Origin of the sequence: Amycolatopsis sp. (genome assembly GCF_025464955.1) — a bacterium.
Lineage (GTDB): Bacteria > Actinomycetota > Actinomycetes > Mycobacteriales > Pseudonocardiaceae > Amycolatopsis.
Genome location: NZ_JAODNM010000073.1, coordinates 1 through 46,031 on the forward strand (window position 1 = coordinate 1; position 46,031 = coordinate 46,031).

At 70.0% G+C, this 46,031-nt stretch carries 43 protein-coding genes and 1 pseudogene; 20 read left to right on the plus strand and 24 right to left on the minus strand.

Annotated features, from left to right (window positions below; genetic code table 11):
- The 4 genes and pseudogenes from JWQ81_RS16560 to JWQ81_RS16575 all read right to left on the minus strand — a co-directional run.
- Positions 1-391: pseudogene (locus tag JWQ81_RS16560) on the minus strand (hypothetical protein); the annotation flags it as partial.
- Positions 392-694: 303 nt separating this feature from the next.
- Positions 695-1,630 carry a bifunctional riboflavin kinase/FAD synthetase gene (locus tag JWQ81_RS16565; protein WP_297542407.1) on the minus strand — a complete coding sequence of 312 codons (936 nt, stop codon included), beginning with the start codon at positions 1,628-1,630 and terminating at the stop codon, positions 695-697.
- 36 nt (positions 1,631-1,666) lie between these two features.
- Positions 1,667-2,575, minus strand: coding sequence for a tRNA pseudouridine(55) synthase TruB (gene truB, locus JWQ81_RS16570; RefSeq protein ID WP_297542409.1), 909 nt, complete (start codon positions 2,573-2,575; stop codon positions 1,667-1,669).
- An 11-nt stretch (positions 2,576-2,586) separates the two neighbouring features.
- Positions 2,587-3,246, minus strand: coding sequence for a response regulator transcription factor (locus tag JWQ81_RS16575; protein ID WP_297542479.1), 660 nt, complete (start codon positions 3,244-3,246; stop codon positions 2,587-2,589).
- A 118-nt stretch (positions 3,247-3,364) separates the two neighbouring features.
- On the opposite strand from JWQ81_RS16575, the gene JWQ81_RS16580 reads away from it, so the two are divergent.
- Together JWQ81_RS16580 and JWQ81_RS16585 are read left to right on the plus strand one after the other, a co-directional pair.
- A complete protein-coding gene (locus JWQ81_RS16580; RefSeq protein WP_297542411.1) occupies positions 3,365-4,801 on the plus strand; it encodes a cation:dicarboxylase symporter family transporter in 1,437 nt (478 codons plus the stop codon).
- Between the two features lie 16 nt (positions 4,802-4,817).
- The gene (locus tag JWQ81_RS16585; RefSeq protein WP_297542413.1) at positions 4,818-6,527 is read left to right on the plus strand and encodes an ATP-binding protein; all 1,710 of its coding nucleotides are present in this window, start codon (positions 4,818-4,820) and stop codon (positions 6,525-6,527) included.
- On the opposite strand, the gene JWQ81_RS16590 is transcribed toward JWQ81_RS16585, so the two are convergent.
- The 9 genes from JWQ81_RS16590 to rimP form a co-directional block, all read right to left on the minus strand.
- Complete coding sequence (locus JWQ81_RS16590; RefSeq protein ID WP_297542415.1) at positions 6,457-7,839, minus strand: MATE family efflux transporter; 1,383 nt, start codon at positions 7,837-7,839, stop codon at positions 6,457-6,459. The genes JWQ81_RS16585 and JWQ81_RS16590 overlap by 71 nt on opposite strands.
- Positions 7,840-7,846: 7 nt before the next feature.
- Entirely contained in the window at positions 7,847-8,518 is a 672-nt protein-coding gene (locus JWQ81_RS16595) for a methyltransferase domain-containing protein (RefSeq protein WP_366942299.1), read from the minus strand.
- 79 nt (positions 8,519-8,597) lie between these two features.
- Positions 8,598-9,644, minus strand: a complete 1,047-nt coding sequence (locus JWQ81_RS16600) for a DHHA1 domain-containing protein (protein ID WP_297542417.1) — start codon at positions 9,642-9,644, stop codon at positions 8,598-8,600.
- Complete coding sequence (gene rbfA, locus JWQ81_RS16605; RefSeq protein WP_297542419.1) at positions 9,641-10,102, minus strand: 30S ribosome-binding factor RbfA; 462 nt, start codon at positions 10,100-10,102, stop codon at positions 9,641-9,643. The genes JWQ81_RS16600 and rbfA overlap by 4 nt, the downstream gene beginning before the upstream one ends.
- A 25-nt stretch (positions 10,103-10,127) precedes the next feature.
- On the minus strand, positions 10,128-10,424 hold the full coding sequence (locus tag JWQ81_RS16610) for a DUF503 domain-containing protein (protein ID WP_297542481.1): 297 nt from the start codon (positions 10,422-10,424) through the stop codon (positions 10,128-10,130).
- A 70-nt stretch (positions 10,425-10,494) separates the two neighbouring features.
- Positions 10,495-13,545, minus strand: a complete 3,051-nt coding sequence (gene infB / locus JWQ81_RS16615) for a translation initiation factor IF-2 (RefSeq protein WP_297542421.1) — start codon at positions 13,543-13,545, stop codon at positions 10,495-10,497.
- A gap of 130 nt (positions 13,546-13,675) precedes the next feature.
- Positions 13,676-13,987 (minus strand): YlxR family protein, encoded by a 312-nt coding sequence (locus tag JWQ81_RS16620; protein WP_297542422.1) that lies wholly within the window; start codon positions 13,985-13,987, stop codon positions 13,676-13,678.
- 23 nt (positions 13,988-14,010) lie between these two features.
- On the minus strand, positions 14,011-15,060 hold the full coding sequence (nusA, locus tag JWQ81_RS16625) for a transcription termination factor NusA (protein WP_297542424.1): 1,050 nt from the start codon (positions 15,058-15,060) through the stop codon (positions 14,011-14,013).
- Entirely contained in the window at positions 15,057-15,602 is a 546-nt protein-coding gene (gene rimP / locus JWQ81_RS16630) for a ribosome maturation factor RimP (protein ID WP_297542426.1), read from the minus strand. The genes nusA and rimP overlap by 4 nt, the downstream gene beginning before the upstream one ends.
- A gap of 111 nt (positions 15,603-15,713) precedes the next feature.
- Between rimP and JWQ81_RS16635 the strand changes: the two genes are divergently transcribed.
- Positions 15,714-16,613, plus strand: coding sequence for a DUF4439 domain-containing protein (locus JWQ81_RS16635; protein WP_297542428.1), 900 nt, complete (start codon positions 15,714-15,716; stop codon positions 16,611-16,613).
- A 69-nt stretch (positions 16,614-16,682) separates the two neighbouring features.
- Here the strand turns inward: JWQ81_RS16635 and JWQ81_RS16640 are convergent, their stop codons facing one another.
- From JWQ81_RS16640 to JWQ81_RS16655, 4 genes are read right to left on the minus strand one after another with little or no spacing between them, the layout of a single operon-like run.
- Positions 16,683-17,366 (minus strand): anti-sigma factor, encoded by a 684-nt coding sequence (locus JWQ81_RS16640; RefSeq protein ID WP_297542430.1) that lies wholly within the window; start codon positions 17,364-17,366, stop codon positions 16,683-16,685.
- A gap of 31 nt (positions 17,367-17,397) precedes the next feature.
- Positions 17,398-18,426, minus strand: a complete 1,029-nt coding sequence (locus tag JWQ81_RS16645; protein ID WP_297542432.1) for an aminotransferase class V-fold PLP-dependent enzyme — start codon at positions 18,424-18,426, stop codon at positions 17,398-17,400.
- Between the two features lie 41 nt (positions 18,427-18,467).
- A complete protein-coding gene (locus JWQ81_RS16650) occupies positions 18,468-19,121 on the minus strand; it encodes a GPP34 family phosphoprotein (RefSeq protein WP_297542434.1) in 654 nt (217 codons plus the stop codon).
- 10 nt (positions 19,122-19,131) lie between these two features.
- Positions 19,132-20,625 carry a glycosyltransferase family 39 protein gene (locus tag JWQ81_RS16655; RefSeq protein ID WP_297542436.1) on the minus strand — a complete coding sequence of 498 codons (1,494 nt, stop codon included), beginning with the start codon at positions 20,623-20,625 and terminating at the stop codon, positions 19,132-19,134.
- Between the two features lie 164 nt (positions 20,626-20,789).
- Here JWQ81_RS16655 and JWQ81_RS16660 point away from each other — a divergent pair, with 164 nt between their 5' ends.
- Both JWQ81_RS16660 and JWQ81_RS16665 read left to right on the plus strand, forming a co-directional pair.
- Positions 20,790-22,043 (plus strand): histidine kinase, encoded by a 1,254-nt coding sequence (locus JWQ81_RS16660; RefSeq protein ID WP_297542438.1) that lies wholly within the window; start codon positions 20,790-20,792, stop codon positions 22,041-22,043.
- Positions 22,018-22,668: a response regulator transcription factor gene (locus JWQ81_RS16665; protein ID WP_297542440.1), complete on the plus strand. Its 651-nt coding sequence runs from the start codon at positions 22,018-22,020 to the stop codon at positions 22,666-22,668. Before JWQ81_RS16660 ends, JWQ81_RS16665 begins: the two co-directional genes overlap by 26 nt.
- Before the next feature lie 4 nt (positions 22,669-22,672).
- Here JWQ81_RS16665 and JWQ81_RS16670 read toward each other — a convergent pair whose 3' ends face one another.
- Entirely contained in the window at positions 22,673-23,044 is a 372-nt protein-coding gene (locus JWQ81_RS16670) for a helix-turn-helix domain-containing protein (RefSeq protein ID WP_297542442.1), read from the minus strand.
- Between the two features lie 46 nt (positions 23,045-23,090).
- Entirely contained in the window at positions 23,091-23,675 is a 585-nt protein-coding gene (locus JWQ81_RS16675) for a TetR/AcrR family transcriptional regulator (protein WP_366942300.1), read from the minus strand.
- Positions 23,676-23,958: 283 nt separating this feature from the next.
- On the opposite strand from JWQ81_RS16675, the gene JWQ81_RS16680 reads away from it, so the two are divergent.
- The 4 genes from JWQ81_RS16680 (at position 23,959) to JWQ81_RS16695 (ending at position 26,846) form a co-directional block, all read left to right on the plus strand.
- A complete protein-coding gene (locus tag JWQ81_RS16680; RefSeq protein WP_297542482.1) occupies positions 23,959-24,402 on the plus strand; it encodes a hypothetical protein in 444 nt (147 codons plus the stop codon).
- The gene (locus JWQ81_RS16685) at positions 24,399-24,599 is read left to right on the plus strand and encodes a hypothetical protein (protein WP_297542445.1); all 201 of its coding nucleotides are present in this window, start codon (positions 24,399-24,401) and stop codon (positions 24,597-24,599) included. The genes JWQ81_RS16680 and JWQ81_RS16685 overlap by 4 nt, the downstream gene beginning before the upstream one ends.
- A gap of 193 nt (positions 24,600-24,792) precedes the next feature.
- The gene (locus tag JWQ81_RS16690; protein WP_297542447.1) at positions 24,793-25,482 is read left to right on the plus strand and encodes a response regulator transcription factor; all 690 of its coding nucleotides are present in this window, start codon (positions 24,793-24,795) and stop codon (positions 25,480-25,482) included.
- Positions 25,479-26,846: a HAMP domain-containing sensor histidine kinase gene (locus JWQ81_RS16695; protein WP_297542449.1), complete on the plus strand. Its 1,368-nt coding sequence runs from the start codon at positions 25,479-25,481 to the stop codon at positions 26,844-26,846. The genes JWQ81_RS16690 and JWQ81_RS16695 overlap by 4 nt, the downstream gene beginning before the upstream one ends.
- Before the next feature lie 49 nt (positions 26,847-26,895).
- On the opposite strand, the gene JWQ81_RS16700 is transcribed toward JWQ81_RS16695, so the two are convergent.
- Positions 26,896-27,534, minus strand: a complete 639-nt coding sequence (locus JWQ81_RS16700) for a LysE family translocator (RefSeq protein ID WP_297542451.1) — start codon at positions 27,532-27,534, stop codon at positions 26,896-26,898.
- Positions 27,535-27,903: 369 nt separating this feature from the next.
- On the opposite strand from JWQ81_RS16700, the gene JWQ81_RS16705 reads away from it, so the two are divergent.
- The 6 genes from JWQ81_RS16705 (at position 27,904) to JWQ81_RS16730 (ending at position 33,831) form a co-directional block, all read left to right on the plus strand.
- On the plus strand, positions 27,904-28,815 hold the full coding sequence (locus JWQ81_RS16705; protein ID WP_297542453.1) for a LysR family transcriptional regulator: 912 nt from the start codon (positions 27,904-27,906) through the stop codon (positions 28,813-28,815).
- Positions 28,816-28,961: 146 nt separating this feature from the next.
- Complete coding sequence (locus JWQ81_RS16710; RefSeq protein ID WP_297542455.1) at positions 28,962-30,119, plus strand: CoA transferase; 1,158 nt, start codon at positions 28,962-28,964, stop codon at positions 30,117-30,119.
- Between the two features lie 20 nt (positions 30,120-30,139).
- Positions 30,140-30,907, plus strand: a complete 768-nt coding sequence (locus JWQ81_RS16715; RefSeq protein ID WP_297542457.1) for a crotonase/enoyl-CoA hydratase family protein — start codon at positions 30,140-30,142, stop codon at positions 30,905-30,907.
- Positions 30,908-30,916: 9 nt separating this feature from the next.
- Positions 30,917-31,654, plus strand: coding sequence for an acetoacetate decarboxylase (locus JWQ81_RS16720; RefSeq protein WP_297542458.1), 738 nt, complete (start codon positions 30,917-30,919; stop codon positions 31,652-31,654).
- 25 nt (positions 31,655-31,679) lie between these two features.
- Positions 31,680-32,633, plus strand: a complete 954-nt coding sequence (locus JWQ81_RS16725) for a 3-hydroxyacyl-CoA dehydrogenase NAD-binding domain-containing protein (RefSeq protein WP_297542460.1) — start codon at positions 31,680-31,682, stop codon at positions 32,631-32,633.
- A 1-nt stretch (position 32,634) separates the two neighbouring features.
- Positions 32,635-33,831, plus strand: a complete 1,197-nt coding sequence (locus tag JWQ81_RS16730) for an acyl-CoA dehydrogenase family protein (protein ID WP_297542462.1) — start codon at positions 32,635-32,637, stop codon at positions 33,829-33,831.
- A gap of 80 nt (positions 33,832-33,911) precedes the next feature.
- Here the strand turns inward: JWQ81_RS16730 and JWQ81_RS16735 are convergent, their stop codons facing one another.
- On the minus strand, positions 33,912-35,135 hold the full coding sequence (locus JWQ81_RS16735) for an LCP family protein (RefSeq protein ID WP_297542464.1): 1,224 nt from the start codon (positions 35,133-35,135) through the stop codon (positions 33,912-33,914).
- 162 nt (positions 35,136-35,297) lie between these two features.
- Positions 35,298-36,041, minus strand: coding sequence for an SDR family NAD(P)-dependent oxidoreductase (locus tag JWQ81_RS16740; protein WP_297542466.1), 744 nt, complete (start codon positions 36,039-36,041; stop codon positions 35,298-35,300).
- Positions 36,042-36,195: 154 nt separating this feature from the next.
- Between JWQ81_RS16740 and JWQ81_RS16745 the strand changes: the two genes are divergently transcribed.
- From JWQ81_RS16745 to JWQ81_RS16755, 3 genes are all read left to right on the plus strand, one after another.
- Positions 36,196-37,584: an aspartate aminotransferase family protein gene (locus JWQ81_RS16745; protein ID WP_297542468.1), complete on the plus strand. Its 1,389-nt coding sequence runs from the start codon at positions 36,196-36,198 to the stop codon at positions 37,582-37,584.
- A 230-nt stretch (positions 37,585-37,814) separates the two neighbouring features.
- The gene (locus tag JWQ81_RS16750) at positions 37,815-38,450 is read left to right on the plus strand and encodes a TetR family transcriptional regulator (RefSeq protein WP_297542470.1); all 636 of its coding nucleotides are present in this window, start codon (positions 37,815-37,817) and stop codon (positions 38,448-38,450) included.
- A gap of 137 nt (positions 38,451-38,587) precedes the next feature.
- A complete protein-coding gene (locus tag JWQ81_RS16755; RefSeq protein ID WP_297542484.1) occupies positions 38,588-40,096 on the plus strand; it encodes an MDR family MFS transporter in 1,509 nt (502 codons plus the stop codon).
- Between the two features lie 69 nt (positions 40,097-40,165).
- Here the strand turns inward: JWQ81_RS16755 and JWQ81_RS16760 are convergent, their stop codons facing one another.
- Positions 40,166-41,881, minus strand: a complete 1,716-nt coding sequence (locus JWQ81_RS16760) for an IlvD/Edd family dehydratase (protein ID WP_297542472.1) — start codon at positions 41,879-41,881, stop codon at positions 40,166-40,168.
- A 71-nt stretch (positions 41,882-41,952) separates the two neighbouring features.
- Between JWQ81_RS16760 and JWQ81_RS16765 the strand changes: the two genes are divergently transcribed.
- Positions 41,953-42,972 carry an alcohol dehydrogenase catalytic domain-containing protein gene (locus JWQ81_RS16765; RefSeq protein WP_297542474.1) on the plus strand — a complete coding sequence of 340 codons (1,020 nt, stop codon included), beginning with the start codon at positions 41,953-41,955 and terminating at the stop codon, positions 42,970-42,972.
- On the opposite strand, the gene JWQ81_RS16770 is transcribed toward JWQ81_RS16765, so the two are convergent.
- Positions 42,960-44,171, minus strand: coding sequence for an alpha/beta fold hydrolase (locus tag JWQ81_RS16770; protein WP_297542475.1), 1,212 nt, complete (start codon positions 44,169-44,171; stop codon positions 42,960-42,962). The genes JWQ81_RS16765 and JWQ81_RS16770 overlap by 13 nt on opposite strands.
- A gap of 493 nt (positions 44,172-44,664) precedes the next feature.
- Between JWQ81_RS16770 and JWQ81_RS16775 the strand changes: the two genes are divergently transcribed.
- Positions 44,665-45,912: an HNH endonuclease signature motif containing protein gene (locus tag JWQ81_RS16775; RefSeq protein WP_297542477.1), complete on the plus strand. Its 1,248-nt coding sequence runs from the start codon at positions 44,665-44,667 to the stop codon at positions 45,910-45,912.
- Positions 45,913-46,031: the final 119 nt, after the last annotated feature.

The following is a 46,031-nucleotide window of genomic DNA, read 5'->3' on the forward strand; positions in this document are numbered from 1 at the left end:
CGGCCCGCGCAGGGCCGGGAGCAGGTGCGCCGGCACCGTGCGCGAGGTCGGAGTTCGGGGCCCACCGGGGCTCCCGCCACTGCAGGCCGGCGGCGTTCACCTCGGCCAGCAGCCCGTCGACCCCCTCCGGGCCGACGTCCACCCGGCCGCCGGCGCACCTCTCGTCGAGCAACATCATCCGGCTCAGCACCGCCGGGTCGCCGATCTTCACCCGGCGCGCACTGATCAGCTGGCTGAGCATGGCGGGGCTGATCCCGAGGGTGGCGGCGAGGCGGGCCTGGCTGATCCCGAGCGCCCGGGTCAGGTGGTGGACGCGCTCGGCCAGGGGCACACCGTAGAGCGCTCGCTGCCGCTCCCGGTTGACGACGAGCTCGGGCCGGTCGGTGGTCACGACCCGGATCGTCGCAGCCGGACCCCGCGTCCCGTGGCCGAACGGGGAAACTGACGTGCCCTCCCCGGAGACCTCTGCTCTGCGCACACCCACGCACCGCCCCCGGCGCATGACGACCGGATCTCCATGATCGGCACGCCGCCTGCGGGCACCGGGCCGGGGACGGGCTCTGCCCCAGAACAACGGAGCCCACCGCGAGATGCCGGGCGAATGATCACCTCGTCCCTCGGGCGTCGCGAGCCCGGAGGGGTGCGTAGGTGTGCGCGCAGCAGTGGGCGCGCGGCAGCACCCACGGCCGGGGGGCTACGGGTACAGGAGGGTGCGGGTGTTCTTCACGTCGTCCGTCATCTGCGCGATCAGCGGCTCGATCCCGTCGAACCGCTCCTGGCCGCGCAGGCGGTGGGCGAACTCGACGGAGACCTCGTGGCCGTAGAAGTCCTCGTCCACGTCGAGCACGTAGGCCTCGACGGTGCGGACGCGGCCGGAGAACGTCGGGTTCGTGCCCACCGAGATCGCCGAGGGCAGGCGGCGGTCGCCGATCAGGAACCAGCCCGCGTAGACGCCGTCCGCGGGCAGCGCGGCGTAGGGCGTGGTCGCGATGTTGGCGGTCGGGAAGCCCAGCTCGCGACCCCGCCTGTCCCCGTGCACGACCACCCCGTCGATCCGGTGCGGCCGGCCGAGCGCGGCGGCCGCGGCGTCGACGTCGCCCGCGTCGATGCAGGACCGGACGTAGGTGGAGGAGAAGGTGATGCCGCCGTGGTCCGAGTCGATGATCAGGTCCAGGCCGTCGACCTCGAAGCCGAAGCGCTCTCCCAGCTTGCGCAGGGTGTCCAGGTCCCCGGCGGCGCGGTGGCCGAAGGTGAAGTTGCTGCCCACCACGACGACCGCGGCGTGCAGCCGGTCCACCAGCACCTCGTGGGCGAACTCGGCGGGCTGCATGCGGGAGAGCTCGGGGGTGAACGGGATGACGCAGAACGCGTCCGCGCCCGCCTCGGCCACCAGCTCGGCCCGGCGGCTGAGCGAGGTCAGGGCCGCCGGATGGGACCCGGGGCGGACCAGCTCGGCGGGATGCGGGTCGAACGTCACGACGACGCTCGGCAGGTCCCGCTCCCGCGCCCGGCTGACCGCCCGCGAGATCAGCTGTTGATGACCGCGGTGCACACCGTCGAACACCCCGACGGTGACGACGCTGCGGCCCCACCCGGACGGGACGGCCTCGAGTCCACGCCAGCGCTGCACACCCGTGAGCCTACGCAGACCGCGTGCGGGGCGACCTCAAGACCCGGCCGGAGCGAGCACGACCAGCGGGCGCGCGGCGCCCTCCCGGTCCGCCATCAGCGCCAACGCGCGCCCGTCCGGGTCGAAGACGCCGTAGGTCCCGTCCAACCCGGCCGGCGGCAGGGACTTCCCGTACGAGACGTCCGTGGCCCCCGACGTGTCGACGTCCCGGCGCGGGAACGCGGTCGCCACCGCCTCGTCGAGGCCCAGGGACAGCGCCGGGTCCGCCTCGAGCTGCTCCAGCGTGCGGGCGTGGGTGAGGTCGAACGGCCCGACGCGTGTGCGGCGCAGCGCGGTCAGGTGCCCGCCGACGCCCAGGCCCGCCCCGAGGTCCCGGGCCAGCGCGCGGACGTAGGTGCCGGACGAGCAGCCCACCAGGACGTCGAGGTCCAGGAAGCCCTCGACGTGGCGCACCGCGAGCAGCGTGAACGCGGACACGACGACCGGGCGGGCCGGGAGTACGACGTCCTCGCCTGCCCGGACCCGCTTGTACGCCCGCTCGCCGTCGATCTTGATCGCGCTGACGGAGCTGGGCACCTGCTCGATCGCCCCGGTCAACGGCGCCATCCCGGCCCGGACGGCCTCCTCGGTGACGGCCGTCGCGTCGGCGGTCGAGAGGACCTCGCCCTCGGCGTCGTCGGTCGTGGTGGCGGCGCCGAGCCGGATCGTCGCCGTGTACTCCTTGGTGTCCAGCGCGAGATGCCCGAGCAGCTTGGTGCCGCGCTCGACCCCGCAGACCAGCACACCGGTGGCCATCGGGTCCAGCGTCCCGGCGTGGCCGACCTTGCGGGTGCGCAGGATCCGGCGCAGCCGGGCGACGACGTCGTGCGAGGTGAGACCGCCGGGCTTGTCGACGACGACGAGGCCGGGCGGGACGGCGGGGCCGGAGGGCCGAGATGCGGGCACGACGCGCGAACCTACCGGTCCAGCCGGTAGCCGACGCCGCGCACCGTCACGATCGCCCCCGGCCGGCCGAGCTTCGACCGCACCAGCCCGACGTGCGCCTCCAGGGTCCGCCGCGCGCTGGCGTCCACGCTCCCCCACACCTCGTCGAGCAGCTCGTCGCGCGCCACCACCGCGCCCTCCCGCCGGGCCAGCGCCGCGAGCAGGTCGAACTCCTTGCGCGCCAGCGTGACCGGCACCCCCGCGACGGTCACCGAACGCCGCGACAGGTCCACCTCCACGTCCCCGGCGACGACCGTGGGCGCCACACCGAGCCCGCGGGTGCGGCGCAGCACGGCGTCGATCCTCGCCAGCAGCTCCTCGACCAGGAACGGCTTGACGATGTAGTCGTCCGCGCCGCTGCGCAGCCCGCGGATCCGCGCCTCCACCGCGCCCCGCCCGGTGACGGCCAGGATCGGCACCCGGGAGATCTCGCGGATCCCGCGGCAGACGGCCAGCCCGTCGCGGTCCGGCAGGCCCATGTCCAGCAGCACGACGTCCGGCTCGTCCGCCGCGACGGCGGTGAGCGCGGCGCCGCCGGTCGTCACGTGGCGCACGCGGAAGCCGCCCTCGGACAGGGCCCGGCGCAGTGCCTTGCCGAGCACCTCGTCGTCCTCGACGAGCAGAGCGCGCACCGCCACGGACCTCCGTAGTGCAGAACCTCAACAACCGCCCAATTATGAGGGTCCAAGGACTGACATGACCCCGGTCACGTCCCTACCGTTCCGTCAACCGACGTCGAGGAGGACGATCATGGCTCAGGTCGCCAGCGAAACGACCACCACCACCGCTCCGAGACGACGGAAGCGGTTCTTCACCCAGCTCTGGTTCTGGGTCATCGTGGGCATCGTCGGGGGGATCCTTCTCGGCCTGCTCGCCCCGGGCGTGGCCAAGGAGACGAAGTGGCTCGCCGACGCCTTCGTCCAGATGATCAAGGTGATCGTCGGGCCGGTGATCTTCTGCACCGTCGTCGTCGGCATCGCCTCGATCGGCAGCCTGGCCCGCGCCGGCGGGCTCGCCACCCGCGCGCTCGGCTACTTCCTCGTCGCGACGGCTGTCGCGCTGACCCTCGGGCTCACCGCGGCCAACGTGTTCGCGCCGGGTGCCGGCTTCCAGGGCACGCCGTCACAGGCCCAGCTCGACGCGGCGCAGAAGCAGATCGGCGCCGGCCAGACGGACTCGGGCATCGTCGCGTTCATCACGAACGACCTGCTGCCGAAGAGCTTCCTCGGCCCGTTCGTGGACAACAAGGTCCTGCAGGTCCTGGTGCTGGCGATCCTCACCGCCTGCGCGGTCAGCGTGCTCGCCGCGCCGATGCGCACGCGGATCGTCGGCGCGATCGACAGCATCGCGAAGGTGATCTTCGGCATCATCAAGCTGATCATGTGGGCCGCCCCGCTCGGCGCGTTCGGCGGCATGGCCTACACGGTCTCCGCGTTCGGCGCGTCGTCGCTGGGCAACCTCGGCGCCCTGATGCTCGTCTTCTGGGGCACCTGCATCGTGTTCGTGGTCGTGGTGCTCGGCGCCGTCTCCGCGTGGGCCGGGTTCAACGTCCTCAAGGTCATCCGGCTGATCAAGGACGAGCTGCTGATCATCCTCGGCACCTCCTCGTCGGAGTCCGTGCTGCCCCGGCTGCTCACCAAGCTGGAGTCCGCGGGCGCCTCGAAGCAGACCGTCGGCCTGGTCATCCCGACCGGCTACTCGTTCAACCTCGACGGCACCTGCATCTACCTGACTCTCGGTGCGCTCTTCATCATCCAGGCCGGCGGGGAGACCCTGCCGATCGGTGCGCAGATCGGCCTGGCCCTGCTGATGGTGCTGACCTCCAAGGGGGCTGCGGGCATCACCGGCGCCGGACTGATCACGCTGTCGGCGTCGCTGTCGGCGTTCGGCGGGCAGTTCTTCACCCCGGAGGCGATCGCCGTCGGCATCGCGGTGATCATCGGCATCGACCGGGTGATGAGCGAGGGCCGGGCCCTGACCAACTGCATCGGCAACGTCGTCGCCACCCTGGTGATCGCCCGCTGGAACGGCGAGCTCGACCGCGAGCGGCTCGCCGCGGTGCTCGACGACCCGACGCTGGTGGCGGCGGACATGGACGCCGAGCACGGCAAGGCCGCCGACGAGGACCAGGTCGCCACCACCGACGAGCCCGCGGACCGCGAGCTCGCCACCTCCACGGGCCGCTGACCGGTATACACGCCGTGTGAACGGGATCCGTCGGAACAGCCGGCGGCGGGGCTCGCGCCTCGCCCGCCGGCTGTTGTCGTTGCAACTGGTGACGGTGCTGATCACCGTGGGCGGGATGGCCACGCTCGGGGTGTGGGGCGCGCGCGAGGTCGAGACGGACGCCGCCGAGCGGCTCACCCGGGCGACCGCGACGTCCGTGGCGACGGACCCGCAGGTCATCGCGGCCGTGGCGGCGGGTGGGGACCCGTTCGTCGTCTCCCGCACGATGCAGCCGCTGGCCGAACGCGTCCGGATCGCCACCGGCACCGCGTTCGTCGTGGTGATGAACCCGCAGGGCATCCGCTACAGCCACGCCGAGCCGGACCGGATTGGCGGTGTCTACGTGGGCTCGACGGCCGAGGCGCTGGCCGGGCAACCCCACAGCGAGCACTTCCTCGGCACCCTCGGGCCGTCGATCCGGACCGTCGTGCCCGTGGTCGACGGCGGCCGGGTCGTCGGCCTGGTGTCCGTCGGGGTGCTGGAGAACCGGATCAGCGCCCTGGTGTGGCGGGAGCTGCCCTGGATCCTGCTGGTCGCCGCGGCCGCGGTGGTGCTCGGCGGCGTGCTCGCCTGGCTGCTCGCCCGCCGGGTTCGGCGACAGACGCTGGGCCTCGAGCCGGAGGAGATCGCCGCCGCCTACGCCCACCACGACGCGGTGCTGCACGCGGTCCGGGAGGGCCTCGTCGTCCTGGACCCGGACGGCCGGGTGGTGGTCGCGAACGCGGAGGCGAGAAGGCTCCTCGGCTGGGAGGGCGCCGGCGTCGAGGGCCGGCGGCTGGCCGAGCTGGGCGTCGACCCCGCGTTGCGGGCGGTCGTCCGGCCCCCGGAGTCCGACGGGTCCGTCGACGTCCGGGACTCCCTCGCCCTCGCCGGGGAACGCGTCCTGCTCGTGAGCCGCACCGCCGCCGGAGAACGGGCGGGCGCCGGGACCCGCGTCGTCACGCTCCGGGACCGCACCGAGGTCGCGGACGCGCTCCGCCAGCGCGACGCGGCGCGGGACCGCGCCCGCGCGCTGGCCGGACAGGCCCACGAGTTCGCCAACCGGATGCAGACCGTGCTCACGCTGGTCCAGCTCGGGGACACGGCGGACGCGCTGCGGGCCGGCACCACCGCGCTGGACCGCACCCGCGGGCCCGCGGAGGCGGTCCTCGCCCAGGTGCAGGACCCGGTCCTCGCCGCGGTGCTGGTGGACAAGGCGTGGGTCGCCGCGGAGCGCGACGTCGCGTTCACCGTCACCGACACCACGGAGGACGGGACGACGACGGCCGCGTCCCCCGACGATCTCGTCACGCTCCTGGGCAACCTCGTCGACAACGCCCTGGACGCCGTCACGACCGGACGGGAGTCGGACCCCACCGCCCCCGCCGAGGTCCGCGTCCAGCTGGCCACCGAGGACGACCGGCTGGTCCTCGAGGTCGCCGACACCGGCCCCGGCGTCCCGCCCGACGCCGGGGAGGACATCTTCGAGCACGGCTTCTCCACCAAGCCCGCAGCGCCCGACCGGCCGCGCGGGATCGGCCTGGCCCTGGTGTCCCGGGTCGCGCGGCGGCTCGGCGGCACCGTGGACCTGAGGCCCGGCTCTCCCGGCACGGTGTTCACCGTCCGGATCCCGGCGGTCAGGCCCGGACCGCTCCCGTCACCGCCCAGCGTCCCGACCGCGTCCGCAGGCCCACCGCCACCAGCCTGATCAGCATGAACAGGCTCAGCCCGGTCCAGATCCCGGCGAGGCCCCAGCCGAACACGAGCGAGATCCAGATCAGCGGGAGGAAGCCGGCGGCCGCGGCGAGCAGCGTCGTCGTGCGGAGGAACGCCGCGTCCCCGGCGCCGAGCAGCACGCCGTCGATCGCGAAGACCACTCCCGCGATCGGCTGCAGCGCGGTGAAGAACCACCAGGCGACCGGGACGGCGGCGAGCGTCGCCAGGTCGGCGGTGAACACCCGCGGCAGCACCGGGTAGAGCGCGGCGAACACCACCGCGAACCCTATCCCCAGGATCAGCCCGTAGCGGGTGACCTGCTTCGCCACCGCCTTCGCCCGCTGCGCCCCGCCCGCCCCCAGAGCCGCCCCGACCAGGGACTGCGCGGCGATCGCCACGGCGTCGAGCACGAGCGCCTGGAAGTTCCACAGCTGCAGGACGATCTGGTGCGCGGCCACCGAGGGCGCACCGAACCGGGCTGCGACGGCCGTCGCGGAGAGGAAGCAGGCCTGGAACGCGGCGGTGCGCAAGATGAGGTCCCGGCCGAGCCCGAGCTGGGCCCTGATCAGCGACGGGACCGGCCGCAGCGGCACCGGATCGGCGTGGGGGGCGGCCCTCCGCTCCTTCGCGAGGGCGGCCAGGAACAGACCTGCGACGACGGCCTGGGCCATCACGTTCGCCACCGCCGAGCCCTCCAGGCCCCAGCCGGGCCAGGACCCTGTGCCGTGCACCAGGAACGGGCACATCAGGGCGGAGAGGCCGTTACCGGCCAGCACGTACCGCATCGGCCGCACGGTGTCCTGGACGCCGCGCATCCAGCCGTTGCCGGCGAGCGTGACCAGTACCAGCGGTGCGCCGAACAGCGCGATCCGCAGCCAGGAGACGGCCGACGACGCGATCTCGCCGCCGTCGCCGAGGGCCTGCGCGACCGGCCCGGCGACGAGCTGCCCGACCGCGAGCACGACGAGCCCGACGGCCAGCGCGAGCCACGTCGCCTGCACGCCCTCCCCGACGGCGGCCGACCGCCGGCCGGCGCCGTGCAGGCGGGCCGCGCGGGCGGTCGTGCCGTAGGAGAGGAAGTTCAGCTGGCTCGTGACCTGGGTGAACAGCACCCCCGCGACGGCCAGCCCGGCCAGCGGGACGGCCCCCAGCCGGCCGACGACGGCCGTGTCCACCAGCACGTAGAGCGGCTCCGCCGCCAGCACGGGGAGCGCGGGCAGGGCGAGCCGCAGGACGCTGCGGGCCGGGAGCGGACCGTCGGCCTCCGGGTCGTGCGGGTCGGTTCGGTGGTGCGGGTCGGTCACCCCGGGATCATCCCCCGGCGATCGCCCGGGGCGCGGACACTCCCCCGGCCACCCGGGGGCGGCGGCAGATGTAGGCGAAGGCGGGCGGCAGGTTGCGCCAGACCGTGCGGGTGACCACGACCTCGTCGAACACCTCGTACAGCAGGCGGCGGAAGCGCCGCGCCGGCGGCAGGACCATCGTGTAGGTGTAGGCGAAGGTGACGAACGCCCCGTTCGGCGCGAGGACGCCGGCGGCCTCGTCGAGGATGTCGCGCTGCGTGGCCCGGTCGAACAGCGACCACGGCAGCCCGCTGATCACCGCGTCGGCGGCCGGGACGGTCCGCTCCGCGAGCAGGGTGGACAGCGTGAGGGCGTTGCCCTGCACCACCTCCAGCCCGGGGCGGGTGCGGCGCAGATAATCCGCCATCCCCCGGTCCAGCTCGACCGCGAGGTGCCGTGCGCGCGGCGGCTGCCGTTCCTCGATCGCGGCGCTGATGGCGCCGGTCCCGGGCCCCAGCTCGACGACGACGGGGGCGCCCTCGGTGGGCACGACCGACGCGAGCAGCGCCGCGAGCTGCGGGGAGCTCGGGGCGACCGCCCCGATCTGACCGGGGCGGCGGAGGGCCGCGAGCAGAAACGCGTGGTGGGGGGAACGGAGTCGGGGCAGCGTGGGGCAGGTCAGGGCGGGCTCCGGGGTCACAGGGTCCTCCTAGGCTCTGCACACGGTAGCGACGCCAGGTGAGATCCACCTGAGAGAGGCGCGGCGGGCAAGGCGGGGGTCAGCCGGTCACGGCGGTGAGCGCCGCCCGCAGCGCCGCCCGGACCTCCGTGAGGTCGCCGTCCCGCACGGCGCCGGCGGCGTCGTGGTGCCCGCCCCCGCCCAGCGCGACGGCCACGGCGGACAGGTCCACGGTGCCCTTCCCGCGCAGCGACAGCGCCCAGCGACGCGGGCCGACCTGCTTGAACACCGCGGCGACGTCCGCCTCCGCGGCGGTCCGCAGGTGGCCGACCACGCTCTCGACCTCCTCCTGGCCGAACGCCGAGACGACGGCGGCCGGGACGGAGGTGTGCACGAGGCCCCGCCCGCCTGCCGCGTCCGGCTCCAGCCGGGCGTCCGCGAGGAGGCCGGCCAGGGCCTGCAGCCAGGTGAACGGATGGGTGTCGACGATCCGCCGGATCAGCGGCTCGACCTCCACCCCGGCCTCCACCAGCTCGGCGGCGAGGCGGTGCGCACCGGGGCCCGCGGTGCGGAACCCGACGGTGTCCGTGGCCAGCCCCGCGTAGAGGCAGCGGCCGACGACGGCGTCCAGGGGCTCGCCGAGCGCGGCGAGCACCCGGCGCACGAGCATCACGGTGGCCTCGGCGGTCGGGTCCAGCACGCGCACCGTCCCGAACCCCGGATTCGACGCGTGGTGGTCCACCAGGATCGACGTGCCCGCGGTGTCCAGGAGGCCGGCCAGCGAGCCGAGCCGCCCGATGTCCGCGGTGTCGCAGGCGACGAGGACCTCGGGGGCCGCGGGGACCTCGGCGGCGGGCACGAGCAGGCCGTACTCGTCCAGCGAGCGCAGCGACTCCGGGACCCGCTCGTCACCTCCGGACGTGGCGCCGAAGGAGACGGTCACCCGCACGCCGCGCCGGTGCAGCGCGATCCCGAGGGCCAGCGCGCTGCCGAGCGCGTCCGCGTCCGGCTGCACGTGGGCGAGCAGGACGACCTCGCGGGCGTCCCGCAGCACGTTCGCGGCGCCGGCGACCGAAGCCTCGAGGGCCGCGGCGCGGATCCCCTGCCCCACCGGGGACACCACCCGGGTGGTGGTCGTGGCCGTCACTCGACCTCGTCGCCGTCGTCCCCGCGCTCACGCGGGGCGCGGTAGGGATCGGCCTCCCCGGCCGGGCGGGCGCCCGCGGCGAGCCGGGCCACCTCGGCGTCGGACTCGCGGGTGCGGGCGAGGAGCTCCTCCATCCGCCGGGCCTCGTCGGGCACCTGGTCGGCGACGAACGCGAGGCTCGGCGTATGCCGGATGCCGGTCTGCTGCCCCACCGTGGAGCGCAGGACACCGGTCGCGCTGGCGAGCGCCGCGGCGGCGCCCGCGAGGTCCGGCGCCTCGTCCACGGAAGGACCGAGGACCGTGTAGTAGACGGTCGCTTCCCGCAGGTCACCGGTCACCCGGCTGTCGGTGATCGTCACCATCGTCAGGCGCGGGTCCTTGATCTCGTGCTCGATCGCGTGCGCGACGATCTGCGAGATCCGCTTGGCCAGCCGGCGCGCGCGGCTCTGGTCCACCATGGCGCGTACTCCCTGTCGTCCTTCGTCAGTCGTCCTCGGGGCCCAGCATCCGGTGCCGCGCCGAGAGGAGTTCGAGTTCCGGGCGGGCGGCGACGAGCCGCTCGCACGAGTTGAGCACCGCGGTGACGTGGCCGGGGTCCGCAGCGACGCAGGACACCCCGATCAGGGCGCGGCGATGGAGATCGAGGTGCCCGGCCTCGGCGGCCGACACCTCGTACTTGCGCCGCAGCTCGGCCACGACGGGCCGGACCACGGAGCGCTTCTGTTTCAACGAGCGCACATCCCCGAGGAGAAGGTCGAGCTCGAGGGCCCCCACGTACATGAAGCCACCGTAGGCGACACGGGTGCGCAGCCCCATCGGGATGGGGCTGCGCACCCGACATCACGTGCGATCAGGCGCGGGGCTTCTCGCGCATCTCGAAGGTCTCGATCACGTCACCGACCTTGATGTCGCTGTACGTGCCGAGGGTGAGACCGCACTCGTAGCCCTCGCGGACCTCGACCACGTCGTCCTTGAACCGCCGCAGCGAGCTGATCGGCAGGTTCTCGGAGATCACGACGCTGTCCCGCAGCAGGCGGCCGCGCGCGTTGCGGCGGATCTCCCCGCCCATCACGAGGCAACCGGCGATGGTGCCGAACTTGGAGGACTTGAAGACGTCGCGGACCTCGGCGCGGCCGAGCTCCACCTCCTCGTACTCCGGCTTCAGCATGCCCTTCAGGGCCGCCTCGATCTCGTCGATCGCCTGGTAGATCACCGAGTAGTAGCGGATCTCCACGCCCTCGCGGTTGGCCAGCTCCGTGGCCTTGCCCTCGGCACGGACGTTGAAGCCCATGACGATGACGTTGTCCGCGATGGCGAGGTTGATGTCGCCCTCGGTGATGCCACCGACGCCGCGGTGGATGACGCGCAGTTCGACGTCCTCGCCCACGTCCAGCTTCATCAGGGCGTCCTCGAGGGCCTCGACGGTACCCGAGTTGTCACCCTTGATGATCAGGTTGAGCTGGTTCGTCTCCTTGAGCGCCGCATCGAGGTCCTCGAGGCTGACGCGCTTGCGACGGCTCGCCAGCTCGGCGTTGCGCTCACGAGCGCGCCGCCGGTCGGCGATCTGCCGCGCGACCCGGTCCTCGTCGACGACGAGGAACGTGTCACCCGCACCGGGCACCGACGTGAAGCCGATGACCTGCACCGGACGCGACGGGGTGGCCTCGATGATGTCCTCGCCGTGCTCGTCGAACATCCGCCGGACACGCCCGGAGGCGTCTCCCGCGACGATCGAGTCGCCGACGTGCAGCGTTCCGCGCTGCACCAGGACCGTGGCCACCGGGCCGCGGCCGCGGTCGAGGTGCGCCTCGATCGCGACACCCTGGGCCTCCATGTCCGGGTTGGCCCGGAGGTCCAGAGCGGCGTCCGCCGTGAGCAGGATCGACTCGAGGAGCTGCTCGATGTTCGTGCCCTGCTTCGCGGAGATGTCCACGAACATCGTGTCGCCGCCGTACTCCTCGGCGACCAGCCCGTACTCGGTGAGCTGCTGGCGGATCTTGGCGGGGTTGGCCCCCTCCTTGTCGATCTTGTTGACCGCGACCACGACCGGCACGTTCGCCGCCTGGGCGTGGTTGATCGCCTCGACCGTCTGCGGCATGACGCCGTCGTCGGCCGCGACCACGATGACCACGATGTCCGTGGCGTTCGCACCACGAGCACGCATGGCGGTGAACGCCTCGTGACCCGGGGTGTCGATGAACGTCACGAGACGCGGGTTGCCCTCGAGCTCGGTCTCGATCTGGTAGGCGCCGATGTGCTGGGTGATGCCACCGGCTTCGCCCTCGCGCACCTTCGTCTTGCGGATCGTGTCGAGCAGGCGGGTCTTACCGTGGTCGACGTGACCCATGATCGTCACGACCGGCGGCCTGACCTGCAGCTCCTCTTCGCCACCGGCGTCGTCGCCGTAGGTGATGTCGAAGGTCTCCAGCAGCTCGCGGTCTTCTTCCTCCGGGCTGACGACCTGGACGACGTAGTTCATCTCGCCGCCGAGCAGCTCGAGGATGTCGTCGGACACGGACTGCGTCGCGGTGACCATCTCGCCGAGGTGGAAGAGCACCTGCACCAGCGAAGCCGGGTTGGCGTCGATCTTCTCGGCGAAGTCGGTCAGCGAAGCGCCACGCGGCAGGCGGATCGTCTCGCCGCTGCCCTTGGGCAGGCGAACGCCGCCGACGCTGGGCGCCTGCATGTTGTCCATGTACTCCATGCGCTTCTGGCGCTTGGACTTGCGGCCCTTGCGAGCGGGACCGCCCGGACGACCGAAGGCACCAGCGGTACCGCCGCGGCCACCGGGGCCACCACGACCGCCGCCGCCACCACGGAAGCCACCGCCACCGGCAGGGGCGCCACCGCCACCACCAGGACCGCCGCCACCGGGACGGAAACCGCCACCGGCACCGCCACCGGGACCGCCGGCACCGGGACGGAAACCGCCACCGCCGCCACCGGGGCCGCCACGACCGGCGGGACCGCCACCAGGGCCGCCACGACCAGCGGGACCGCCACCGGGCGCGCCGCGACCGGCACCACCAGGGCCGCCACGACCGGCGGGACCGCCACCGGGACGGGGCGCGGGCCGACCGGGCATCATGCCCGGGTTCGGCCGCGGGGGCATGTTGCCCGGCGTGGGCCGGTTGCCACCGGCGGCACCGCCACCGGGACGCGTCCCGGCGGGACGCTCGTTCGCGCCGCCACCGGGACGCGGCGGCCGGTCACCGGCGCCGCCACCCTGCTGCTGACCGCCACCGCCGCCACCGGGGCGGGTGCTGCCGGGACGCGGCGCGGGCGAACCCGAACCGACGCCGAAGGGGTTGTTGCCGACACGCGGGGTACGCGGGCCGGGTTTCGGGCCAAGCGGCTTGGGGCCCTGGGGCCTCGGCGGCACGACGGAACCACTCGAGGGGGTGGCCGGTGCCTGTGCGGCAGCGGCCGGCTTCTCCTGCGCCGGCGGCTGGGCCGGCGCTTCCTGCTGGACCGGCGCGGGCGGGGCGACAGGCTCCGCCTTGGCGACCGGGGCAGGCTGCTCGACCGGAGCCGCAGCCGGCGCCGGGGCAGGCGCGGCCGGAGCCTTCGGACCGGGGCGCGGGCCGGGGCGCATGCCACCGGGACGCGGACCCTGCGAAGCGGGTGCCGGGGCTGATCCGGCTGCAGCCGGCGCGGCGGCCGAAGCCGCGGAACCGTTGCTTGCCGGAGCGGCCGGGCGGGCCGACGGGCCGGGGGTCGGGGTGGGCTTCGCGCCGCCCTTACCCGGGTAGGCGTCCCTCAGCCGGCGGGCCACGGGGGCCTCGACGGTCGACGACGCCGATTTCACAAATTCGCCCTGCTCTTTGAGCTTGGCGAGAACATCCTTGCTGGTGACTCCGAGCTCTTTCGCGAGCTCATGTACTCGGGCCTTGCCTGGCACAGCTCTCCTCATCTGGGGAGGCCGGCGGCAGACCCGCAGACCTCGTCCTATTGTCGCGCGTTCATGTTCTCAGCTTCACGGCTGACTCATGACGGGTCGACCTGCTTCCTGATTCCTGATGGACTCGGGGCTATCCCTCGTCCGCACTATCCCGCTGCTCGAAAAACCGGCGCGCACCTTGCGCGTCGAGTGAACCTGTGACCCGAAGGGCCCGGGGGAACGCCCGGCGACGCTCGGCCTTGGCCAGACATCCGGGTTCGGGGTGCAACCACGCGCCCCTGCCCGGCAGCCGCCGACCTTCGTCGACGACCAGCTGTCCGTCCACCGCGACCATGCGCAGCAATTCCGCGGCCCGGACCCGCTGGCGACATCCCACACATGTGCGAACCGGAAATTCCCGGTGTGCTGGGGGTGTGGAACTCCGCAACGGGCTCTGGGCCACTGACGAGTCTAGCCCGTCGCCCCTCACTCAGCCGAACCGGTTGTCGCCGCGCGCCTCGAATCGCCCGCGTGGTCTTCGTCACCCGCCGCCGCGGCGGCCACCGCCGCGTCGCTGCGGATGTCGATCCGCCAGCCGGTCAGCCGCGCGGCGAGCCGCGCGTTCTGGCCTTCTTTGCCGATGGCCAGCGAAAGCTGGAAGTCCGGGACCACCACGAGGGCGGCCTTCGCCCGCTCGTCGACCACCGTGACGGAGATAACCTTCGCGGGCGACAGGGCATTCCCGACGAAGCGGGCCGGGTCCTCGGAGTAGTCGATGATGTCGATCTTCTCGCCGGCCAGCTCGCTCATCACGTTGCGGACGCGGGCGCCGACCGGGCCGATGCAGGCACCCTTGGCGTTGACCCCGGCGACCTTCGAGTGCACCGCGATCTTCGAGCGGTGGCCCGCCTCGCGCGCGACCGCGGCGATTTCGACCGTGCCGTCGGCGATCTCGGGTACCTCCAACGCGAACAGCTTGCGCACGAGGTTCGGGTGCGTGCGCGACAACGTGATCTGCGGACCGCGGTTGCCGCGGGCCACGCCGACCACGTACGCCTTGATGCGCTCGCCGTGCTCGTAGCTCTCGCCCGGTACCTGCTCCGCTTGCGGCAGCACGCCTTCGACGTCGCCGACCTCGATGATGACCATGCCGCGGGCGTTGGCGCGGGCATCGCGCTGGACGACACCGGCGATGATCTCGCCCTCCTTCGCGGAGAACTCGCCGAAGGTGCGCTCGTGTTCGGCGTCACGCAGCCGCTGCAGGATCACCTGGCGAGCGGTGGTGGCCGCGATCCGGCCGAAGCCCTCAGGGGTGTCGTCCCACTCCTCCGCGGTTTCGCCGTTCTCGTCGAGGGTGCGGGCGAGCACGCGGACCAGGCCGCTCTTGCGGTCGATGTCGATCTTCGCGAGCGGCTGGTGGCCCTCGGTGTGCTTGTACGCGGTGATCAGCGCGGTTTCGATGGCTTCGATCACGGTCTCGAAGGGGATGTCCTTGTCCCGCTCGATCGCGCGCAACGCGGCGATGTCGACGTTCACTTCGACTCCTCCTTCGGTTCCGTCTTTTCGTTGGCTTCTTCGTTGGCTGCTTCATCGGCTTCGAGCAGTTCCAGATCGCCCGCGGGGGCAGGCTTGAATTCTATTTCGATCAGCGCCTTGGCGACCTGCGCGTAGTCGAGGTCGCGGAGCTCGCCGTCGACGAGGATCCGCGCGCCTTCGTCACCGCTGCGACCGACCCGGCCGACGAACTCGGCGCCGGCGACCGGGGTGACCCGCACCAACCGGAGCTTCGCGCGGCGCCAGTGCCGGGGCTTGGCGAGCGGGCGGTCCAACCCAGGGGAAGTGACTTCGAGGGTGTACGCGTCGGCTAGGACGTCTTCGTGCTCGTCGAGCACCGCCGACACCGCGCGGCTGATCTCGGCCACCTCGTCCAGCCCCACGCCGTCGTCACCGTCGACGACGACTTTGACCAGCTGACGCCGGCCGGCCTGCTGCACCTCGAGCGAGTCGAGGTCGAAACCCGCGGCCGTGACGGCTTCGGCCACGAGGGGCTCGAGCCGGGTGGCGAGTTCGTTGGGCACGTTGGAGCTCTCCTGTTCGGGCTGTGGTCATGAGTGGTCAAGCCTATCTGGTGGTCCGTCAAGAACGCGCGAGCGTCGGCGCTCACACCCCGCCTGGCAGGATGGACCGACGTGACCGGAAGATCGAACGAGCTCAGCAGGCGCCGCATACTGCGCGCGGGAGCACTGGCGGCGCTGGCCGCTCCCCTGGTGTCCGCGTGCTCCGCGGGTGTCGACGAAAACCCCGACCCGCTGGCCGCCCTGCTCGCGCAGGCCCAGGCGACAGCCGGGGCGGCCGCGGGCCAGGCGGCCGCCGCCACCGCGCTCACCGGCCAGGTCGCGGCGCTGAAGGCCGAGGTCGACCGCTTGAACCGGCCCAAGGCCGCGACGCCGTCCACCCCGACGGCCGGCGGGATCAAGGGATCACTGGCCGCGTTGCGCAAGCAGGCCACGACGCTGCTCCCGAGCCAGAGCGCGTACCGCGCCGGTCTGGTCGCTTCGGTCGCCGCCGGCTGTGCCGGACTGCAGCGCGTCACGGCCGCACTCGGCCCCGGAGACGACGCCGGGTCCCTCGACGCGCTGGCCACCACCAAACTCACCGGTGCGTCCGTCGACGCCGTCCAGCAGGCACTCGCCGCCGAATACGCGGCGATCTGGATTTACGGCCTGGCGACGGCGTACCTGCCGGGCGACTACGGCAACGCACTGACCGCGGGCTCGGCCGAACACCAGCAGCGGCGCGACCTCTGCGAACGGGCGCTGACCGCGTCGGGGGCCACCCCGGCCGCCCCCGAAGCCGCGTACGTCCCGCCGAAACCGGTCACCGACGGCCCGTCGGCGATGGCCGTGATCGCGACCGCTGAGGGGGACGCGGCATCGGCCTGGCTCGGCGTGGCCGGCCGCGCGGGCGACTCCACGCTCCGCGCGCTGGCAGGCGAGGCGCTCATCGCCTGCGTCCGGCGCGCCACCCCCTGGCGGATGGAAGGCGGCCAGAAGCCCCCCGTCGAAGCCCTCCCCGGCATGCCCGCTTAGCGACTCGGGGACCCCTGGTACGAATGATTCGTACCAGGGGTCCCCCGAGTCGGATCGCGAAGCGCAGGGTCAGGGGCGCAGCGCGGAGGACAGGTGCAGGGCGGCGGCGGTGACCTTCGCGAGGGCGACCTTGTCGGGGTGCTGGTCGAGGAACTTCGCCAGCACGATGGTGATGCTGTCACCGCTGACGCTCGACTGGTACTGCCCGGCTTCGTCGCTCAGTTTCAGGCCGCCCTTGGTCTTGTACGTGCCGTCCTTGACCAGGTCGGTGACGTTGCCGGTGCCGTCCGTGTCGGTCAACGTCTTGAGCTGGTCGGCCTTCGCCGCGTCCGGCATCGTCACCAGCACGACGGACACCAGCACCGGCCGGCCGTCGGACTTCCCGGTGTAGATCGCGCGGGAAAGCCGCTTGCAGTTGGTGTCGTCGAAGAACTGTTTCGTCTTGCCGTAGGACTTCGCCACGCAGTCGGTCGCCACGACCGGGCCTTCGGCCAGCACGAAGTCATACCCCGCGGTCGGCGACGGCTGCTGGTCGGCCACCGGCGGCGGGTCGGTGTGCACGATGAGATACCACAGCAGCCCGGAGACGACGGCGATCGCGACCAGGCCCGCCCCCTTGACCGCACGCCCCGGACCGCCGGCCGCCGAGGCAGGCGGAGGGCCTGCCTGGGGGCTCGCCGGGAGACCGTCAGGACCTACCCGCCGTAACGGGGCTGTGTCTCCCGAGCTCCGGGAAAATCGCGCACCAACCACGGGCGCATACGGTAGTTCACCCGGTTCGGGTTCACTCGAACGCGTCCAGGACGAGCTCGACATCGGCCGGTGAGTTGTACAGGTGGAAGCCGAGCCGGATCTTCCCCGCGCGCCTTCCGGCGATCACGCCGGACGCCCTGAGCCGCTCAAACACGGCGTCATCGCCCTCCAGTGCGACGATCGCGCTGTCGCGGGGCGGCAGGCCGAGGCCGGCGAGCACCTTGCCCGCGAGGTCGACGCAGTGCGCGCGCACCGCGGCCAGGTCCAGCGACGCCAGGTAGGGCAGCGCCGCGGCCGCACCGGCCTGGGCGAACCAGACCGGGGACAGGTCCAGCCCCCGCGCGCCACCGGCCAGCCGGAGCGGCAGGCCGTACACCGTCGACCACGGGTCGTCTCCGCCGTACCAGTTCGCGCCGGCCGGGAGGGTGCGCTCGAGCGCGTCCGGCCGCACAGCCAGCCAGGCGGCTCCTCTCGGCGACAGCAGCCATTTGTATCCCGCCCCGACCACCCAGTCCGCCCACGCAAGCCGCAACGGCTGCCAGCCAGCGGCCTGCGTGGCGTCGAGCAGCACCCGCGCCCCCGAAGCCGCGGCGGCCTCTCTCAGTGCCTCGATGTCGACCGCCGACCCGTCCGCGGACTGGACGACGCTCACCGCGACGACGTCGTAGCCGTCGACGTGGGCGGGCAGATCGTCGAGCGGCACCTCGGTGACCGTCACGCCGCGGTGGGCGTGCCCGGCGAACGGAAACGTCACGCTGGTGAACTCGCCCGCCGCCGCGAGCACCCGCGTGCCGTCCGGCGTTCCCATCGCGACGTTCCCGATGAGCTGCGACACCGAAGCGCCGATCGCGACGGTGTCCCCGGGGACACCCACGAGCCGTCCGAAAGCTTCCCGAGCGACGGCGACGGACTCGTCGAAGACCGGCGGGGAATCGCCACCCCGGCGCCAGCGGGACACCGCCTCCTCGACGACGTCGGCCACGTGCGCCGGGGGTATCCCGATGCTCGGGGTGTTGAGATAGCCCGCGGGGACGGCGAAGTCTGCTTCGAAGCTGCGCATACCGCCGAAAGTACGCGGCGGGTCAGCAGTCCGCGACGTCCTCAACCGCCGTTCGCTCCTGCCACCGACGCCGCGCGTGCGGCACGCAGTGCCCGGAACACCCTCCGCAGGGCGGGAATCGCCACTCCCCCGCGATCCTCCAGCTCCTCGAGACGCGCAATGTAGTTCCTGCGGTCACGACCCGAAACGACGCCCCGCAGCTCCACCGCGGCCACGAGCGCGGTGACCGCCGCATCGGCCGGGTCGATCTGCGAGACCGGGCGATCCCCGCGAAGCGTGTGGTCGACCATCGCGTTCAGCCGGGCGACCTCCCCGATTTCCAGGACCGTCGGACGCCGCGAGGAGAACAACCCGAGGACCCTTGTCTCCCATAGGCTGATCACCCTCGCGGCGTCCAGCTGCCGCTCCACTTCGCTCAGGGTGGACCCCGAATCCTCCCGCACCCACGCCTTCCACTTGCGCGGCCGCCCCTCACGGACGCGGAGCAGCAGGTCGTCGAGCGCGGTGTCGTTCAGGGCCTGCCCCGACGAGCCTCGGACGACTCCCCCGTCGTCGGTGAGGCGGCCGCGAAGCAGCAGTTCGGTCAGGGCAGCGGCCTGCACGAGGTAGCCGGCGCGCTTGCGGTCACGCAACCGGCTCCGCTCGACGTCGCAGGCCAGCAAATACACCTTGGCCGGCAGTGAAAGCTCTCTCATTTCGTTCCCCTCACTGGCTTTTCAGCGCGGGACAGCAGGCCGCCCAGGGCTGGTTCCGCCCGTCGTAGCGCCACACGAGCCCTTCCATCACGGGTGTCATCGTGGCGAAGTACGGCTTGAGCACCGCCGGGTCGACGCCGACGAACAGGACACTGTCCGCCGACTCGGGCGGTGGCCCGAAGTACCAGTAGCCGCGGTGTCCACTGTAGACACGGTCGATCCCGTCCGCCCGGCCATAGAACTCGGCCGCGGCGGCGAACGGATAGATGTCGGAGAACACCGCCGTGTGAGCCTTCTCTTCAGGCGAGAGCGCCGCATAGGCCGACCCGGCGACCGTCCCCATCTCCTGCGCCGGCAGCTCACCCTGTGCGAAGGCAGCACCTGAAGTGATGACGCCCCACCGCGTCGGCACCTTGTCCACGACCGACGCCGGATAGATCGGCAGCGCGACCGCGGTGATCAGTGCCGACACCACGAACGCCGGCCACACCACCGCTTTCCACCAGGGCACCAGGTTCCGCCGCCGCAGTTCGACCGCCGCCGCGGCGAACGGCAGCGAGTACACGCTCAGCGCGTAGTACGAACGCCCGTGGGCGAGCAGGAACGTGACGACCAGCGCGACGACAGCCACGCCGAGAAACCGGAACGCCCGCAGCTCCGGCGACCGCAGCAACCTCCAGACGCCGTAAAGAAGAGCGAGGCAGCCCACCCCTGTCCCCGCGCTGAGCACCGCGCCTTCCAGGAACGACCAAGTGCCGGGGAACTCCGCGGAGACGACCTCGCTCATCCGCGCGTACGGCCATCCGTTGGCCGCCTGCCAGACGAGCGTGGGAACCGTCGCCGCCACGGCTATCGCCGCCCCGATCCACAGCTTCGGCCGCCGGAGCAACTCCCTCGGTCCCAGTACCGCCGCGCTGAGGGCCATCAGCGCCCAGAACGCAGGGACGAGGAACTTGGTCTCCAGTGACAACGCCGTGACCAGCCCGGCCCACAACAACGGCCGGTCGTCGCGGACACCGTCGCGGTGCAGCCGCACCCACCGCACCACCAGCCAGAACAGCAGCGTCCACCAGAACGGGTCGAGGACGTACGTCCCCATCCAGTGGCTCAACGTCATCACGCCCGACGTCGCATAGGCACCGGCGGCCATGACCTGCGCGCCGCGCCCACCCCCCAGCTCGCGAGCCGTCACCGCGGTGACCACGACCCCGCCCGCCGCCGCCAGCGTCATCGGCAGCCGCAGTGCCACCAGCGACCCCGGGAACAGCCGGTCCATCCCGCCCGCCAGCAGCGGAATGAGCGGCGGCTGGTCGAAATACCCCCAGTTCAAGTGATCTCGACCAGCCATGACGAAGTACAGCTCGTCGAACCCGTGTGCATAACGGCCGCTGGTGACCAGCAGCAGCACACCGGCAAGCCCGGCGACCACCAGTACGGGCAGCACGGCGAACGCGGGAACGCCGCTCGTCCGTGGTTCCGCGGTTTCGGCCGCCGTCGTTGTCATGTGCTGATTCGATCGTGAACGGCCTATTCGGCGTAAGCGGAGAAGGAGGGCTGCCGGTAGACGAAAGTCGACGATCACCGCGCGGGCCGCAACTTTCGTCGACACGCCGCGACCCGAAGTTGCGCGACCGGGCCGGCCGGCCGCGCACTGGCTACCGTTGCGGGGTGCGCAGCATCGGGCCGGACCGGGCCACCGGCTATTGGCTGGTGGTGGCCGCCTTGCTGTTCGGGTCACTCGACATCAACCTCTACATCTTCACCGAGCACACCGCGGGCTGGGAGGGGTCGAACGCCACCCTCGTCCTCCAGCTGGTACTGGACGCGTCGATCCTGCTGGCGTTCCGCCGTCCCGCGCTCGTGGCCGGCCTGGTGATCGCGGGTTCACTGCTGATGCTGGCGTCCGACCTGTTCACCCCGGGGCTGCTGGTCCCGGTGAAAACGCTGACGCTGACCACCGTGCCGTCGATCACCCCGGTCGTCCTGGTCAACCTCCCCCGGCTGCTGACCCGGCGGCAGGTCGTCGTCATCACGGCCGTGCTGTCCGTCCTCGCGGCCCGTCCCTGGCACGCGGCGTGGAGCACTACGCCGTACGGGTTACTCGCCACCCTCGTACCGGCTCTTTTGGGGCTGTACGCGCAGGCGCGCCGCGAGCTGCTCCAGTCATTGCGCGACCGCGCGGCGAGGGCCGAGCGAGAGCAGCACCTTCTCGCCGAGCGGGCGCGCGCCGAAGAACGGCGGCGGCTGGCCGGCGAGATGCACGACGTGGTCACCCACCGCCTGAGCCTGATGGTGCTGCACGCCGGCGCCCTCGGCGTCAGTAGCTCGGACCCGGCGGTGCGGACCGCGGCCGAGGGCATCCGCGGCGAGGGCAGCCGGGCGCTGGAGGAACTGCGCGACCTGGTCGGCGTGCTGCGCGACCCCGAACGCGAGGGAACCACCGAAGACGAGTCCAAGCCGTACACCGGGCATGGCGGCGGTACCCCGGATCCGGACGGGCTGGCCCAGCTGGCGGCGGAGTCGGAGTCGGTCGGGGTACCGGTGGAGCTGACGGTGACCGGCGACCCGGCCCAGGTGTCGCCGACGGTCGCCCGCACCGCGTACCGCGTCGTCCAGGAAGCGCTCACCAACGTCCGCAAGCACGCGCCCGGGTCGGTGGTCCGCGTCGTGCTGGAGTACCGGCCGGACGGGCTGACGATCGGCGTCCGCAACTCCGCGTCGGACGTCGCGGCCGATCCGATCCTCGCCGGGAGCGGTTCGGGCGCCGGGCTGCCGGGCCTGCGTCAGCGGGTCGAGCTGATCGGTGGGTCGCTGCGGACCGGGCCGGTGTCCACCGGGGGCTACCAGGTCAGTGCGATACTGCCCGCGTACGTCCCCACAGCAGAGAGTGCGCGTGATGATTCGGGTAGTGGTCGTCGATGACGAGCCGATGGTCTGCGCGCACCTGCGGACCATCCTCGGGTCGGCCGACGACATCGAGGTGGTCGCCGAGGCATTGGACGGCGCGGAAGCCGTCGAGGCCGTCGTGCGCCACCGCCCCCGCGTCGTGCTGATGGACCTGCGGATGCCCGGGGTCGACGGGCTCACCGCGATCGGCCGGATCGTCGCGTTACCGGATCCGCCCGCCGTCGTCGCGCTCACGACGTTCGACGCCGACACCTACGTGATGCGGGCGCTTCGGGCCGGCGCGTCGGGGTTCCTGGTGAAGTCGACGCCGCCACAGGAGCTGATCGGGCTGGTGCGGGTCGCCTCCGAGGGCCACACCGTGTTGTCGCCGCAAGCCGCGCGGCGGCTCATCGCGGCGTCCACCGACGGCGCGCAACGCAGTGAGGACGCCCAAGCGCGGGTTTCCGGACTGACCGAGCGCGAGACGGAAGTGCTGGCGTGCCTTGGCGAAGGACTGTCCAATGCGGACATCGCGGGGCGGCTGCACCTGTCCGAGGCGACGGTGAAGAGCTACGTGTCGCGGATGCTCGTGAAGCTCGACTGCGCCAACCGCACGCAGGCCGGGCTACTGGCTCACGAAGCTGGTCTTGTCACCCGCTAAGGGATTACACGCTGAGGGCTGCCTGTTCGCTGTCGAAGGCTTCCCTGGCGACAACGACCTGGTCCATGTGGTCCTGCGCCCAGGTGGTCAGCATCGCCAGCGGCGCGACGAGATCGCGGCCGAGGTCGGTCAGCTCGTAGTCCACCCGCGGCGGGATCGTCGCGTATGCGGTCCGGGTCAACATGCCGTCGCGGACGAGGCTGCGCAGGGTCTGGGTGAGCACTTTTTGGGAGATGCCCTCGACGCGTTTGCCGATCTCGGTGAACCGCAGCGGCCCCGCGCTGACCGCGCCGATGATCAGCACCGTCCACTGGTCGCCGATCCGGTCGAGCAGCTGGCGGGTCGGGCAGTTCTTGTCGAACGGCGTGCGCTGCATGTCAGCTCCTTTACTCTCTTTTGGAGAGTAACACGCCGGATGAGAGTCAGCTGGCCGCCGCGACGGAGTCCAGAAGTGCGGCGAAGAGCAGCCGGAGGTGTCCCCGTCCCCGTGCCCACCGGGCGTCGAGCTCCTCTTGGTCACGGGTGGCCCAGCTGGCGATCAGGATGCCGCGGACGACGTCCATCGCGGTGTAGACGGCGTGCAGGAACTCGGGATGCGCGGCGTACTCGGGCATCAGCGCCTTGCCGAACTCGACCAGGCTGCTGGTGGCGATCGGCTCCACCATGGCCATCTGCCGCCGCAGCTCCGGGTCGGTCCGCGACGCCACCCAGAGCTCGACCGTCGCGGAGAACACCGGCCCCTGGTGCATCTCCCACATCAGTTGCAACGCGTCGCCGACCGGATCGGCCGACGCCTTGAGCCGGTCGATCTCGGCCATCGCCACCTCGGTCCGCTTCGCCGCGAGGTGCCGGATGGCAGAGGTGACGAGGTCGGCCTTGGCCGGGAAGTGGTGCACCTGCGCACCGCGGGTGACCCCGGCGCGGTCGGCGACGCGAGTGGTCGTCGTCCCGGCGTACCCGAACTCGACGAGGCAGTCGATGGTGGCGTCGAGCAACCGCTGGCGCATGGCGGCGCTGCGTTCCTCCTGGGTGCGTCCGGTGGATCCTCGGCGCGGGGCTGACATGCCTTTACTTTAGAGGGCGCCCGCTCGGCAGCGAGGACGCGTGGGCGGCCAGCCTCGACCAGACGCTGACCTTCGACCTGCGCCGGACGTCGGTCACCGTGGCGGTTTCACGGTAAGTCCTTACACGACCCGAACAAATCTCCGATGGCCCTCGAACACTGCGCCGACACAGTACTGGTGCACCCGGCAACCGGCCGGGGTTCGAAGGAGGCCTCTGATGGCACTGATGGAACTGTCGACCTGGACGCGTCGCCTGACGATCACCTGCTGCGGCGCGGCGGTGAGCGTACTGGCGCTGGCGCCGATCGCGTCCGCCCAGACCACCGCCACCCCGGCGCCGCCCACGACGTCGACAACACCGACGTCGACGCCGGTCGGGCCGATCACGCTCAGCCCAGAGGAGTCGCAGCAGGTGTGCGGCGACTGGGTCCCGAAGCTGACCGCCCGGACCGAGAAGCTCACGGCGCGTATCAACGGCGGGCCCGAGGTCGCGGGTTCGGTGGCGAATCTCAAGGCGCGAGCCGCTGACCAGACGGCGAAGGGGCACACCGCGGCCGCGGACCGGCTGACGAAGCGTGCCGACAAGCGGGCGGGCCGGATCTCCGACGTCAACGCCGCGAAGCAGAAGCTTGACGCGTTCAACGCCGCGCACTGCAAGGCGGCCAAGTGAGGGCGGTCAAGGCCGCGGTGATGGTGGCGCTGGCAGGGACCGTCGCACTGGGCTGCGCGGCCTGTGACCACAGCTCCGCGTCCGGCCCGGTTTCCGGCACCAGCTCCGACTCGGCGAACCCGACCGGCGAACTCGGCGACATCCAGGCCACCCTCGACAACATCGACAAGGACATCGCCGGCGACGGCTCGCCGTGATGCCCGCCGCGAGGACCAGACAGGGCCGGGCACTGGGCGTGGTCCGCAAAGCCGCTTTCGTCGCGTTCGCTCTGCTCTGCGGTCTTGCGGCGCACGCACAAGCCGTCCACGCGCTGGTCACGGCGCTGGGGTCACCATAGCTCGGCGCACTAGGGTGACCCCGGTCGAAGCCGGACCGGACGGGAGTGTGGGAATGCGGGCCGCAGCGGGGCGAGGACTGGTGGTGGTCGCCGAGGACGAGACGGCCATCGCCGAGCTGGCGGCGCTGTACCTCAGACGCGACGGCTTCGGGGTCCACCTCGAATCGACCGGGGACGCCGCGTTCGCCGCGATCCGCCAGCTGAAGCCGGTCGCGGTGGTACTCGACATCGGACTGTCCGGAATGGACGGTCTCGAGGTGTGCCAGGCCCTGCGCGCGGCGGGTGACTGGACGCCGGTGCTGTTCGTCACCGCGCGGGACGACGAACTCGACCGGCTGCTCGGCCTGGAGATCGGCGCGGACGACTACCTGACGAAACCGTTCAGCCCGCGAGAGCTGTCCTTGCGGGTCCGGACGGTTCTGCGGCGCTCCGCCGGCGGGGTGCCGGCCGCCGAGACGTACTCGGCGGGCGGCACCCGGGTGGACGTGACCCGGCGGCGGGCCTGGGCCGGGGAGGCCGAGGTTTCGCTCACCTCGACCGAGTTCGACCTGCTCGCGTACCTGCTGCGCCATCCCGGCCAGGTGTTCGCCCGCGAGCAGCTGCTCAGTTCGGTGTGGGGGTACGCGGCGTCCGCCGGAACCCGCACGGTCGACGTGCACGTCGCCCAGCTGCGGGCGAAACTCGGCGAGCACAGTCCACTCAGGACAGTCCGGGGCATCGGGTACTCGGCGGACGCCGGATGAAACGCCGCGGTTCGCTCGCCGTCCGGATCACCCTCGTCTGTCTCGCGGTGGCCGGTGTCGCGGTGATCGTCGCCGGGCTGGTGGCGTCGCGGCTCGTCCGCACCACGGCCACCGACGTGCTGCGCCAGTCGCTCGCGTCGCAGGCGGACGTGCTCGCGAGCCAGCTCGACGAAACCGGTATCGGTGCCCGGCTCGGGCTCACCAAAGTGGCGAATGTGGTGCGGGGGCAGGGAATCTCCGTCATCGTCGAGCGGGCAGGCGGCAAGCAGACCGGCGGCGACGCGGTGTCGACCCGAGCCGCGGTCAAGGCGGGACTCGTCCGGCTGTCGCCCCTCGCGTCGACCGTCGAGGTGAACGGCCAGCAGTTCCTCGTGCAGATCCGGCCGGTCGGGACGGACGGGGCCGGGTTCGCGCTCGTCCAGCCGGTGCAGACGGGCAACGGGACACAGCGGCTGCTGGTCCGGAACATCTTGTACGCCTTGGGGATCGGGCTGCTGGTCGCGGCACTCGCCGGGTTCGTGCTGGGCAGGTTGCTCGCGCGTCCACTGCGTCGCGCGGCGTCGGTCGCGAGCAGCATGCGGGCCGGGCGACGCGACCTGCGGGTCCCGGTGGAAGGCCCGGCAGAGGTGGCCGAAGTCGCGATCTCGGTCAACGAACTGGCCGACGCGCTGAACCAGAGCGAAGCCCGGCAACGGGAGTTCCTGCTCTCGGTGTCCCACGAACTGCGTACCCCGCTCACCGCCGTCAACGGGTTCGCCGAAGCCGTGGCCGATGGCGTCGTCACCGGCGACGCCGCGCGCCAGGCAGGACAGACCATCCAACGGGAGTCGCTGCGGCTCGAGCGCCTGGTCAGCGACTTGCTAGAGCTGGCACGGCTCGGCGCGGACGAGTTCCGACTGGACTTCGCCGAGCTGGACCTGAACGCGCTCGTCCGGGACTGCGCCGAGGTGTGGGCGCTCCGTTGCACGCGGGAAGGGGTGACCCTGCGGTCGGAGGTCCCGGCGCTTCCCGTCCGTGTCGTGGCCGATCCGCGGCGGCTGCGGCAGGTCCTCGACGGCCTCGCCGAGAACGCGCTGCGCATCACCCCGGCCGGGGCGCCGATGGTCCTGTCACTGGCCACGGCCGGAGAGACAGCCGTCGTGTCAGTACGCGACGGCGGCCCCGGCCTCGCGCCAGAGGACTACCCGGTGGCGTTCGAACGCGGCGTACTCAACGCCAAGTACCGCGGCAGCCGCCCGGTCGGCTCCGGTATCGGCCTCGCGCTGGCCCATGCCCTGGTGACGCGCATGGGCGGCACCCTCGACGCCGGCCCCGCCCCGGAAGGCGGCGCCGCCTTCCACGTCCGACTACCGCTGCATCCGTAAGTGCAGCTCATGTACACCCGAGTGCACTACACGCGCGTCCAAGTGCGCGTCACGTCACGGCGACGCTCGTGAGGGTCGCCATGCGGATGCCGAGGCCGACCAGCACGAGCCCGCTGATGCGGTCCATCCGGCGGCGGACCACCGGCCGGGCGAGCGCCTGACGCACCAGGCCGACGGCGAGCACGACCACGGCGTACCAGGCCGCGCTGATGGACATCTGGACCCCGACCAGCACGGCGGTGTTCAGCAGCGTGTTGTCGCCGGGGACGAGGAACTGCGGCATGAGCGCGAGGTACAGCACTGCCGCCTTCGGGTTGGTCAGGTTCGCGACGAGCCCCGCCCGATACGACGCGGCGAGCCCCTTCGTCACGGCAGCGTCCACGACCGGCTTGTCCGTCTTCACTCGCGAGCGGCGCAACGCCTGCACACCCAGCCAGAGCAGGTACAGCGCACCCGCCACCTTGAGCACCACGAAGGCGACTTCCGACGTCCGGATCAACGCGGTCAGCCCGAACGCCGACGCCGTGGCCCAGAACACGAGCCCGCTTGTGTTACCGGCGACCGTCGCGAGACCCGCGGCGCGCCCCGAACGCAGCGACTGGTTGATCATCACCGCCAGCGACGGACCGGGAGTCAGCACCATCACGACACACGTCACGAGAAAAGGCCAGGTGATCACGGCCCTCATCGTCGCAGCCCCCTTCCCTGCCAACAACCCGTTTGAGTGACATCTCAGGGCGAGTGGTGCACGGGCAAGGGCTGTGACCTGTCGTGAAGGCCACCTTCACGGCGTAAGGCGCACTCAACTAGGCCTTCACGACCTCCCTGCCCTGCCGAAAGTGCCTTCAGTCGCTTCAACAGTCACATCGCCACCACCAGCACCACCTGCACTACGTGACCGGCCCTCAACTCCGCTACCAGCACCCACTCGCCCCGGTCCTTGCTGCTCTGGACAGACCGACCACGCCCCACCCTTAAGTGCCACACCCGTGGCGTTGAACGCCACCAGGGTGGCCCTGAGGGGTCCTGGAGCCGACCAACACGTAGGGTCCGTGACGTGGAGATGTTGCACCTGCGGTATTTCGTAGCCGTGGCCGAGGAGCTGAACTTCTCCCAAGCCGCACGCAAGCTGCATATGGCGGCTTCCCCGTTGAGCCAGCGCATCAAGGACCTCGAGCACGAGCTCGGCGAGCAGCTGTTCCAGCGCAGTACCCATCGCGTCGAGCTGACACCGGCGGGAGAAGCGCTCCTGCCGCTCGCGCGCGACGTCCTCGACCGGGTCAACGCGATCCCGTGGAAAGTGCGCGAAGCGACGCCGAAGCGGCGGAGCACGCTGTTCATCGGCATGCCTGCCGCGGTCCATCCCGAGCTGCGGGAACGCGTCCGGGTCCTCGAGGAGAGCTGCCGCGACTCCTTCGAGCTGAAACGCTGGCCCGGTACGTCAGCCGGCCTGGTCAACGCCGTCAACGACGGGAGGCTGGCGCTCACGCTAGCCCGCCTCCCGGTCACCGACCCCGCGCTGGACGTCCTCGAGGTGATGTCGGAGAAGCTCGGCGCGGTGGTCCCGGCCGACAGGTTCGCCGGGCGGACCTCGATCGGCGTCGGGGAACTGGCGGACCTGTCCTATGTCTCGTCCCCCGCCGACGCCACCCCCGCCTATTTCGAACAGATTGACGTGCGACTCGCCGCGGCCGGGGTGAAAAGAAGACTGCGGGTTAACACCACTGGGTACGAAGGTGTCACGGAATTGATTTCCGGGGGTATCGCCTTTACCGTGTCGATGCTCGACCCGAAAAGCCCGATGCAGCACTACCGGCTGGAAAACGTCAGCGTTCTCCCGTTCGACGACTTCGATCCCGAGCTGGTCACCGGCCTGCTGTGGCGCAAGGACCGGGCAGAACCGGGCGGAGATCTCGAGAAGCTGATCGAGCAGACCCGAAACATTTTCAATAAACCACTCCATTCCTGACCACCTTCGCAAACCGGGCAGAATATGTCCCGATCAATGGTATGACCGCCATGGTCACACCATTGTGTGCATCATGATCATTCCCTTGAGCGCTATTCGTGATTAACGTCGGAGACAGAGCGAAGAGCGACGAAAGAGGACTTATGATGAACGCCACAATCGCAGCCGGCCCACTGGACGGCGTCCGGGTCATCGACCTGTCGACCGTGGTGATGGGCCCGTACGCCGCGCAGATCATGGGCGACCTCGGTGCGGACGTGATCAAGATCGAGTCCCCCGCCGACACCGTCCGCGTCGGCGAGTACCGCACCACCCCGGGCATGACACCGCTGAACCTCAACGTCAACCGCAACAAGCGCAGCGTCGCCCTGAACCTCAAGGACGAAGAGCAGCGCGAGAAGGCCCTCGAGCTCATCGGTACCGCGGACGTGCTGATCACCAACATGCGCCCCGGCGCGCTTGCCCGCCTCGGCCTCGACTACGAAGCCATCGCCGCGAAGAACCCGAAGCTCATCTACGCCCACGCCCAGGGCTTCCGCAGCGACTCCGACAAAGCAGGCAACGCCGCCTACGACGAGACCATCCAGGCCGCCTCCGGTTTGGTCGACCTCGCCAACCGCCGCTTCGGCGAGCCCGCCTACCTGCCGACGATCCTCGGCGACAAGGTGTCCTCACTCACCATCGTGTACTCGGTGCTCGCCGCGGTGGTCCACCAGACCAAGACCGGCGAAGGCCAGTACATCGAGATCCCGATGACCGACACCCTGCTCGCGTTCAACCTCGTCGAGCACCTCGCGGGCCACGTCTTCGAGCCGGCCGAAGGCCCGACCGGCTTCGGTCTGTCGATGCTGAAGGGCCACCACGCGGTGCACACCAAGGACGGTATGGCCTGCGTCATGCCCTACGGCCCCCAGAACTTCCGCGACTTCTACGCCGCCGCGGGCCGCCCGGACCTCGCCGAGGACCCCCGAGTGAACGGCGCCTCGATCGATCTCGCGGACGCCGACGAACTGAACGACCTGATCGACGAATGCGCCCTCGCACTGACCACCGCCGAGTGGGAGGCCGTCTGCGCGAAGTTCAGCATCCCGATGGCCCCGGTCCTCGAGCTCGATTCCGCACAGGACGACCCGTACGTCCAGGACGGACACCTGCTCGACGTCGTCGAGCACCCGAGCGAAGGCGCGATCCACCAGGTCGGCATCCCCATGCGCTTCTCGGCCACACCCGGCTCGATCCGGCGCCACGCGCCGCTCCCGGGCGAGCACACCGAAGAAGTCCTCAACGAGCTCGCCGCACGCTGAAGTACTAAGGAACAGCAACCATGACCATCACCGAAGTACGGACCGAGAAGATCGGCTCGTCCCTGCTCATCACCATCGACCGGCCCCAGGCCCGCAACGCCGTCAACGCGGCTGTCGCGAAAGGACTCGCCGCGGCGGTCGACCAGCTCGAGTCCGACCCTGACCTGCGGGTCGGCGTCCTCACCGGGGCCGAAGGGACCTTCAGCGCCGGAATGGACTTGAAGGCCGCACTGACCGGCGAATCCCCCGAGATCCCCGGCCGCGGGTTCGGCGGCCTCACCGAGGCCGAGACCACCAAACCGCTGATCGCCGCCGTCGAAGGCTGGGCCATGGGCGGCGGGTTCGAGCTCGCGCTGGGCTGCGACCTCATCGTCGCCGCCGAGGACGCGAAGTTCGGCCTCCCCGAGATCAAACGCGGGCTGATCGCCGCCGGTGGCGGGGTCATCCGGCTGCCGAAGCGGATCCCGCACCACCTCGCGATGGAATTCCTGCTCACCGGCGAACCGGTCAGCGGCACCCGGGCGGGCGAGCTCGGCCTGGTCAACCGGGTCGTCCCGGCGGGTGACGCCGCCGCGGTGGCGTTGCAGCTCGCCGAGCAGCTGGCGGCCAACGCACCGCTCGCGCTCGCCGCGGTGAAGGCGGTCGTCCGCGCCGCCGACGGTGTCCCCGACGCCGAGGCGTTCACCGCACAGCGCAAGGAAATGGCCAAGCTCATGGGATCCGAAGACGTCCGGGAGGGCATGACGGCTTTCGCCGAGCGCCGCACCCCGGTCTGGCAAGGAAAGTAGGAAGTTGTCATGAAGGCTGAAGAAGTCCTCCGCCACGTCACCACCCCGCTGGCCAACCCGGCCTACGCGCCGGTCTCGGCCAAGTTCACCAACCGGGAGTACCTCAACATCACCTACCGGACCGACCCCGACGCCCTGCGCGCGGTCGTCCCGGAGCCGCTTCGGATCGATGAGCCGCTGGTGCGCTTCGAGGTCATGAAGATGGGCGACGCCACCGCGTACGGGCCGTACGTCGAGTCGGGTCAGGCGATCGAGGTCAGCTTCGACGGCGAGCAGGGCGAGTACCTGCACGCCATGTATCTCAACAACTTCCCGGCCACCGCCGCCGGCCGCGAGGTCAGCGCCTACCCGAAGACCATCGGCGAGCCGAACCTGTATGTCGATAATGGAGCGTTGGTCGGGACCCTCGACTACGGCACGCTCCGGGTCGCCACGGCGACCATGGGCTACAAGCACTACGAGCTGGATCGCCGGGAAGCAGAAGCGCAGATCACCACCCCGACGTTCATGCTGAAGATCATCCCCGGTTACGACGGTTCGCCGCGGGTGTCGGAACTGGTCCGCACCGCGATCACCGACGTCGTGGTGAAGGGCGCCTGGACCGGGCCGGCTCGGCTGCAGCTGTTCCAGCACGTGCTCGCCCCGCTCGCCGACCTGCCGGTGCTCGAAGTTGTCTCCGCCAGCCACATCATGACCGACCTCACCCTGGCTCCGGTCAAGCCCGTGCACGACTACCTCGCGCGCTGATCTCCGTCACCGGAAGGAATTCGTTATGAGCAAGGAATTCTCCACCGCCGCCGTGATCGGCGCCGGCACTATCGGACTGTCCTGGACGGCACTGTTCGCCGGACACGGCATGGACGTCTGGGTGTCGGACCCGCGGCCCGACCTGGCCGAAGCGGTCAAGACCGCGCTGGCCGAGTTCGGCTCGCACCTGGCGAAGCAGGGCTTCGACGTCGAGGGCCTCGAAGACCGTGTGCACCTAGCCGGCGACGTCGCCGAGGCCGTCCGCCACGCGGACATCGTGCAGGAGAACGGTCCTGAGGACGTCGAATTCAAAAAGGACCTGTTCGCCACCCTGGTCCGCGAGGCACCGAGCCACGCGCTGCTGCTGAGCTCGTCCTCGGCGATCCCGTCCACCGCCTTCACCGGCGACCTCGAAGACGCGAGCCGTGTCCTCATCGGACACCCGTTCAACCCGCCGCACATCATGCCGCTGGTCGAGGTCGTCCCCGGCGAGCGCACGTCCGAGGAGTCGGTCACCCAAGCCGTCGAGTTCTACCGCTTCGTCGGCCGCGTGCCGGTCGTGGAGCGCAAGGAGATGCCCGGCTTCGTCGGGAACCGCTTGCAGAACGCTCTGAACCGGGAGGCGATCTACCTCGTCGAGCAGGGCGTGGTGACGCCCGAGGACGTCGACGCGGTGATCACCAACTCGCTCGGCCTGCGCTGGGCGACGGTCGGCCCGTTCCTGGGTTCCCACCTCGGTGGCGGCCCCGGCGGATACCGGCACATGGCCGAGCACATCGGCAAGGGCATGAAGCAGATGTGGGCCGGCCTCGGCCAGCCCAAGGGCGACGCCGACGAAACCGAAATGCTCATCCAAGCCGTCGAAAAGGCTTACGGATCCTCCACGTACTCCGAACTCAGTGAGACGCGCGATCGCAAGCAGCTCGCCATCCTGTCCGTTTTGGACGAGATCACCACCAACACTGACAAGGAGAACTGAAATGAGCGACTTCACCATCGAAGACCAGCTGACCGCCGACTTCTACAGCTACGAAGCTCTGCTTTCCAACGATGAGCGCAAGCAGCTGCTCAAGGCGCGCAACTTCATGCGCACCGAGGTCAAGCCGCTGGTGAACGAGTACTGGTCCAAGGGTGAGTTCCCCTTCGAACTGATCCCGAAGTTCCGCGAGCTGAACATGGCAGGCATCCCCTACGAGGGCTACGGCGAGTACAAACCCGCCGGGAGCAACCTGCTCGTCGGCATGCTGGCGATGGAGTACACCCGCACCGACCCTTCGGTGGCAACGTTCTTCGGTGTCCACAACGGACTCGCGATGTACAGCGTCTACAAGGGAGGGGACCAGGAGCAGCGTGACCGCTGGCTCCCGGCGATGGCCGCGATGGACAAGATCGGCGCGTTCGCGATGACCGAGCCCCTCGGCGGCTCCGACGTCGCGGGCGGCATGCGCACCACCGCCAAGCGTGACGGCGACACCTGGGTCCTCAACGGTGCGAAGCGGTGGATCGGCAACGCGACCTTCGCCGACCTGGTGGTCGTGTGGGCACGCGACGTCGATGACAACCACGTCAAGGGTTTCGTGGTGGAGAAGGGAACCCCGGGGTTCTCGCCGGTCAAGATCGAGCACAAGATGGCGTTCCGGATCGTGGAGAACGCCGAGATCACGCTGACCGACGTCCGCGTGCCGGAAGCCAACCGCCTGCAGAACATCAACTCCTTCCGCGACGTCGGCGAAGTCCTGCGGGCCACCCGCGGCGGGGTCGCGTGGCAGGCGCTCGGCGTGATGGTCGGCGCCTACGAGCTCGCGCTGGACTACGCCAAGGAGCGCAAGCAGTTCGGCCGTCCGATCGCCGGTTTCCAGCTGGTGCAGGACCTGCTGGTGAAGAGCCTCGGCAACATCACCGCGTCGTGGGGCATGCTGATCCAGCTCGCCAAGCTGCAGGACGCCGGAATCTTCAAGGACGAGCACTCCTCGCTCGCCAAGGCGTTCGTCACCACGCGGATGCGTGAGGTGGTCGCCTGGAGCCGCGAGATCTTCGGCGGCAACGGCATCATCCTCGACTACGACATCGCGCGGTTCTTCGCCGACTCGGAGGCGATCTACTCCTTCGAGGGCACCCGCGAGATGAACACCCTGATCGTCGGCAAGGCGATCACCGGCGAGAGCGCCTTCGTCTGAGGCGTCACGCAAAGGACTCGTGGGTGTTGCGGCCGGGTTAGAACCGGCCGCAACACTCACGAGTCTGTGGGTTGGGGGGGTCAGTTCACGCAGCCGGAGGCGGTGGAAACCTTCGGCGCGGTGGGCGTCGAGGGAGCGTTGGTGGTGGTCACCGACTGCGCGACCTTGTTGACGTCGCCGGAAGCGACCGTGCTGGAGGTGGTCGACGTCGGGCTGTCGCTGGTTCCGGTACTGCCGGCCGGGCCGGCCAAGACGTTCTGCACGAAGTTGCGGACCTGGACCGGGTCGACCTTCACCGCGTCACCGTCGGACGGCGTCAGCAGGCTGAGACTCTGGATCGGGATGGTGACGAAGTCGATCGAGCCGGAGCTCATGCCCTGGAGTTGCTGGGCGAAATCGAGGATGTCCCAGCCCTTGTCGATCACCACCGCGCCCTGCACCGCGTCGATCAGGCTGCTGAGCTTGCTCGGACTCGTGAGCGTCCCGGCACCGAGGACGGTTTTCGCCATGCTCGAGAGAAAGGCCTGCTGCCGGGCGATCCGGTCGAGGTCGCCGTTGAGCAAGCCATGGCGCTGCCGGACAAACTCCAGCGCCTGCACCCCGGACAACGTCACGTTCCCGGCGGGGAAGTTCGCCCCGGAGTAGGTGTCGTGCACCGGCGCGTTGAGGCAGACCTGCACGCCGCCGATGGCGTTCGACAGCGAGTAGAAGCCGGCGAGGTTCACCGCCGCGTAGTGGTTGATCGTCAGACCGGTCAGCTTCTCGACCGTTTGGATGGCCGTCGTCGCCCCGGCCGCATCACTCTGCGTAGCAAGGTCGGCACCAGTGACGCCTTTTGCACTCAAGGAGTGGCTGGCATTTGTCCGACCATAGGTGTACGCCGCGTTGATTTTGTGTTTTCCGTAACCGCCGGCGATATCCACGTACGAATCACGCGGGATCGAAATGGCGGTGGCCGCGGCGCCGCCTGCCGGAATATGCACCACGATCATCGTGTCCGTGGTGTCACCGCCGTCGCCGCTGCTCCCGGCGTGCAAGGTGTCCAGCAGATCCTGAGGCAGCGGGTTTCCTTGCGCGTCCGTCCGCGAGTCGAGCCCGACGAGCAGGATGTTCTGGTCTACTGTGAGGGCCTTCGTACCGGTAGGAACCTGCGCGGCCGGTGGTATTACGTCGGCGACGGTGATTCCGGTGTCGAGCCGGTTGATCTGGGCCCACGCGTAACCGGTGGCGCCGAGGACGAGCAGCGACACGAGGCCGAGCACCACCCGGCCACTGCGCCGCCAACCCCGAGGTGTGAGCAGCACAGTGGCCTTCCTCCCCGAACAGTAGACAGTGATTCCAGTTTTGCTCCGCTTTCTAGGAAGATGCTGAGAAACCTGTTTCAATTCTGTGAGAAAAATGTCCACAGTGGACAAATTCACGCAGAAAGCACCGGATCGGATACGGAAAGTGACGAAAACCTTCGCTCAGCGGGGCATCCGGCGCCAGATCGCGCGCGGCAGCAGCCGCATCACGGCGAACACGGGGCGTAGCAGAGCGGGGACCCAGACGACGTCGCGACGGCCGGCCAGGGCCGCGACTGTGGCGTCCGCCACTTGGCCGGGCGTGCTGGAGAACGGTGCCGGCTTCATTCCTTCGGTCATCCGGCCGATGACAAACCCGGGCCGAACCAGCACCAAACGGACCCCGCTGCCGGCGAGGGCGTCGGCAAGCCCGCTGGCGAACCCGTCGAGCCCGGCCTTCGCGGAGCCATACACGTAGTTCACCCGGCGGACGCGGACCCCGGCCACCGACGAGAACACGACCAGACGTCCGTGGCCCTGTGCGCGCAAAAGGGTCGCGAGGTGGGTCAGGACACTCACATGGGCGACGTAGTCGGTATGGACCACCTGGATGGCGTGTTCCGCGTCGCGTTCGGCGCGTTCCTGCTCGCCGAGCACACCGAACGACGTCACCACGACGTCCAGCGGCCCGTGGTCCGCGGCGAGACCGGCCAAGACGGAGTCATGGGCAGCGAGGTCGTCGGCGTCGAACTCGACCCTGACGACCTCGACGGCACCGGCTTCACGCAGGCGGGATTCCTCGTCGCCGAGGTCGTCGCTGCGGCGCGCGGCCAGGACGACTTTGCGCGTTCCGGCCGCGACCAGGCGCTCAGCGACTGCCAGCCCGATTTCGCTCCGGCCGCCGAGAACCACCACTGTGCCCGTCATGGGGGCAAGTCTGCCAGGCGCCGGTCAGCGACCACCTAGACCGAGACAGCCGGGGGAATCAGTTGCAGATCGACGTCGAATGTGCGATAAACGTAGTATAATAAGTCATCGAAAACGGAATCGGTGGCCGCCGACGGTGCTCTGTGAGGGAACGATGACCGCGATCAGCGAGACGACCTGGACCCCGCAACGGCTGTCGGTGGCGGCCCGGGATCACCTGTGGATGCACTTCACCCGCCAGGGCGACGGCGCGGGCGGCGAGGTCCCGGTGATCGTCCGCGGTGAAGGCGCCTACATCTGGGACTCGAACGGCAAGCGCTACCTCGACGGGCTCGCCGGCCTGTTCGCGGTCGGGATCGGCCACGGGCGCGAAGAGATCGCCGAGACCGCGGCACGGCAAACCCGCGAACTCGGCTACTTTCCCTTGTGGGGCCACGCGCATCCCGCCGCCATCCAGCTCGCCGAGCGGCTCGCCGACGACGCGCCCGGTGACCTGAACCGCGTGTTCTTCACCGTCAGCGGCGGGGAATCCGTCGAGACAGCGTGGAAACTCGCCAAGCAGTACTTCAAGCTGACCGGGAAACCGAACAAGCACAAGGTAGTCAGCCGGGCGCTCGCCTACCACGGCACTTCCGCCGGAGCGCTCTCGATCACCGGCCTGCCCGGCGCGAAGGCGGACTTCGAACCGCTCGTACCGAGCACCCTGCGCGTGCCCAATACCAACTTCTACCGAGCGCCCGAGCACGCCGACGACTACGAGGCATTCGGACTGTGGGCCGCCGACCGGATCGAGCAGGCCATCGAGTTCGAAGGCGCGGACACGGTCGCCGCGGTGTTCCTCGAACCGATGCAGAACACCGGCGGCTGCTTCCCGCCACCGCCGGGATACTTCCAGCGGGTTCGCGAAATCTGCGACAAGCACGACGTGCTGCTCGTGTCCGACGAGGTCATCTGCGCGTTCGGCAGGCTCGGCCACGAGTTCGGCGCCAACCGCTACGGCTACCAGCCCGACATGATCACCGTCGCGAAGGGACTGACGTCCGGGTACTCCCCGCTCGGCGCGGTGATCGCCAGCGAGCGCCTGATGGAACCGTTCACCCACGGCACGACGACGTTCACCCACGGCTCGACCTACGGCGGACACCCGGTTTCCTGCGCCGTCGCACTCACCAACCTCGACATCATCGAGCGCGAAAACCTCTACGGCCACGTGCTGGCGAACGAGGTCGCCTTCCGGTCCACTTTGGACAAGCTCACCGACCTCCCGATCGTCGGCGACATCCGCGGCGCGGGCTTCTTCTACGGCATCGAACTGGTCAAGGACAAGGCGACGAAGGAGACCTTCACCCCGGCGGAGTCCGAACGCGTACTGCACAAGTACCTCTCGACCGCACTGTTCGAGAACGGCCTCTACTGCCGAGCCGACGACCGCGGGGAGCCGGTCGTCCAACTCGCTCCGCCGCTGATCTGCGGCCAGCAGCAGTTCGACGAGATCGAACAGATCCTCCGTTCGTCCCTCACCGAGGCCTGGAACCGCCTGTAGCGGGACCCTCAGGGCCATCCTGCCGGCGGCCGACTCCCGAGGGCGGCCGCCGCATTGGCGGTGCGCGCTCCCGAGGTCGCACTTTTGCGCTTTTGTGGGGTCGTTGCGCGTGCAATAACCGGCGCGGGCAACGAATGCCCGGGCGGGTCGGAACCGCGCCGGTGATCCACCTCTCAAACTTTCACATCCTGCATTTTTGCACGATCTGAAAGTTTGGGTACAGTGGTCGCATGCCGTCCACCGGAGCGACCCTCGGCCTGCGCGAGCGCAAAAAGCTCGACACCCATCGCGCGCTGACGTCCGCGGCCGTCGAGTTGGTCGCCGCACGCGGGCTTGAGCACGTCACGGTCGACGACATCAGCGCGGCCGTCGGCGTCTCGTCACGCACGTTCTTCAACTACTTCGCGTCCAAAGAGGACGCTGTGGTGATCGCCTATCCCGACCATGTCGAGCGCGCCGAGGAGCTGGCCGAACGGCTCTTGGCCGCACCGGCGGACTACTCCCCGATGGCCGCGCTCGCGCTGGCGTTCCAGCCGGAGATCGACCGGATCGAGGCCGACCGCGAAAGCTGGCTCACCCGGATTTCGCTGATCGAAAGATATCCCGAGCTCATTTTCCGCATGGTGTCCATCGGGATGAAGTCCGATCAGACCGCGATCGAGGCCATGGGCCGTCGCACCGGGCTCGATCCGCAGGACGACCCCTACCCCCGGTTGGTGTGCGCAGTGGCCAGCGGCGTAGTCAGCGCGACGGTGCACCGCTGGTACTCCCTCGACGGCCGCCAGCCCCTCGGTGAGCTGCTCGATACCGCTTTCGACGTCGTCGCGCACGGACTTCCCTTGCCACCCCACGCCTTCACCGGCTGACCCCACCAGTCCATTTCGCCAGTTCCGCAGCACCGCTCTGCCCAAAACCGCCCCCTCACCCTGCCCCCAAACAAGGAGGAACTGTGACCGCGTCAGCCGAAACGACGACGAGCCAGGAGACCGCGCCGCCAGGCCCCATGAGTCGTCGCCGGGTCCTGGAAGCGCTGTCCGGCCTGATGATGGGCATGTTCGTCGCCATCCTGGCCTCGACCGTCGTCGCCAACGCGCTCCCGCGCATCATCGCCGACCTCGGCGGTTCCCAGACGTCGTACACCTGGGTCGTGACCACCGAACTGCTCGCGATGACCGCCACGGTTCCGTTGTGGGGCAAGCTTTCCGACCTCTACAACAAGAAGCTGCTGGTGCAGCTGTCGCTCGCGCTGTTCGTGGTGGGCTCACTGGTCGCCGGGTTCTCGGGCAACATCGAGATCCTCATCGCCAGCCGGGTCGCCCAGGGTGTCGGCGGCGGCGGTCTCACCGCGCTCGCGCCGATCATCATGGCCAGCATCGTCTCGCCGCGGGACCTGGGCAAGTACTCCGGTTACCTCGGCGCGGTGTTCGCGGTCGGCACGGTCGCCGGCCCGCTGATCGGTGGCGCGATCGTCGACACGTCGTGGCTGGGCTGGCGCTGGTGCTTCTTCATCGGGGTCCCGCTGGCGGTCGCCGCGATCGCCCTGCTGCAGCGCACGCTGAACCTGCCGTCCACCAAGACGAAGGCGAAAGTCGACTACCTTGGCGCGTTCCTGCTGATGCTCGGGATCTCGACGCTGCTGATCTGGTCGTCCCTCGCCGGGAACCAGTTCGCGTGGGGTTCCTGGTGGACGGCCGGGCTGGTCGCGGGCGGCCTCGCCGTACTCGCGCTCGCACTGGTCGTCGAGTCACGAGTGCCGGACCCGATCCTGCCGCTCGGCATCTTCCGCAACCGGACCGTCGCGCTGACCACCGTCGCCAGCTTCTTCGTCGGCATCGCGATGTTCGGCGGCACGGTGTTCCTATCGCAGTACTTCCAACTGTCACTGGGCAAGTCGCCCACGGTCGCCGGTCTGCTGAGCCTGCCGCTGATCGCCGGTCTGCTGGTCTCCTCGACGGTCTCCGGGCAGCTGATCAGCCGCACCGGGAAGTGGAAGGCCTACCTCGTCGCCGGCGGCCTGCTCATGACTGTCGGACTGGCTCTACTGGGTACGATCGACGCGCATACCAGCCTGGTCCTGCTCGGGGCGTACATGGTCATCCTGGGCATCGGGGTCGGCATGCTCATGCAGAACCTGGTGCTGGCGGCGCAGAACGACGTCCCGGCGCACGAACTGGGCACGACAACGTCGACGCTGTCGTTCTTCCGCAGCCTCGGCGGGTCGATCGGGGTGAGCGCGCTCGGCGCCGTCTTGGCCGACCGCGTGAGCACGTTGATCCTCCACGGCCTCGGCCCGGCGGCCGGCGGCTCCGGCCACGCCGTGCCCGACCTGTCGAAAGTCCCCGCGCCGGTCGCCGCGGTCATCCGGGAGGCCTACGGAACCGCGACCAGCGACGTATTCCTGGTCGCCGCGCCGATCGCGCTGCTCGTCGTACTGGCCGTGCTGTTGGTGAAGCAGGTTCCGCTGAAAACACAAAGCGGCCTGGAGCGGCTCGCCGACGAACGCGCTGTCTAGAGCTCGTGAGTGTTCCGGCCGGTTCTAACGTGGTTCTAACGCGCCGGAACACTCACGAGCCACGCTGGGTCAGTGCGACTCCCGCGATACCTGATGTCCGCTCGAGCCCATGAGGAAGTCCAGGTCCGCGCCGGTGTTGGCCTGTTGCACGGTCTGGACGTACAGGCGTTCCCAACCGCGCGACGGGTTCGCGTAGGCGTCGACACTCGCGGCGGACGGCGTGCGGGCGGCGAGTTCCTCGGCCGGAATGTCGATGTCCAGCCGGCGGGCCGCTACGTCGAGGATGATGAAGTCCCCGGTGCGGACCAACGCCAGCGGACCACCCGCCGCGGCCTCCGGCGAGACGTGCAGAACGACTGTGCCGTAGGCGGTTCCGCTCATTCGGCCGTCACAGATGCGGACCATGTCCCGGACGCCGTGGCGAAGCAGTTTGGCCGGCAGCGGCAGGTTCGCCACTTCCGGCATCCCCGGGTACCCCTTGGGGCCGCAGCCTCGAAGCACCAGCACGGAGTCCGCGTCGACGTCGAGCTCGGGGTCGTCGATGCGGGCGTGCATGTCCTCGATGGAGTCGAACACGAGCGCCCGGCCCCGGTGGTTCAGCAGTTCCGGTGACGCGGCGGCCGGCTTGACGACCGCGCCGCCGGGGGCGAGATTTCCGTACAGGACGGCGATTCCCGCGTTCGCCTGCAGCGGTTCGGCGCGGACCCGGATGACCTCGCGATCCCAGATCGCCGCGTCGTCGAGGTAGTCGACAAGAGGCTTGCCGGTGACCGTCAGCGCGGTGGGGTCCAGCAGGTCGCGGACCTCGGCCAACACCGCGAGCAGGCCGCCGGCGCGGTGGAAGTCCTCCATCAGGAACCGGCCGGCGGGCTGCAGGTCCACCAGCAGGCCGATGCCGGAGCCGGTGCGGTCGAAGTCGTCCTGGGTCAGTTCGACCCCGAGTCGCCCGGCGATGGCGAGCAGGTGCACCACGGCGTTGGTCGATCCACCGACCGCGGCGAGCGCGACGATCGCGTTGAGGAACGACCCCCTGGTCAGCAGGTTGCTGGGCCGGCGGCCTTCGGCAACCATCTCGACGGCCAACCTGCCCGTCTCGTGCGCGCCCTCCAGCAGGCGGCTGTCCGCGGCCGGGGTACCCGCGATGCCGGGCATCGTGGTGCCGAGCGCCTCGGCGACCAGCGCCATGGTGGACGCGGTACCCATCGTGTTGCAGTGGCCGCGGCTGCGGATCATCGACGACTCGGACTTGAGGAACTGCGCTTCGGACAGCTTCCCCGCCCGGACCTCCTCCGACAGCCGCCACACGTCCGTGCCGCAGCCCAGCGCCTGCCCGCGGAACGTGCCGGTGAGCATCGGGCCGCCGGGCAGCACCACGGCGGGCAGGTCGACGGACGCGGCGGCCATCAGCAACGCGGGAATGGTCTTGTCGCAGCCGCCGAGCAGGACGACCCCATCGATGGGGTTGGCACGCAGGAGTTCTTCGGTGGCCATCGCGGCCATATTGCGCCACAACATCGCCGTCGGCCGGACCAGCGTCTCGCCCAGTGACACCACGGGCAGGTTCAGCGGGATCCCGCCGGCTTCGTAGACGCCCTGCTTGACGCTCTCGGCGACCTCGGTGAAATGCGCGTTGCACGGGGTGAGGTCCGAGGCGGTGTTGGCGATGGCGATGTGCGGACGGCCGTCGAAGGCGTGGGACGGCAGGCCGCGCCGCATCCAGGCCCGGTGGATGTAGGCGTTGCGATCGGTGCCCGCGTACCACTGGGAGCTGCGCTGCTCGGCCATAGCCGCCTTCCTGACTGGGTTCGCATGACCTATATTCGCGACGTGATCAAGCGTACCGGCACGGCGGCCGGGTGAAGGCGTTCGTCGTCACCGGGCAACGGACCGGCGCGGTCCAGGACGTTCCCCCGCCCGCGGCGGGGCCGGGCGATGTCGTCGTCGACGTCACCCGGGTGGGTGTGTGCGGCACCGACGTCGAGCTGTTCACCGGAGAAATGGCCTACCTCCGCGAAGACCACGCCCGGTACCCGATCCGGCTCGGCCACGAATGGTGCGGAACCGTGTCGGCCGTCGGCGAAGGCGTGGCCGAAAGCTGGCTGGGCCGCCGGGTCACCGGCGACACGATGCTCGGTTGCGGGCACTGCCACCGATGCCTGTCCGGTCGCCACAACGTCTGCGAGGACCGGTTCGAGATCGGTATCCGCGGCGGTTTCCCCGGCGCGCTCGCCGAACAGCTCGCCGTTCCCGCGACAGCGTTGTTCGCCTTACCCGACACCGTCGACGACGTCGCCGGCGCGCTGGTCGAGCCTGGCGGGAACGCGCTGCGCGCGGTGCGAAGTGCGGACCTGTCCCCCGGCGACCGGCTTCTGGTATTGGGGCTGGGCACCATCGGCCTGCTCGCCGGGGAGTTCGCGCGGGCACAAGGCGCGGAAGTCCACCTCGTGGACCGCTCGGACGCTGCCCTCGATTTCGCCCGCACACTCGGCTTTTCCGGCGTCTGGCTGATCGAGGACCTGCCATCGCTGCCGTGGGATGCGGTCATCGATGCCTCCAACGCCCCCACGCTTCCCGCGTTGGCCGTCGAGCTCGTCGAACCCGGGAAGCGGATCGTCTACATCGGACTCGCCGGGACGCCGAGCCACCTCGACACGCGAGCGATGGTGCTGAAGGACGTCACGGCCGTCGGGATCCTCGCAGGCTCGGCGGGCCTGGCCGGTGCGATCGAGCTCTACGCGTCGGGGGCCGTCGACCCGCGGCCGCTGGTCGGCGCCACCCTGAGTCTCGACCGAGTCGGCGAAGCCCTCGCGGGTCGGCGCGTCGCCGATGCCGGCCCCGGTCCGAAGATCCACATCGACCCGCGTCAGGACTCCTGAGCACCCGAACGCGACTCGTCGAGCCAGTCGAAGATCACCTGGTGGAAGCGAGCCATCGAGCCTTCGTGGCAGTGCTCCCCAGCGCCCTCGGCTTCGGTGAGGCTGACGAGCGTGGCCGGGGCTGTGAGCGCGTCGCGCACCTGCTCTGCCTGCCCCTGGAAGAACTGGTCGTTCTCGGCCTCCAGGACAAGAACCGGACACTCGATCTTCTGCGCCACCCCGTCGAGGGTGTACGCCTTGGCCTTGCGGACGACGTCGGCGACCGAGTCGGCGCCGAACGCCCACTTGCCGTTGTTCAACGCCCATCGGGCATTGGTGCTGGCGGACATCACCAGCTTCAGCACGGGAACCGCCAGTTCGTCGCGGCCTTCGTTGATCCAGTCGAGCACGAACGGCGGCATGATCCGGTCGAACGCGCCGTAGAAGTCGTAGACGCCGTCGTTGAGGATGATCGCCGCCAGGCGGTGTTCGAACGCGGCGGCTCGGGCGACGAGATAACCGCCGAGGCTGTAGCCGAACAGGCTGATCCCGTCGGGCGCGATTTCCGGCCGGGTCAGCGCGTAGTCGACAACGGGGGTGATCACGGCCTCCCAGTCGGCGCGGAAGACCAACCCCTGCTCGCGCAGTGCCATGCCCTGGCCGGGTCCGTCAAAAGCCAGCACGTTGTAACCGCGGGCAATGGCGGCAGCGGCGACCACGAAATACGACTCCTCGGCCGTTGAGTCGTAGCCGTTGTTGTAGACGATGGTCGGCCGCGGCGCCCCGGAATCGTCCACCAGGAACAGGTAACCCGGCAACGTAGTGCCCTCGTACGGAATCGACACCCTGTCGACCGGAGTGTCCAACAGCTCCGCCGCGCGGACGAACGTGTCGCGGGCCAGCGCGGACAACGCCTTGACCTCGGGATCGGCCGCCGGCGCTTCGCGCAGGAAGAACTCCGAGGTGCGGTAGTAGTTCGACGCGCGCAACAGGGCTTCTCGCGCGCTGACCCGGTGTCCGGCCGCCAGCGACGTCTCCCCCAGCTCGCGCACCCGCCCCGCGGTCGCCTTCCAGGCGCTGTGCCAGGCCGTTTCATCACCGTCGGGGATCGCCCGCGCGGTGACCAGCACCTCACCGAGGTCCGCTCCGCCGTGGTTCGCGAAACCGGCCGCCCGCAGGGTTTCGAAGGAGAAGGACTCGTTCTCGAACAGGAATTTCATCGTGGCTCCTTGCCTTGACGACGTCGATACGTGACCGTTTCGACGCCTTCGACAGTAGGCGTTGTTGCGTAAGGACGCAACCGTATCGTCGTGTTGTCGATGTGCGGGAGGCGTGACGAACGAGATGGCGCCGTGGAGTGCTGGCAGCGGGAGCCTGGCCCACGGCAGCAAGGACCGGGGCGGATGGGGGTTGGGGATCGGATCCGACAGCCCGTTCCGTCGTGCTGGCGGCTGCGTTCAGGAGTGACTGAAAGGGACTTTCCCTGCGGTCAACGCACGGATAACGCCGTTCGCACTTCGCCCATCACGGTAAGCCACTGCACTCGTTCGTTTGGTGTATGCGTGAGTGACGCGGCAAGCAGTTGCAGGAGGCGAACGGGCGTATTTCGTTGCTATGGCGGCGTTTCTGAATATTCGATGAACACGTTCAGCGATAATATGTATCACCTGAACGTGTTCCGAATGTACGTTCGATCTGCAGTAGAATAAAGGAGTGCCCAGCGTAACGACCACCCTCCCTGATCCCGCCGATATCCGGCGTGCCGATCCGGCGACACTGGTCGAGTACGCGCGTGCGATCACTCGGGAGATGAACCGGTACACAGCGCTGCTGGGTCTGGTGGTCACCAAGACCGAGACTGACGGCATCAAGGCCACCCATCAGTACACCTCTGCGGTGCAGTGGTTGATGCATACGACGGGGTTGTCCGAGCCTGCCACGCGCCAGATCGTGGTCCGTGCCCACGGCACCAACTCCTTGTACGCCATCGACGGGACAGAGATCCCCGCTGTCGCACCGCTGACCGGTCTCGCGGCACTAACCGGTGTCCTCACACCCGCGCATGTCGACGTCATCGTGAAAACGATGACGGCCATGCCCGCAACCGTGTCGGACGAAGACCGGACGGCCGCGGAGAAAATCCTCGTCAACCTCGCCGTTAACGCGTCCCCGGTCGAGGTGAAGAAAGCCGGTGACCGGATCCTGGACACGGTGGACCCGGATGGGCCGGAGCCGAAGGATCCGCCGGAGAGACCGGAGCGGGAGCTGTCGTTCCAGGAACACCGCGACGGCTCCGCGACACTGAAAGGCAAGTTGGACAACGTGGCCTACGCCCAGTTGCGGGCCGCGTTGGATCCGTTGGCGAAGCCGCACTCGACGAAAGAGGAAGGCCGCGACCCCCGCAGCCAATGGGAACGCCACGCCGACGCGCTGGTCGACCTGGTCCGTCTCGCGATGACCGTCGACGAGATCCCGACTCACGGTGGTGACCGGGTGCATGTGGCGGTCACCGTGGACTACGAAACACTGAAGTCCGGGATCGGGACCGCGATGCTCGACTACGGCGGTGTGATCACGGCCGCGGAAGCGCGGATGTTGGCGTGTGACTGCAAGGTGATCCCCGCTGTTCTCGGGACCGAGAGTGAGCAGATGGATTTGGGTCGGTCCAAGCGCATCATCACCACCGGGCAGCGGCGAAGACTCGTCATGCGGGACCGCGGTTGCGCGTTTCCCGGTTGTAGAAGCCACGCTAAACACTGCGACGGGCACCATATCGTGTATTGGATCCTCGGCGGGTCAACAAATCTGGGCAACTTGACCCTCCTTTGTGAACGCCACCATAGGTTGGTGCATTGTGGTGGTTGGGAAGTACGGATGGGCGGCGACGGGAGACCGGACTTCATCCCGCCCGCTTATCTCGATCCGCTTCGAAGACCCAGGCGCAACACCATGCACCTGTAACAGAACAACCCGCCCCAGGGCTCGTGAGTGCCGCGACCGGATCATCCGGCCGCGACACTAACGAGCCCTGACTGCATTCCCCGGCTTTCGCAACTCGCCGTCGAGTTGCGGTAGTTGAT

Coding starts and splice junctions, on each gene's coding strand:
- JWQ81_RS16610 (WP_297542481.1), bottom strand. CDS start 10,424: ATGTACGTGGGGGCCCTCGAGCTCGACCTTCTCCTCGGGGATGTGCGC.
- JWQ81_RS16715 (WP_297542457.1), top strand. CDS start 30,140: ATGACCATCACCGAAGTACGGACCGAGAAGATCGGCTCGTCCCTGCTC.
- JWQ81_RS16770 (WP_297542475.1), bottom strand. CDS start 44,171: ATGAAATTCCTGTTCGAGAACGAGTCCTTCTCCTTCGAAACCCTGCGG.
- rbfA (WP_297542419.1), bottom strand. CDS start 10,102: ATGGTGGACCAGAGCCGCGCGCGCCGGCTGGCCAAGCGGATCTCGCAG.
- JWQ81_RS16730 (WP_297542462.1), top strand. CDS start 32,635: ATGAGCGACTTCACCATCGAAGACCAGCTGACCGCCGACTTCTACAGC.
- JWQ81_RS16655 (WP_297542436.1), bottom strand. CDS start 20,625: ATGACAACGACGGCGGCCGAAACCGCGGAACCACGGACGAGCGGCGTT.
- JWQ81_RS16680 (WP_297542482.1), top strand. CDS start 23,959: ATGGAACTGTCGACCTGGACGCGTCGCCTGACGATCACCTGCTGCGGC.
- JWQ81_RS16670 (WP_297542442.1), bottom strand. CDS start 23,044: ATGCAGCGCACGCCGTTCGACAAGAACTGCCCGACCCGCCAGCTGCTC.
- JWQ81_RS16700 (WP_297542451.1), bottom strand. CDS start 27,534: ATGAGGGCCGTGATCACCTGGCCTTTTCTCGTGACGTGTGTCGTGATG.
- JWQ81_RS16690 (WP_297542447.1), top strand. CDS start 24,793: ATGCGGGCCGCAGCGGGGCGAGGACTGGTGGTGGTCGCCGAGGACGAG.
- JWQ81_RS16645 (WP_297542432.1), bottom strand. CDS start 18,426: ATGCGCAGCTTCGAAGCAGACTTCGCCGTCCCCGCGGGCTATCTCAAC.
- JWQ81_RS16665 (WP_297542440.1), top strand. CDS start 22,018: ATGATTCGGGTAGTGGTCGTCGATGACGAGCCGATGGTCTGCGCGCAC.
- JWQ81_RS16750 (WP_297542470.1), top strand. CDS start 37,815: ATGCCGTCCACCGGAGCGACCCTCGGCCTGCGCGAGCGCAAAAAGCTC.
- JWQ81_RS16720 (WP_297542458.1), top strand. CDS start 30,917: ATGAAGGCTGAAGAAGTCCTCCGCCACGTCACCACCCCGCTGGCCAAC.
- JWQ81_RS16745 (WP_297542468.1), top strand. CDS start 36,196: ATGACCGCGATCAGCGAGACGACCTGGACCCCGCAACGGCTGTCGGTG.
- JWQ81_RS16675 (WP_366942300.1), bottom strand. CDS start 23,675: ATGCGCCAGCGGTTGCTCGACGCCACCATCGACTGCCTCGTCGAGTTC.
- JWQ81_RS16740 (WP_297542466.1), bottom strand. CDS start 36,041: ATGACGGGCACAGTGGTGGTTCTCGGCGGCCGGAGCGAAATCGGGCTG.
- JWQ81_RS16725 (WP_297542460.1), top strand. CDS start 31,680: ATGAGCAAGGAATTCTCCACCGCCGCCGTGATCGGCGCCGGCACTATC.
- JWQ81_RS16710 (WP_297542455.1), top strand. CDS start 28,962: ATGAACGCCACAATCGCAGCCGGCCCACTGGACGGCGTCCGGGTCATC.
- JWQ81_RS16695 (WP_297542449.1), top strand. CDS start 25,479: ATGAAACGCCGCGGTTCGCTCGCCGTCCGGATCACCCTCGTCTGTCTC.
- JWQ81_RS16760 (WP_297542472.1), bottom strand. CDS start 41,881: ATGGCCGAGCAGCGCAGCTCCCAGTGGTACGCGGGCACCGATCGCAAC.
- JWQ81_RS16580 (WP_297542411.1), top strand. CDS start 3,365: ATGGCTCAGGTCGCCAGCGAAACGACCACCACCACCGCTCCGAGACGA.
- JWQ81_RS16650 (WP_297542434.1), bottom strand. CDS start 19,121: ATGAGAGAGCTTTCACTGCCGGCCAAGGTGTATTTGCTGGCCTGCGAC.
- JWQ81_RS16755 (WP_297542484.1), top strand. CDS start 38,588: ATGAGTCGTCGCCGGGTCCTGGAAGCGCTGTCCGGCCTGATGATGGGC.